Genomic DNA, 57,671 nt, shown 5'->3' with positions numbered 1-57,671 from the left:
CTACCGTCAGGTGTTCTGCCAGGGTAAAGCTCAATTCAAAGGCCTTACACACCAGCCCCTGATGCAGGTACTCCACCGGCTTTTCCGGTTTGACCGGGTTGCCGCGCACCGTCAGGCGCGGGCCTTCAACCTCAATATCCAGCTCACTCTGGCGAAATCCCGCCAGCGCGAGAGAGATGCGGTAGTGGTTATCGTCACTCTTTTCAATGTTATAGGGTGGAAATCCCTGCGGCTCCAGCGAGGTCTGCATGGCATTAGCCAGCTTGTCAAAACCAATCCACTGACGCATTAACGGTGAAAGATCATAATTACGCATGTTCCTATACTCCTTCTACGAAGCGAGATGTTAATAATGCTCAGGTGGAACTATTTCCACCTGCATTGCCCCCAAAGGCAGGCAAAAGTAGCGTTAGTTAACCAGCCAACTTCCGTTATTTTATGGCAATCTTACGTGCCTGCTGCGACTCGGGAATAATCCGCTCCAAATCGATAAATAATAGTCCATTCTCCAGCCGTGCGCCTTTTATATGAATATGTTCAGCCAGCTGAAATTTACGTTCAAAATTACGTTCAGCGATCCCCTGATACAAATAGGTTCGCTGCTTGTCGCTCGCCTGATGAGAGCCTTTAACCATCAGTGAGTTAGCGTGAGACGTTATCTCAAGCTCCGCCTCATCAAAGCCAGCGACGGCAATAGAAATACGGTAGTGATTATCATCTACCAGTTCAACATTATACGGAGGATACCCTCCATTGGTATTATTCTGCCCCGACTCAATAAGATTGAATAAACGATCAAATCCGATGGCGGAGCGGTACAACGGTGCCAAATCAAAATTACGCATAGCGACAGCCTCCTAAACAATGCAGCGAGGATGAAATAATCTTCCCAATGGACAGATTGATTAAATGAATACCCTATCGGCGTATCCATCATTGCTCTGATAATAAGATGGCGACGATCCTGACGTTTTCAAGCGGTATCGTCTAAATTTTATGATACAGCACACATTGACAAAATTTGGCTGAAAAACAAACACGGCGTCAATATTCCAGTATATGCTAAGCAACGTTGCCGGAAAGAGACGGCGGCAGATTGGAATCAGCCCAGGATGACACTATGACTACACCCTTCGTGCGCCATACCACGCTCCTGTTTGCCGGGGGTATGCTGTTACTCAGTAGCGGATGCTCCAGCGTCATGACGCGCGTCGGCCCTCATCAGGGCTACTACGCGGGCACCAAAAACGATCTGCAGATGATCGGCAGCGAGGAAAGCGGCTGGGCCATGCGCCCGCTGTTAGCCCTGGATCTACCGCTGTCGGCGGTCGCCGATACGCTGCTACTGCCCTATGACTACTACCGCGCCGACGACGATCCGGCCACGGCGTCGCCGCGCGCCCGCGTGCAGCGTGCCGAACAGGCCAGCGCAGCCAGCGGTATGGCGCCGCCGGCTGCGCTAGAGAACTGACCGCAGCTACTCGTCATCCGTGGTCAGGCGGGCGACGAAAATTTGCGCCCAGCCGTTGACCTCTCGCATATAGGCTACCCAGCGGCCATCCGGCGACGGTATGACGGCATCAGCGCAGGGGGGCTGCGCCGTACGCTCGGTGATCCGGGTGACCGCTCCGCTGGCCACATCGCAGCGCACCACGCTGTTATCCATCACCATCAGCACCGAGCGCCCGTCCGGATGCCAGTTAAAGGCGGACTGTACGTCATATCCTCCGTGAGTCACCTGACGTAGCTCACCGCCGTTAGGCGATACGCGCCACAGCTGTACCACACCATTGTCGTCCCGCATCAGAAACGCGAGACTCCCACCGTCCGGCGCGCTGCGAACCCAGTGCCGCGGGAGCGTCGCTAGGCCGGGATAGCGCCGGGAATGGGTAAACGTCAATCGCCGCTGCGATACGCCGGCCGGCGGCGCCGGCAGGGTGCTCCCGGTCCCCTGCAGCGGGGAGACGCCAGCCTGGCGATAGGCACTATCCTCTTCAGGCAGGTCGACGATAAACAGCTCCGGCACACGCTGGCCATCCTCAGACAGCGTATCGCCGATAAATGCCAGCGCCCAGCGCTGACGCAGGCCGTCGGGCTTCAGGTATCCCCGATGACCGACCCAACCCTCCTCATAGGCCCGGGTGATATCATCGCTGCCGGGACGCGGCGCTGGCGTCGTGTGGGTTACCAGTACGCAGAAATGGCTGCCGTCATACTCACGCGGATGCGACTTGGCGGAGCGTACCGACGCTCCCGACAGCGCGACCCCCACGTTGCGCTGATCGCGCTCAGGACAGTCCTCGTGCATCACATGATCGTTATAGGTAAAGCTCAGGCGCGACGCATCGGGGCTAAAAACGTGTACGTGGGAACCGCCGCGCAGGGCGCCGGGAGTATAGGGGGGCGTGATATCCAGCGCGTCCAGCGTCTCTGCGACGTCGGGATGCTCAGCGCTGACGATCACCCCGCGCCGATGGTGAAAATCGTACTGCCAGAGCGCGTCTGGATGCTCCGGCCCGTGAATAAAGACATAGCGCTCCGGCGACGTTGGCGCCACCGTTACCACGCCAACGCAGGCGCCGTCGACGGCGCGGTAGAGGCACTGCGTCTGACCATCGGGCACGCTGACCCGCTCAATGGTCTCGCCGCTAAATGTCGAACCACGCGGACGCACGTCATAGGCTATCCAGCGGCTGTCGGGTGTCCAGACATGGGTATTGGTCAACTGATGCCCGCGGGCATCATCGGTAAGCTGTAACTCTGACGGATGGCGCATAATTAGCCCCCTGGCGGCCTGTTTTTACCAGCATAAACCAGGCCCGCCGGAGAGACTATCCATAAACGGCATTTTACACAGCGGCTTACGCCGCATTGAGAACCCAGCGCTGGATAGCCTGCGCCACGCCATCTTCGCGGTTACTGGCCGTCACATACTGCGCTGCGGCCAGAATGGCCGGCTCGGCGTTGCCCATCGCCACCCCCAGACCGGCGTAGTCAATCATCGCCAGATCGTTACCGTGGTCGCCAATACACATCACATGCTGACGGTCGATACCCAGATGCTCGGCCAAACGCGCGATCCCTTTCCCTTTGTCCACGTCGCGATGCAGGATCTCGAGGAAGAACGGGCTGCTGCGCAGCAGGGTATAGCGTTGATACGCCTGCGCGGGAATGCGCGCGATCGCCGCTTCCAGCACCTCAGGGTGATCGATCATCATCACCTTGGGGAAACGCAGGGAGGGATCCATCTGCTCTACCGGGCAAAAATACAGCGGAATGCCGGTAATAAAGGATTCATGCACCGTGTACTTACTGATATCCCTATTGGCAGTAAACAGACGCTCAGCGTCCAGCGCATGAAAATGGCAGTCTACCTCACGCGCCAGCGCCTCCAGATAACGGTAGTCGCCATAGTCCAACGCGGTCTCAAATAGGGTCTCTCCGCTATCGGCATGGACAATCAGCCCCCCGTTATTGCACAGGCAATACTCCCCGGCAACATCCAGCGCCAGCTCGCGCAGGTAAGGGCGCACCCCGATCAGCGGGCGGCCGGTAGCCAGCACCACCTTAACTCCCCGTCGACGCGCATCAGCGATAGCGGCTTTCACCGCCGGTGTAATTTCCCGCGCCTCGTTCAGCAGCGTTCCATCCAAATCGATAGCGATCAGTTTAATTGGCATGATTGGCTCCCTTATTCAATACACGCTGGTCAGTGCAGATTAATCCACAGCAAAAAGGGACGTTTCCGTCCCTTTTAAACCACTTATATCCGGCGCAATTAAAAGTCCAGATTGGACGCTTTAAGCGCGTTCTCTTCAATAAAGGCCCGGCGCGGCTCTACCGCATCCCCCATCAGGGTGGTGAACAGCTGATCGGCCGCCACCGCATCCTTGATGGTCACGCGCAGCATACGGCGCCCTTCCGGATCCATGGTGGTTTCCCACAGCTGCTCCGGGTTCATTTCACCCAGCCCTTTGTAGCGCTGAATGGCCAGGCCACGACGCGACTCCTTCACCAGCCAGTCCAACGCCTGCTCAAAGCTGGCCACCGGCTGACGACGTTCGCCACGCTCCACGAAAGCGCTCTCTTCCAGCAGGTCACGCAGCTTTTCGCCCAGCGCGCAGATGCGGCGATATTCGGCGCCGTGAACAAAGTCAAAGTCAAACGCGTAGTCGGTATCCACGCCGTGGGTACGCACGCGCACCAGCGGCTCAAACATCTGACGCTCGCGATTCTCCAGAACGCGGGCGCTATAGACGCTACCGTGCTGCTCTTTCTCGTTCAGCGTTGCCACCAGCGAGTTAATCCACTGCTCAACCTGCGCCTGGTTCCCCAGATCGGCTTCGCTAAGGGTCGGCTGATAGATAAGCTGATTCAGCACCGCCTTGGGATAGCGACGCTCCATGCGACCGATCAGCTTCTGCACCTGGTAATGCTCCGCCACCAGTTTTTCCAGCGGCTCACCGGCCAGCGCGGGCGCGGCAGCGTTGATATGCAGGGCGGCGCCGTCCAGCGCGATGGACATCTGATACTGATCCATCGCCTCATCGTCTTTAATGTACTGCTCCTGCTTGCCTTTTTTCACCTTGTACAGCGGCGGCTGAGCAATATATACATGGCCGCGCTCGATAATTTCCGGCATCTGACGATAGAAGAAGGTCAACAGCAGCGTACGGATGTGCGAGCCGTCGACGTCGGCATCGGTCATGATGATAATGCTGTGGTAGCGCAGCTTATCCGGGTTGTACTCATCCCGGCCAATGCCGCAGCCCAGCGCGGTGATCAGGGTCGCGACCTCCTGCGAGGAGAGCATCTTGTCGAAGCGCGCCTTCTCGACGTTGAGGATTTTCCCCTTCAGCGGCAGGATGGCCTGATTCTTACGGTTACGTCCCTGCTTGGCAGAGCCGCCCGCGGAGTCCCCTTCCACTAAGTAAAGCTCTGAGTGGGCGGGGTCGCGCTCCTGGCAGTCCGCCAGCTTGCCCGGCAGGCCGGCCAGATCCAGCGCGCCCTTGCGGCGGGTCATCTCACGGGCCTTACGCGCGGCTTCACGTGCGCGGGCCGCGTCGATGATTTTGCCGACGACGATTTTGGCATCGCTGGGGTTTTCCAGCAGGTATTCAGCCAGACGCTCGTTCATCAGCGACTCAACGGCGGATTTCACCTCCGAAGAGACCAGCTTATCCTTGGTCTGAGAGGAGAACTTGGGATCCGGCACCTTCACGGACACCACGGCAATCAGCCCCTCACGCGCGTCGTCACCGGTAGCGGAGATTTTGCTCTTCTTGGTATAGCCTTCGTTTTCCATGTAGCTGTTCAGCGTACGGGTCATCGCCGCACGGAAACCGGCCAGATGGGTCCCGCCGTCGCGCTGCGGGATGTTATTGGTAAAGCAGTAGATATTCTCCTGGAAGCCATCGTTCCACTGCAGCGCCACTTCTACGCCGATATCATCCTTCATGGTCGAAAAGTAAAACACGTTCGGATGGATTGGCGTTTTGTTCTTGTTCAGATACTCGACAAACGCCTTGATCCCACCCTCATAGTGGAAATGATCTTCGCGATCGTTGCGTTTATCGCGCAGGCGGATGGAGACGCCGGAGTTCAGGAAAGAGAGTTCGCGCAGGCGCTTAGCCAGAATGTCATACTGGAATTCGACCACATTGCTGAAGGTCTCCATGCTCGGCCAGAAACGCACGCGAGTACCGGTCTGCTCGGTGTCGCCAACCACTTTCAGCGGCGCCGCCGGCACACCGTGTCGGTAGATTTGCTCATGGACATGGCCGTCGCGACGGATCACCAGCTCCAGCTTTTCAGACAGGGCGTTCACCACGGAAACCCCCACGCCGTGCAGGCCGCCGGAGACCTTATAAGAGTTATCGTCAAACTTACCGCCGGCGTGCAGCACGGTCATGATGACCTCGGCGGCAGAGACGCCCTCCTCCGGGTGAATGCCGGTTGGGATGCCGCGGCCGTCATCCTGTACGGAGACGGAGTTGTCACTGTGAATGGTGACGATGATATCTTTGCAATAACCAGCGAGCGCTTCGTCAATCGCGTTATCCACCACCTCAAACACCATGTGGTGCAGACCCGTACCATCATCGGTATCCCCGATGTACATGCCCGGGCGCTTACGAACGGCATCCAGCCCTTTTAATACCTTGATACTTGAGGAGTCATACGTATTTGACATCAGCCTTTCTCGCTCATTGGATAACTATCGTAATAAATCGAATCTAAACGGCTATTTTACCCTGTTCCACGCGGAACATCTTGCCCTTTTCATCAACCATGTCGCCGACCTGATCGGCGTTGACTGCGCTGACAAACACCTGTGCGCCGGTGGCTTTCAGCCGTTCGGCAAGCAAACGGCGCCGCCCGGCATCCAGCTCAGAGGCGAAGTCATCGATCAGATACAGACACTGACGGCCGCTGTGGCGCGTCAGGTATTCTCCCTGTGCGAGGCGCAGCGCGCACATCAACAGTTTTAGCTGCCCGCGCGACAGCAAATCCTCAACCGGCGTACCGTCGGCGCGGATGCGGAAGTCCGCCTTGTGCGGCCCCTGCGCGGTATAGGTCAGCGCCCGATCGCGCTCAAAGTGACGCTCCAGCAGCGCGGCATAGTCGCTTTCGCGATCCCAGCCGCGCATAAACGAAAAGGATAGCGCATACTCCGGTAAAAACTGGCTGCAGGTCGCCGCAATGTCCTGTGCGATAGCCTCACTGTAGGCCGCCCGCAGCGCGCTGACCTGTTCGGCCAGCGGCACCAGCTCCTGATCCCAGGGCCGGATTTGGGCATAGCGCGTCACCTGACGCAGTGCGGCGTTGCGCTGCTTCAACACCCGCCGCAGATTGTTCCACGCGGTAAAAAAGCCCCGATCACCGTGAAAACAGCCCCAGTCTAGGAAGGCCCGACGGTATTTAGGTCCGCCGTTGAGCAGGGTGAACCCCTCGGGGGTGATCAGCTGCATCGGCAGCATCTGCGCCAGCTCAGCCACTTTATGGCCGTCGCTGCCGTCGATGCGAACCTTGCTGTCCCCCTGGCGATCCTTGCTCAGCCCGACCGCCAGCTCCCGCCCGCCGCCGTCATCAATACGACCATGCAGCACAAACGCGGCGCAGTCATGACGGATCACCCGCCCGGCCTGCAGGCTGCGAAACGCCCGCCCGTGCCCCAGCGTATAGATAGCCTCCAGCACGCTGGTCTTTCCACTGCCGTTGGCGCCGACCAGAAAATTAAATCCTGGGGCCAACGCGAGATCGGCGTCTTCGATGTTACGAAAATCACGGATCACGAGACGGGTCAATGCCATGCACACCGCCCTACCATGGCCACGGTAGATTCGGCGCGGCGCGCTGACTCACTACGTGAGCAAAGTGTCGCCATCGTTACAGACGCATCGGCATCACGACATACACCGCCGCCTGGCTGGCGGCATCTTCTATCTGTACGCTGGAAACCGCATCCGTCAGCATCATCACCACACGCTCACACTTCAGGGCGTTTAGCACATCCAGAACGTAGCTCACGTTAAAGCCGATCTCGAGATCGCTGCCCGGATAGTCCACGTCCAGCAGCTCCTCGGCCTCTTCCTGCTCCGGATTGTTGGCCGTGATCTTCAGCTGGTTATGGCTGACGTGCAGACGTACGCCGCGGAATTTCTCATTGGAGAGGATCGCCGCGCGGGCAAAGGCCTGCTTCAGCTCGTCACAGCCGGCCTCTAGGGCTTTATCCGGATTCTTCGGTAAGACGCGACGATAATCAGGGAAACGGCCATCGACCAGCTTGGAGGTAAAGATGAATCCCCCGACGTGAGCGCGCAGGTTATTGCTGCCAATCTGCAGACGCAGCGGCGTCTCGCCGCCGTCCAGCAGGCGCATCAGCTCAATAACGCCTTTACGCGGTACGATCACCGAATGGCTCGGCAGGCTCTGACCGATCGGCATTGAGCAGACCGCCAGGCGATGGCCGTCCGTCGCCACGGTACGTAGCTCTTCGCCCTCGGTTTCAAACAGCATGCCGTTCAGATAATAGCGGACATCCTGATGGGCCATGGAAAACTGCGTCGCCTCGATCAGGCGCTTCAGCGTCGCCTGCGGCAGGGTAAACTCCACCTCGCTCTGCCAGTCATCCAGGTTAGGAAAATCCGCGGCCGGTAGGGTAGACAGAGAAAAACGGCTGCGCCCGGAGCGGACCAGCATGCGATCGCCGTCCAGCGCCACCGAAATTTCGGCGCCGTCCGGCAGACCGCGGCAAATATCCAGAAACTTACGCGCCGGGACCGTCGTCGCTCCCGCTTCATGGGGCTGTACCAGGGGCACCCTGGCCACCATCTCCATCTCGAGATCGGTGCCGGTCAGCGACAGATGGCCATCTTCCACCTGCAGCAACAGGTTACCCAGAATCGGCAACGTAGGGCGCCCGCCCAGCGGGCTGCTCACCTGTTGCAACGGCTTGATAAGATGCTCACGCTCAACAATAAATTTCATATCGCTACGATGACTATTAGGTAATTAGGATGACAACGTTCTGATTAGATTAGAAAAATCTTCTTTGATGTCGTGACTTTCTTCGCGCAGCTGCTCAATCTTGCGGCAGGCGTGCAGCACCGTGGTATGGTCCCGCCCACCAAAGGCATCGCCGATCTCCGGCAGGCTGTGGTTAGTCAGCTCCTTGGCCAACGCCATCGCCATCTGGCGCGGGCGGGCAACGGAGCGGGAACGGCGCTTGGACAGCAGGTCGGCCACTTTAATCTTGTAGTACTCCGCCACCGTCTTCTGAATGTTGTCGATGGTGACCAGCTTCTCCTGCAGCGCCAGTAAGTCACGCAGCGCTTCGCGGACAAAATCAATGGTGATCGCCCGCCCGGTGAAGTTGGCATTGGCGATCACCCGGTTCAGCGCCCCCTCCAGCTCGCGGACGTTCGAGCGCAGGCGCTTGGCAATGAAGAAAGCCACCTCGCCCGGCAGGCGAATGTCATTTTCATCGGCTTTCTTCATCAGAATAGCGACGCGCGTCTCCAGCTCCGGCGGCTCGATGGCCACCGTCAGTCCCCAGCCGAAGCGCGACTTCAGGCGATCTTCTACTCCGTTAATCTCTTTAGGATAACGGTCGGAGGTCAGGATGATTTGCTGATTGCCTTCCAGCAGCGCATTGAAGGTGTGGAAAAACTCCTCCTGTGAGCGCTCCTTATTGGCAAAAAACTGAATATCGTCGATCAGCAGCGCATCGACAGAGCGGTAGTAGCGCTTGAACTCTTCGATAGCGTTATTCTGCAGCGCTTTGACCATATCCTGAACAAAGCGCTCTGAATGCATGTACACCACCTTGGCGTTCGGCTTACGCGCCATGATGCCATTGCCGACCGCATGCAGCAGGTGCGTTTTACCCAGGCCGGTACCGCCGTATAGAAACAGGGGGTTATAAGCGCCACCCGGATTATCCGCCACCTGACGCGCCGCCGCGCGCGCCAGCTGGTTAGACTTACCCTCAACAAAGTTATCGAAGGTGTGCTTAGGATTCACGTTGGAGCGATAGGAGAGCTCCGGCTGGGCGGTAACCCGCTCCCAGCTCGGGCGCGCCGGACTGCTGGTTCGCACGGCGGCCGGCGCCACGCTCACGCCGCTGCTGGCGGCGCTGCTGACCGCAGCCGGGGCGACCGGCTTACTGCCCACCTCAAAACGCAGCACCGGCGCATCGGAACCGCAAAAATCATTAAGTAACCCATTAATATTATTTAAATATTTATCACGAACCCAATCAAGAACAAAGCGGTTGGGCGCATACAGCGCCAGCGTGTTGTCACTGAGCTCCGCCTGAAGAGGACGGATCCACATGCTGAATTCTGTGGCAGGTAACTCATCCTGCAATCGGGCAAGACACTGCTGCCAAAGCGAAAGTGACACGGCGGACTCCACTCGAACAAAGATAAATAAGAAATGATTAGGGTACTTAGGGTTTTTCATTTACCGGAAATGCAGCCGGTAGCCCGCGGCGCGCAATGCGGCCGGATCCCAACGGGGCGGCGGGATCATAAACAGGTTACCCACAACTTGACCACTTCCTGGTCACCGCTTGCGCGGCATACTCGCACAACCGCCCCTCACAAGAAAGGGATCGCGATCGGGATGGCGGATCATAGCCTAAACCGCACAGAAGATCCTCTCCTTCTGCACAGAATCGATCCTTTTTATCCACAGACCAACCGGCCCCCTGTATGGATTATCCCTTTTCCTATGCAATATAGCGTTAACGGCAGCACAAAGCGGAGACTTTCAGAAAAACCGTTGATCAATGCCGCACCGATCCCAAGATCGTCAGAAGGATCACACTAAGATCCTTGCGCTTTGGTAGGGAGTCCGTATAATTTGCCACCCACGCGTTACGCCTGCGTTCTGTTGCCGGAAACGCAGTACCCCAACCCTCCGGAAGGTTAGGTGTGACGGTGACAGCGGGTTTACCCGTGTGAGCCCAGGTGAGCTGCTTGGCATAAGTCAATTGACTCAGGACTGTACAATTATTACAATCCTGCCTCTTTAATATATGCGATTGAGGCGTCGGTCGTTCTCACGTCGAGTAGCCAAACGCGTTTACTGATCAGTAATTATTTAAAGTTTAGGTAGAAATCGCTATGAAACGCACTTTCCAACCGTCCGTATTGAAACGCAACCGTACCCACGGTTTCCGTGCTCGTATGGCAAACAAAAATGGCCGTCAGGTTCTTGCCCGTCGCCGCGCTAAAGGCCGCGCTCGTCTGACCGTAGCCGGTTAATTTAGCTGACCAGATTAGTGGTTAAGCTAAGTTTCCCTAGGGAGTTACGTTTGTTAACTCCCAATCACTTCAATTTCGTCTTCCAGCAACCGCAACGAGCCGGTACGCCCCAACTTACCATTCTCGGCCGTATGAACTCGCTGGGGTATCCCCGCATCGGTCTTACAGTCGCCAAAAAGCATGTCAAACGCGCTCACGAGCGTAATCGTATCAAGCGTCTGACACGCGAAAGTTTCCGTCTGCGTCAGCATTCGCTGCCAGCCATGGACTTTGTGGTAATCGTCAAAAAGGGTGTTCAGGAACTCGATAATCGGGCGCTGACAGAGATGTTGGAAAAATTATGGCGTCGCCATTGTCGCCAGGCTCGCGTCTCCTGATTGCGCTGATACGTGGTTATCAGCGCTTTATCAGTCCGCTGCTTGGGCCGCACTGTCGCTTCCATCCTACCTGCTCACAGTACGGAATTGAGGCCTTGCGCAGGTTTGGAGTGGTAAAAGGCAGTTGGTTGACACTGAAACGCGTATTAAAATGCCACCCTTTGAACCCGGGTGGCGATGATCCCGTGCCGCCAAAGACCAATAACAGAGAACATTAAGATGGATTCGCAACGTAATCTATTCCTCGTCGCTCTGCTGTTCGTGTCCTTCTTAATCTGGCAGGCCTGGCAGACGGACAACAATCCGCAGCCGGTCGCTCAGACAGCAGGACAGAGCGTAAGTGACACCGCTAGCCAGGCAGTACCGGAAAGCGGCCAGGGTAAGCTTATTACGGTTAAGACCGACGTACTGGCTTTGACCATCAACACCCGCGGTGGCGACATCGAGCAGGCCGATCTGCTGGCCTACCCGGCTACGCTGGGCTCAAATACCCCGTTCCAGCTGCTGGAAACCACGCCGCAGTTTGTCTACCAGGCTCAGAGCGGCCTGACCGGCAAGAGCGGTCCGGATAACCCGGCTAACGGCGCCCGCCCGCTGTACAGCGCTAACCAAACCAGCTACGAAATGCTGCCGGGCCAAGATGAGCTGCGAATCCCGCTGACCTATACCGCTGCGAACGGCGTTATCTACACCAAAACCTTCGTTCTTAAGCGCAATGACTACGCTATCGCCGTTGACTATAAGGTGAAAAACGACAGCCACGACGCCCTGGATCTGACCCTGTTCGGTCAGCTCAAGCAGTCCGTCGATCTGCCGAAGCACCGCGATACCGGCAGCAACAACTTTGCGCTGCACACCTTCCGCGGCGCGGCTTACTCCTCCAGCGATGACAAGTATCAGAAGTACAGCTTCAGCGATATCGAAGACAAGAACCTGAACGTGCAGACGAAAGGCGGCTGGGTCGCCATGCTGCAGCAGTACTTCGCCACCGCCTGGATCCCGCACGATAGCGGCGTAAACACCTTCTACACCGCCAATCTGGGCAACGGCCAGGCGGCTATCGGTTATAAAGCGCCGTCCGTCAGCGTCGCGCCTAACACAGAGAAGGTGCTCAGCACCACGCTGTGGGTCGGCCCAGAGCTGCAAAGCGATATGGCTGCCGTCGCACCGCACCTCGATTTGACCGTGGACTATGGCTGGCTGTGGTTTATCTCTCAGCCGCTGTTTAAGCTGCTGCAGCTGATCCACAGCTTCGTCGGGAACTGGGGCTTCGCCATCATTATCATCACCTTTATCGTTCGTGGCATCATGTACCCGCTGACCAAGGCGCAGTACACCTCGATGGCCAAGATGCGTATGCTGCAGCCCAAGCTGCAGGCCATGCGCGAACGTATCGGCGATGACAAACAGCGCATGAGTCAGGAGATGATGGCGCTGTACAAGAGCGAGAAGGTTAACCCGCTGGGCGGCTGCTTCCCTCTGCTGATCCAGATGCCTATCTTCCTGGCCCTATACTACATGCTGATGGGCTCCGTCGAGCTGCGTCAGGCGCCGTTCGCCCTGTGGATCCATGACCTGGCCGCGCCGGACCCGTACTACATCCTGCCTATCCTGATGGGCGTAACCATGTTCTTCATCCAGAAGATGTCGCCGACAACCGTCACCGATCCGATGCAGCAGAAGATCATGACGTTTATGCCGGTTATCTTTACCGTCTTCTTCCTGTGGTTCCCGTCAGGTCTGGTGCTGTACTATATCGTCAGCAACCTGGTCACCATCATCCAGCAGCAGCTGATTTACCGCGGCCTGGAAAAACGCGGTCTGCACAGCAGGGATAAAAAATAACCCACGCTGATGCAGCGAGGTACCAGGGGGGCGGTCTGATGACCGCCCCTTTTTTCTTGCCGCCCGCCGCGCGGGCCAGCACTCAACGCCAAAAGAGAGAGAACATGATCAGCTCATCCGACACCATCGTCGCCCAGGCTACCGCGCCGGGACGCGGCGGCGTAGGGATCCTGCGCGTATCCGGCCCGCAGGCGCAGGCCGTAGCCCTGGCGCTATTGGGCAAGCTGCCCAAGCCACGCTATGCCTACTACCTGCCGTTCCGAGACCATGATGGAACCCTGCTGGATCAGGGCATTGCCCTCTATTTTCCCGGCCCCAACTCCTTTACCGGTGAGGATGTGCTAGAGCTACAGGGCCACGGCGGGCCGGTGATCCTCGATTTATTGTTAAAGCGTATTCTGCAGCTGCCGGGGCTACGCATCGCGCGTCCGGGGGAGTTCTCCGAACGCGCGTTTCTCAACGACAAAATGGATCTGGCGCAGGCCGAGGCGATTGCTGACCTTATCGACGCCAGCTCAGAGCAAGCGGCGCGCTCGGCGGTCAACTCGCTGCAGGGCGTCTTCTCGGCGCGCATCCATCAGCTGGTCGAGTCCCTGATCCACCTGCGCATCTACGTCGAGGCTGCCATCGACTTTCCCGATGAAGAGATAGACTTTCTCTCCGACGGAAAGGTGGAGGCTCAGCTGAATGCGGTGATGGATTCGCTGGCCGGCGTGCGCACGGAAGCACGCCAGGGCAGCCTGCTGCGTGAGGGGATGAAAGTGGTGATCGCCGGGCGTCCCAACGCCGGGAAATCCAGCCTGCTCAACGCGCTGGCCGGACGAGAGGCGGCTATCGTCACCGATATCGCCGGGACCACTCGCGACGTCCTGCGTGAGCATATTCATATCGATGGCATGCCGCTCCACATCATTGATACCGCCGGGCTGCGCGAGGCCAGCGACGAAGTCGAACGCATTGGGATCGCACGCGCATGGCAGGAAATTGAACAGGCCGACCGCGTCCTGTTTATGGTCGACGGCACCACCACCGACGCCACCGATCCCGCCGCCATCTGGCCCGATTTTATCGCGCGTCTGCCGGCAAGCCTGCCGATTACCGTAGTGCGGAATAAGGCGGACGTAACCGGTGAACCGCTGGGGATCAGCGACGGCGACGGCCATACGCTGGTCCGCCTGTCGGCCCGCACCGGCGCGGGCGTCGACGTGCTGCGCGATCACCTCAAGCGCAGCATGGGCTTTGACACCAGTCTAGAGGGGGGATTTCTGGCGCGCCGCCGTCACCTGCAGGCGCTGGATCAGGCCGCTCTGCATCTGCAGCAGGGAAAAGATCAGCTGCTCGGTGCCATGGCCGGCGAGCTGCTGGCCGAAGAGCTGCGTCTGGCGCAGCAGTCGCTCAGCGAGATCACCGGCGAGTTTACCTCTGACGATCTGCTGGGGCGCATCTTCACCAGCTTCTGTATCGGCAAGTGAGGCTACGCCAAAGCGAACGCCGGCCCGTCCGGCGTTATCCTCGCCGTTTTTGGTGACGCTCGCGGTTATCCGCCTTACGCCGCTCGCTCTTACGCAGTAAGACATAGAGCGCCCCGCTGCCGCCGTGGCGCCTATCGGCGCTGTGTATCGCCATGACGTCAGGGATCTGCGGCAGCCAGGCGCTGACATAGCTCTTCAGCAGCGCCTGGGGCTGGCTGCGCTCCCCTTTGCCGTGCAATACCAATGCCGTGCGAACGTCTCGCGCCATGCAGTCCGCCACGAACTGCAGCAGCGCAGTACGCGCCTCAACCAGCGTATAACGGTGCAGATCCAGCACCGCCTGCAGCGCATATTTACCCAGCCGCAGCTTCCGATAAACCCCGTCCTGGATCCCCTCTCGCTTAAATCCCAGCAGATCGCACGGGCGCAGCATCTCGACCGACGCCATCGAGAGAGAGTCCACTGACGCGTCCAAGGCCTGCTGCGCCGCCGCCCGCCGGGCCAACTGCGCCTCGCTGGGGGGAGCAGCAGGCGCCGTCGACACCCGGCGATCCGAGACCAGCGGTTTCACGCCGGCCATCTCTTGGCAAAACAGCTGATGGCTATCCATTCTTCTCTCCTCGCACAACCTCAGTCGCCCGATAGCGGATCCGAGCTATCGCGTACCGCACTCAGACAGTGGCGATATACCTGGCGCGCCGCCTGGGTAATGGCAAACAGCAGTAGACCGCACAGCAGTAGCTCTACGCTAACCTGCCAAGTCACCCCACGCTGCGCCAGCGTTGCCGCCATATAGCTGTAGAGAAATGTCCCCGGCAGCAGCGTTAACGCTGAAATCAAGGTGTATCGCCAAAAGCCGATGTCCGTCAACCCATAGGCATAGTTTTGAATATTGTAAGGAAACAGCGGCACCAGGCGGGTAAAAATCAAAAAGTCGACGCCATAGCGCGTCATCCCCAGCGAGATCCGCTGAAACAGCGGGCGCGATCCAAAGCGGGCCTGTAGCCAGTCACGCCCCAAATACCGCGCCAGCAGAAAGGCGCAGGCAGATGCCAGCGTCGCCGCCAGCAGCGAAAATAGCGTTCCCCACCATACCCCAAACAGCATCGCCGCCGCGATCACCAAAATACTGCCCGGAAACAGCATCAGCGAGGCGGCAATAAACAGGATCATATAGCCCAGCGCGCCATAGACAAATCCCATCTCCCCCAGCAGACGCTGCAGCGCCGCCAGATCGCCGCTCAGCGTGCGCAGCGGCGTGCAGCCGATCGCGACAGCCACCAGCGCCAGCAGCCCCCATCGCAGCCAAGGCTTACGCCTTCTTTTCCATTGTATATCTCCTCTTATCTCGCCTTCATCGCTAGCGCGGTGACCAAATCAGTGCGCTATGCCACACATTACATACATGATGATTATCAAATATCGTTAGAGGATAAATACTTCTAGGGGTTATACAACCGCCATGTGACAGGCATGCTGGACGAACACCGGTAAATACACCGATCTTTACCGCCTGACGCATCATGATGATCGGCAGTATAGGGAGTGACTATGGAAAGCCACTTTGTCTGGTGGAACACAGAGCATCGCCCACTGGACGTCCATCGACTCACCGAAGACGTCATCGCAACCTCACTCCACTACTCCCCCAAGCGGCGTGAGCGTTTTCTGCACGCCCGGGTTGCGCTGGCGGAGCTGATGGCCATTCTGTATGGCCACAGTAAACTGCCGCGGACGGCGATCGACTGCCGTGGGCGCCCTTTTTTTATCGATCCCAGCCTGCCCGACTTCAGCCTGGCCTATGGCGGCAACATCGTCGGGGTGATGCTGGGATGTACCGGTAAGGTAGGCCTGGATATTGAGGTTATCCGCGCTCGCCAGGGCGGGTTTGTCCCCCTGCAGCAACAGTACCTGAGCAATACGGAAAAAGTCTGGATCGCACGCCAAGAGGATAGACTGGAGGCGATCACCCAGCTGTGGGCCATCCGTCAATCGGTGCTGAAAATATCCGGCCTCGGCAATAGCGGACTCGATACCCTGCGGATCCAGCCCGGCGCGGGAAAGCTGCGCTCAAGCGCTACGCCGCAGGTAGAAACCCTGAGCGCGATACACAACGATATCGCCTGGGCCTGCAGCCGCTCGCCCTCGCTGCAGCGGCTGCACTACTGGTATATGCAGCCCAACGGGCGCTTGGCCAACGTCGATAGAGAGAAACGCCAGGCGCTGGAGCTATTACCAACGTTTCTACGCTTTACCAGCCATGTTCCGCTACAGACGGTATCCAGCTGACATACCGCGCACGGGGCGCGGGCAAACCACCGACATGTTTGATAAAAAGGATTTATTATTCATATGGGTGTCTATGGCCTTGCGCTACTAACGCTGCTGCTGATCCCGGGCGTCAACGCCAGCCGTCTCCCCGACGGCGAGCAGCCGCTGCCGCTGCCGGAGAGCCTGCGTCAGAGAGCTCTGCCGCACAGCGGCGATCTGCGCGGACAGCAGATCGATAACCACCTGATCGCCATCGGTATGTACCTGAGCGTCATGGACGACGATCCACGCAGCTGCTGGGCGCCCTATCAGATAGCCAGCGCGCTGGCGGCGCAGGGCAACCCCGAGATGGCCGAACGCTACCTGCAGATAAGCGTGCGGCGGGGCTACTGGTACTACTATCACCTGCTGGAAAATCCGGCGTTTATTCCGCTACATTCACGGCTGGCCTTCAGACAAATGCTGGCGGAAACCCAGCGACGCTACCTCGCCTTTGCCCGTGAACAGGAGGCACGCCCGTTTTTTGCCATTCCGAGCGGTGCATCCCCCAAAGAGGGCTGGCCAGTCATTATCTATCTGCACGCCTTTGCGCAGTCGGCCAAGCTCGACGCTGAAAAGCGGGCTTTCTACCGCCAGCTTGGCGTAGCCTACGTTGAGATCAATGGAACTCAGCAGCTGTCGGAGTCCGCTTTTCGCTGGTCCACCGTTAATGCTCAGAGTACCCAACGCGCCGTGCAGCGTGCCCTGAATGATTTACAGACGCAGACCACCGTCAACCCGCGCCGCATTTACCTGGTAGGCAGCGGCCAGGGCGCCCTGCACGCCGCGCGCCTGCTGCAGGACTCACCGTCACAGTACGCCGGCGCGCTGCTGATCGCGCCCCAGGGGAAGATAGCCGCCGCGGATACCCCGCTGAATAACCGACGCATCTACCTGGTCGACTTTGCACACAACGCCGCGGCGCAGCGGCAGGTTGCCGGGCTCGATCGTCTGTTCAGCCCGACCAATCAGGTCCAGCGCACCCGCTTTGACAGCGACGTTGACAGCCAGCCACGGTGGCAACAACGCTATCGCCAGCCGCTGCGCTGGCTTATGGACGATCGCCGTACGCCATAAACAAACAGGGAGGGCTAATGCCCTCCCTGTCGCTGCTGCGCTTCATCGCGTGGATCAGTGCGCATCAACCAACGCTATCTTCAGCACAAACAGCAGCGCCACCACCACCACGCAGGGGCTAATCTCACGCCAGCGTCCCGTGCCCGCCTTCATCACGCAGTAGGCGATAAAGCCGAGCGCGATCCCCTCGGTGATCGAGAAGCTGAACGGCATCATCACCGCGGTAATAAACGCCGGCACCGCCTCGGTCAGATCGTCCCACTTAACCCGCGCCAGGCTGGAGGTCATCAGCACGCCGACATAGATCAGCGCCCCGGCGGCGGCATACCCCGGCACCATCGCCGCCAGCGGAGAGAGGAAGATCACCAGCATGAACAGCAGCCCCACCACCACGGCGGTCAGCCCGGTGCGCCCGCCGACGGAGACCCCAGAGGAGCTTTCAATGTAGGCGGTCACAGAGGAAGTGCCGATGAAAGAACCGGCAACGGAGCTAATACTGTCGACATACAGCGCCTGCTGCATGCGCGGAAACTTACCGTTGACGTCCGTCAGGCCCGCTTTATCCGTAACGCCAATCAGCGTGCCCGAGGAGTCGAACAGGTTCACCAGCATAAAGGAGAAGATAACGCCGGACAGACCGATATTCAGCGCTCCGCTCAAATCGACCTGGCCGACCACGCTGGTCACGCTGGGCGGCATAGAGAAAATGCCGCTGTACTGCACGTCACCCAGCAGCAGACCGATAGCCGTTGTCACCACAATCGATACCAGCACCGCGGCGTGAATGTTACGCGACGCCAGAACAGCGATGATGAAAAAGCCCAGCGCCCCCAGCAGAACATGGTGCGACGTCAGCTCCCCCACCGTCACCAGCGTATCCTGGTTCGGCACGATGATACCGGCGTTTTTGAGCCCCATCATCGCAATAAACAGACCGATACCGCTGGTGATCCCCACCCGCAGGCTCAGCGGAATATTGGCGATCATCCAATAGCGGATACGGAATATCGTCAGCAGCAGCAGACCGACGGCGCCCCAGAAAATGGCGCCCATCCCGATCTGCCAGGAGAGTCCCATCGCCCCGACGACCACGAAAGCAAAGAAGGCGTTCAGCCCCATCGCCGGCGCCAACGCGACCGGAAGGTTGGCTAACAACCCCATAAGAATACTGCCGAAGGCGGCAATCAGACAGGTCGTCACAAACACGGCCTGGGTATCCATGCCTGCGGCGCTGAGGATCTGCGGGTTAACGAAGACGATGTACACCATGGTGAGGAACGTGGTGAAACCGGCAATCACTTCGGTCCTGACGGTGGTACCATGCGCCTGCAGTTTAAAGACGCGCTCGAATACGCCCCGGGATTGGGCGGTATTGGACGTGGATTGGCTCATACATGAAATCCGTATAGTGTCTTGGATGGCTATCCTATACTAAAAATGCCAAATGTTGATGTCTGTCACATCCTTTTTTTGCTGTTTTTTTGCCACCGATCAGCCAATGTGATGTAACGCAAACGCTTATATACATAAAATCGCTACAATAGACAGATAAAATCGCTTTAATATCAAAATGATAAAGCCAATAGCCGTAAGGTGACCCACATGGAAAATATTCATCACAAACATACGCAATCGCTTTCCCGCGCTGCGATGCTGCGTCTTCTGGCCGTTTCACGCGGCGATCAGCCTGCCGATCTCATCATCGACAATGTTTTCCTGCTGGATCTCATCAACGGCGGAACCCTGCCGGGCCCCATCCTCATCAGCGGCGACAGCATTGCCGGCGTCGGGCCGGCCTACGCCTGTGCCGCGGCCCTGGAGCGCATTGACGCCGGCGGCGCCGTCGCCGTTCCCGGCTTTATCGACGCCCATCTGCACATCGAGTCCAGCATGATGACGCCGATCACCTTCGAAAGCGTCACCCTGCCTCTCGGCGTCACCACGATCGTGTGTGACCCTCATGAGATCGTGAACGTTATGGGAGAGGAGGGGCTGGCATGGTTCCTGCGCTGCGCCGAGGGCGCGCAGCAAAACCAGTTCATACAGATCAGCTCCTGTGTGCCGGCGCTGGCCGGAACCGATATCAACGGCGCAGAGTTTCCCCTGACAGCTATGTTGCCCTACCGCGAGCATCCCCACGTGCTGGGGCTGGCAGAGATGATGAACTTTCCCGGCGTCATTGCCGGCGATGAGCAAATTCTCGATAAGCTGGATGCGTTCCGCCACCTGACGCTGGACGGCCATAGCCCCATGCTGAGCGGCAAAGCGCTGAATGCCTATCTGGCCGCCGGAGTGGAAAACTGCCATGAAACGCTGGCGCTGGAAGAGGGACGGGAAAAGCTGGCGCTGGGCATGGCGCTGATGATCCGCGAAGGCTCCGCGGCGCGCAACCTGGATACGCTGGCGCCTCTAATCAGCGAGTTCAACAGCCCGCAGTGCATGCTGTGCACCGATGACCGTAATCCATGGGAGATCGCGCACGAAGGGCACATCGATGCGCTGATCCGTCGCCTGATCCAACGGCATCACATCGCGCCACACGTCGCGTACCGCGTCGCCAGCTGGTCGGCGGCGCGCCACTTTGGCCTCAAGCGCCTGGGGCTGATCGCGCCGGGGAAAAAGGCGGATATCGTCCTGCTGGATGACGTTGATCAGGTAGCCATTCGCCAGGTATTTGCCGGCGGTAAAGCCATCGATGCGCAGCAGCTGCTGCACAGCGCGCCGACGCGCCAGCAGGTCAGCTGCCCACCGCAGCACAATACCCTACGGCGAGCCCCACTCCGCGCCGAGGATCTGACGCTGCCGCTGACGCAGGGCGCCGACTATCGCGCAATTCAGCTGATCCCCAACGAGCTCATCACCCCGGCCAGAACGGTACGCTGGCTGGGCGATCGCTTTGATACGCCGGACGTATGCCGCATTGCGGTGATGGAGCGCTATGGTCAGCAAAGAGCGCCGGCGCTAGGCCTGCTGCACAACAGCGGCCTGAGCAAGGGGGCGCTGGCGGCCACCGTCAGCCACGACAGCCACAATATTGTGGCCATCGGCCACCGTCCGGAAGAGATGGCGTTAGCGGTCAATCAGCTGATCGGCGACGGCGGTGGGCTGTGTGTCGTCGCCGACGGGCAGGTCGTAGCCCATCTCCCCCTGCCCATCGCCGGTCTGATGAGCTCGCGATCGGCGGCGGAGATTGCCGATGTCATCGATGCGCTGAAACAGGCCTGCCGCGACTGCGGTATGACCCTGAATGAACCGTTTATTCAGATGGCGTTTCTCTCGCTACCGGTGATCCCGTCGCTCAAGCTGACCAGCCTCGGGCTTTATGATGTAGACCACTTCCGCTTTACCGAGGTTCGCATCGCGGAGGAGAGCGTTTAAACTAGGACGAAAATAACGTTGATACGGCGCGGGCCTCTCCGCGCCGACCGGCCAAAAAGGACGCCCATGAGCAGTATCCGCTGTATTCTCTTCGACTGTGATGGAACGCTGGTAGACAGCGAAATTATCTGCAGTAAAGCCTATGTCAGTATGTTCTCCCGCTATGGGATCACGCTATCGCTGGAAGACATCTATCGCGAATTCAAAGGAGTGCGGCTGTACGAAATCATCGACGTGATACAGCGGCGTCATCCGTTTACGGCCGATCGCGCCGAGATGGAGTCCCACTACCGCGCCGAGGTGGCACGCCTGTTCGACAGCGAGCTCCAGCCGATCCCCCACGCCCGCGAGCTGTTAAGCCAAGTCTGCGTCCCCATGTGCACCGCCTCCAATGGGCCGGTCAGTAAGATGCAAAGCTCCCTTGGCGCCACCGGAATGCTGCCCTTCTTCGGCGATCGCCTGTACAGCGGCTACGATATTCAGCGCTGGAAACCCCAGCCGGATTTATTGCTCCACGCGGCCCACGATATGGGGGTCGATATCGGTGAGTGCATCCTGGTGGACGACTCGCCGGCCGGGGCACAGTCCGGTATTGCGGCCGGTATCCCGGTATTTTACTTTTGCGCCGACCCCCACAATCCGGCGATCGACCATCCGCTGGTCACCGCCTTTGACGATCTGCGCCAGCTCCCGCAGCTGTGGCGCCAGCGCGGCTGGCAGCTGACCCGCGACGCATAAAACAAGGCCGCCCTGATAGGCGGCCCGATACGGTTTAACGTGCGGCGGCGTAGGACGTTATGCCTCGTCCACCCGGCGATGATCTGTCAGCAGCTGTTCCAGATCGTCCCCGCCGATATGGCGGAAATCCTGCCCTTTGACGTAGTAGAAAATAAACTCACAGATATTCTGGCAGCGATCGCCGATGCGCTCGATAGAGCGGGCGCAGAACAGCGCCGTCAATACGCTGGGAATGGTACGCGAGTCCTCCATCATGTAGGTCATCAGCTGACGCACAATGCCTTCATACTCCTGATCGACCTTCTTATCTTCACGATAAATCCGGATGGCTTCATTCAGATCCATGCGCGCAAAGGCATCCAGCACATCGTGCAGCATCTGCACGGTATGCTGTCCCAAGGACTCCAGGCTAACCAGCAGCGGCTGATGCTGCTGGGAGAACTTCTCCAGCGCGGTGCGGCAGATTTTATCCGCGACGTCACCAATGCGCTCCAGCTCGGAGATCGTTTTGATAATCGCCATCACCAGGCGCAGATCGCTGGCGGTAGGCTGACGCTTGGCAATAATTTTAACGCAGGCCTCATCGATGGCGATCTCCATCATGTTGACCTTGGCATCCCCCTCGACCACCCGGCGCGCCAGATCGGCATCCTGGTTATGCATGGCGGTGATCGCATCCGTCAGCTGCTGCTCTACCAGCCCGCCCATGCTCATTACCTGGGTGCGGATATATTCAAGCTCGGCATTAAACTGACCGGAGGTGTGCTTGTTTAAATTCAGATTATCCATGTTCCCTTCCTAAAAACCATCAGCCATAGCGACCGGTAATATAGTCTTCCGTCTGCCGCTGCGCAGGGGCGGTAAACAGCTTATCTGTATCACTAAATTCAATTAGTTCACCAAGATACATAAATGCAGTGTAATCAGAACAGCGCGCCGCCTGCTGCATGTTGTGGGTCACGATCACCACGGTGTAGTCCTGCTTCAGCTCGGTGATCAGCTCCTCGATACGGCTGGTCGAAATAGGGTCCAGCGCAGAGCAGGGCTCATCCAGCAGTAAGACCTCCGGACGGATAGCAATGCCGCGGGCGATACACAGACGCTGCTGCTGGCCGCCAGACAGGCTATAGCCGCTTTGGTGCAGCTTATCTTTCGTCTCACTCCACAGCGCCGCCTTGGTCAGCGCCCACTGCACCCGCTCATCCATATCGGCCCGCGACAGCTTTTCAAACAGGCGTACGCCGAAGGCGATATTGTCGTAGATGGACATGGGAAACGGCGTCGGCTTCTGAAACACCATCCCCACCTTGGCGCGCAGCAGCGCGACATCCTGGCTGTCGGTCAGGATATTCTGACCATCCAGTAAAATCTCCCCCTCTGCGCGCTGCTCCGGGTAAAGCTGGAACATCTTGTTAAAGGTACGCAGCAGCGTCGACTTACCGCACCCGGAGGGACCGATGAAGGCCGTCACTTTGTTTTTCTCAATATCCAGCGAGATATTCTTCAGCGCGTGGAATTTTCCGTAATAGAAGTTCAGATCGCGCACCTGAATTTTACTGTTGGTCGGGTCTGTCACTACATTACTCATCGTTTTTCTCTCTGTTAGCAGCGCCGCTGCGGCAGCGCCCCAAAATTAGTGTTTTTTCTTGGCAAAAATCACGCGGGCGACGATATTCAGCAGCAGAACGCACAGCGTGATCAGCAGGACGCCGGCCCAGGCCAACTGTTGCCACTCCGCAAACGGGCTCATGGCAAACTTGAAGATGGTGACCGGCAGGTTGGCCAGCGGCTGCATCATGTCGGTGCTCCAGAACTGGTTGGAGAGCGACGTAAACAGCAGGGGCGCCGTCTCGCCGGCGATACGGGCGATGGCCAGCAGTACCCCGGTAATAATCCCCGACACGGACGCTTTCAGGGTAATCGCTGAAATCATCTTCCACTTGGGCGTCCCCAGCGCATAGGCCGCCTCACGCAGGCTGTCCGGCACCAGCTTCAACATATTCTCCGTGGTGCGGATAACGATCGGCACCTGCAGCAGCGCCAGCGCGATCACCCCGGCCCAGCCGGAAAAGTGCTGCATCTTGGTCACCACAATGGTGTATACGAACAGCCCGACCACGATAGAGGGCGCAGATAACAGAATATCGTTAATAAAACGGGTCACGTTGGCAAACCAGCCGTTGCGGCCGTATTCCGCCAGATAAATGCCCGCCATGATCCCCAGCGGCGTACCGATCACCGTCGCCCACAGGATCAGCAGCCCCGAGCCAACGATGGCGTTTGCCAAACCGCCGCCTTCGGTATTCGGCGGCGGCGTCATTTCGGTAAACAGCGCCAGCGACATGCCGTCCAGGCCACGAGTAAAGGTGGATAGCAGGATCCACACCAGCCAAAACAGGCCAAAGGCCATCGTGCCCATCGACAGGCACAGCGCAATACGATTTTTCTGGCGGCGCCAGGCCTGCATGCGGCGACGGGATTCCGCCAGCTTCTGCGGATTTTGTACGTCCATCGTTGCCATATTAACGTCCCTCGTTCTTCGCCAGACGCAGAATCATCAGCTTGGACAGCGCCAGCACGATGAAGGTGATCACAAACAGAATCAGTCCAAGCTCCATCAGCGCCGCGGTATGCAGTCCAGACTCCGCCTCAGCAAACTCATTGGCCAGCGCCGAGGTAATACTGTTGCCCGGCATATACAGTGAAAAGCTGTCGAGCTGGTAGGTATTACCGATAACAAAGGTGACCGCCATGGTCTCCCCCAGCGCGCGTCCCAGCCCCAGCATGACGCCCCCGATCACCCCATTTTTAGTGAACGGCAGGACGATACGCCAGATAACCTCCCAGGTGGTACAGCCGATGCCATAGGCGGACTCTTTCATCATGACCGGCGTCTGCTCAAACACATCGCGCATCACCGCCGCAATATAGGGGATGATCATGATCGCCAGGATCACCCCCGCCGCCAAGATGCCGATACCGAACGCCGGACCGGAAAACAGGGTACCTACGATGGGAATACCGGAGAGCACGTTGCCCACCGGGATCTGAAAATACTCAGCAAACAGCGGGGCAAAGATAAAGAGTCCCCACATGCCGTAAACGATGCTGGGGATCGCCGCCAACAGCTCAATCGCCACCCCTAGCGGGCGACGTAGCCATCCCGGCGCCAGCTCCGTCAGAAACAGGGCAATACCGAAGCTGACCGGAACGGCGATGATCAGCGCGATAAGGGAGGTAACCAGCGTGCCGTAGATAGGCACCAGCGCGCCAAACTGCTCCGCAGGCGCATCCCACTCTTTGCTCCACAGGAATGCAAAGCCAAACTTCTCCATGCTGGGCAGCGCGGCGACGATCAGCGAAACGATGATCCCCCCCAGCAGCAATAGCGTAATCAGGGCCGCCAGTTTGACCAGCATCCCAAAAATGACGTCACCAAGCTTACTCGGCGCTTTTATCATCGGCTGTTTATTAGACAAAGGCGAATCAGCCATGCGTATCTCTTCTTAAACGGTCACGGTACGGCACGCACCGCGCGGTGCGTGCCAAAAAGCGATCAGTACAGCGCGTTGCCGCCGCTGTCCTTAACGCTGCTTTTCCAGGCGGTACGAATATGCTCCACCACCGACGCCGGCAGGGTCGCATAGTCCAGATCGTTAGCCTGCTTAGCCCCTTTACTGTAGGCCCAATCGAAGAACTTCAGCACCTCTGCCGTTTGCTTAGGCTTGCTGGATTCTTTATGAACCAGAATGAAGGTGGTCGAGGTGATCGGCCATACGTTATCGCCGGGCTGATTCGTCAGATCCTGAGCGAAAGATGCGCTCCAGTCGGCGCCTTTTGCCGCATTGCTGAAGCTGACCTCCGTCGGACTGACCGCCTGCCCCTCGGAGGAGATCAGCTTGGTGTAGGCCAGCTTATTCTGCTTGGCATAGGCATACTCGACGTAGCCGATGGCGCCCGGCAGACGCTGTACAAAGGCGGCAACGCCATCGTTACCTTTTCCACCCAGGCCCGTCGGCCAGTTAACGGTGGAGCCGGCGCCGACGTCACTCTTCCACTGTGCGTTGACTTTGTTCAGATAGCTGGTAAAGACAAACGAGGTGCCAGAACCATCGGCGCGGCGCACCACGGCAATCGCCTGATCCGGCAGTTTAACCCCCGGGTTCAGCTTAGCGATTGCCGCGTCGTTCCACTTCTTAATTTTACCCAGGTAGATATCACCCAGCGTTTCACCGTCCAACGTCAGCTCGCCCGACGTAATGCCCGGCAGGTTAACGGCCATCACCACGCCGCCGATAACCGTCGGAAACTGAAATAGGCCGTCCGCCGCCAGCTTTTCTTCGCTCAGGGGCGCATCGGAGGCGCCGAAGTCAACGGTGTTAGCAATGATCTGCTTCACACCGCCGGAGGAGCCAATGCCTTGATAGTTTACTTTATTACCGGTCTCTTTCTGATAGGAGTCTGCCCACTTGGCGTAAACCGGCGCAGGGAAGGTGGCACCGGCACCTGTCAGGCTCTCCGCCGCAAAGGCAGGCATGGCGCTCAGGGAGACGGTCGCGGCGACAATCCCGGCGACAGCGGTACGCATCAGTTTCATATTCCCTCCTGGGAAGTGTTATTCATCTAACGTATGAACGATCGGATCAAGTATGGTGCAGGTAGCAAAATAAGGCAGTTTGATGACAGTAAAATGTATGGGTTATGACAGTTTTATTACAGTCAGCGGGGGGCCAGGGCGCACGCCGCGCGACAGACTGCGGGGTCCGCCGTCGGCGCGGCGGTCGTCTACGCTACGGCCAGTAGAAAACGTGATACCCTCAGACAAATCGCGGCTGACTATATATTAAATTTTGCGAGATACAACAAACACATATTACTATCGTTGATGATATTAACCACTATCCATGTGATAATGGACCAAACCGCTCATCTCATGGCTATGCTCACAGGATAACCGCTAAATGATTCACCAAGACAATGACAAACAACATATTAAACTGTCTTATGTGACACACTTTTATTGCAATCAGAAAAGTATTGAATCTGTCTTTTCACTGCTACGAAAGTATGAAAGTTTACCGTTGTCTATCCGTAGCGCCGTGGAGTTTATTATTGTCGATGATGGCTCACCGATAACCTACGACGTAGGTAGCATTGACTTAAATATTACTTGGTTAAAGATAACCGAGGATATTAAATGGAATCAGGCCGGCGCGCGTAATCTGGGTGTTACCTATGCAAAATCCGATAAAATCTTGCTGACCGATTTGGATCATGAACTGCCTAGCGAAACCTTTGCGTACCTGATCAACGCGAAAAATCCTGGACGTAACTTCTATAAGATATACAGGAGAAGCCCTGAGCGGGGACTGTACAAAGGCCATTCCAATCTATTTTTTATGTCACGCGCGCGTTTCTTTCGCCACTTTGGCTATGACGAAGAGTTTGCCGGTAACTACGGTGCAGAAGATTACCGTTTTGTTAAATATCATAAATATCATGGTTCTCGACAAAAATATCTGCCAAAGAAAATTATTTGCTATGAAAGAGTGCTCGATCGTGAAAAAAGCTATCATAGCCTGACACGCGATTTATCAGCCAATACGCCAGTTGACTTACAAAAGCGAAAAGAGTGCGAAACTTATGGCGATGAATATGGCCACAGCCGCATTTTTCTTAATTTTGAATGGAAAGTTATCTACCGCCACAGCGTATTTCCGACGACGCTGCCAACGGAAAAACGCTGGTGGAAACCGCTATGGTGGTTACGCTATTTATCGTCTACCCTTTCCCGCTAATAGCGCTATCTGTAAAAAGGGGATGCCTAAGCATCCCCTGATAACTCACGATCGCGCTTTATTCTACGGTAACCGATTTAGCCAGGTTACGCGGCTGATCGACGTCGGTCCCCTTGATCAGGGCGACATGATAGGAGAGCAGCTGCAGCGGCACCGTATAGAAAATCGGTGCAATCACCTCTTCCACATGCGGCAGAGCGATAATGCGCATCCCTTCACTTTCGCTAAACCCGGCGCTCTGGGCGGCAAAAACGTACAGCAGACCGCCGCGAGCACGCACCTCTTCAATATTGGACTTTAGCTTCTCCAGCAGCTCGTTATTCGGCGCCACCACCACCACCGGCATATCGGAGTCGATCAGCGCCAGCGGACCATGCTTCAGCTCACCGGCGGCATAGGCCTCGGCATGAATATAGGAGATCTCCTTCAGCTTCAGCGCCCCTTCCATCGCGATCGGATACTGATCGCCTCGCCCTAAGAACAGCGCGTGGTGCTTATCCAGGAAATCTTCGGCCAGCGCTTCAATGCTACGATCCAGCGAAAGCATCTGATCAATACGGTTCGGCAACGCCTGCAGGGCATGGACAATCTCCTGCTCCGCCTCCGCAGACATACCGTGTAGACGACCAATACGCGCCACCAGCATCAGCAATACCGTCAGCTGTGTAGTAAAGGCCTTGGTTGACGCTACGCCGATTTCCGTGCCGGCGCGGGTCATCAGCGACAAATCGGATTCGCGCACCAGCGAGGAGCTGGCTACGTTACAAATCGCCAACGATCCCAAGTAGCCAATCTCTTTGGACAGGCGCAGCGCCGCCAGCGTATCGGCCGTTTCACCTGATTGAGATAGCGTTATTATCAAGCTGTTTTTACGCACGGCCGATTTACGGTAGCGGAATTCAGAAGCGATCTCGACATCACAGGGAACGCCAGCCAACGCTTCAAACCAGTAACGGGCCACCATACCGGAGTGGTATGACGTTCCACAGGCGATAATTTGGATATGCTCAACCTGCGACAGCAGGCGCTCACCGGCCTCTCCCAGCTCCTGCAGATCGATTTGACCGTGGCTAAAGCGCCCTTCAAGGGTGTTTTTGATCGCCTGCGGCTGTTCGTAAATCTCTTTCTGCATGTAGTGGCGATAAGCACCCTTATCCCCGGCGTCATACTGCACATTGGATTCAACTTCGGCACGCGCCACCGGCGCGCCGGCGGCGTCAAAGATGGTCACGCTATGGCGAGTCACCTCGGCGATATCCCCCTCTTCCAGGAAGATAAAGCGACGGGTAACCGGCAGCAGCGCCAGCTGATCGGAGGCCAGAAAGTTCTCCCCCATCCCTCGGCCAATCACCAGCGGGCTACCCGAACGGGCGCAGACCAGCGCCTCCGGGTGCTGACTGTCCATCACCACCGTACCGTACGCGCCGCGCAGCTGTGGGATGACCCGCTTAACGACCTCCAGCAGAGAGCCTCCCTGGCGCTGTTCCCAGTTAACCAGGTGCGCAATCACCTCCGTGTCCGTCTCGGAGGTAAAGCGGTAGCCGCGCGCGATCAGCTGCACACGCAGCGTCTCGTGGTTTTCGATAATACCGTTGTGCACCACGCTGATATGGCCGGAGACATGGGGATGCGCATTCTGCTCGTTCGGCTCGCCATGGGTTGCCCAACGGGTGTGGGCAATACCGGTGCCGCCGACCATCGGCGATTGAGCAACTGCGTCGCTTAATGCTTTGACCTTGCCTACACGACGTAGACGCTGCATATGCCCCTGAGCGTCAACGACCGCCAGACCCGCAGAGTCATAGCCACGGTATTCCAGACGACGTAACCCTTCCAGCAGGATCTCTGCCACATCTCGCTGCGCTACCGCGCCAACAATTCCACACATAAGGTTTTATTCCTATAGCCAAACCGCCGCAGCGGTTTGTCGATGCCCGTATCGATCTGATTGATAAACGGCGCTGTGCGCCGCTGCCCCGAGCCTTGTAGAGAGTGGGGCGGATCCCTTTCGCGGGATCGTTATTATGTTTTTCCCTGTGTCCCGCGTCGGGGCACAGGGAAAAACCGCTGCGGCCGTTAGGCCGCAGCGTTCGCGATTATTTTTTCTTCACCGGCCGTTTCCAGCCGCTGAGCTGCACCTGTTTCACCCGGCTGAGCACCAGCTCTCCGTCTCCCACATTTTTGGTGACCGTCGTACCGGCGGCGATCGTCGCGCCGCGACCAACGGTTACCGGCGCCACCAGCTGACTGTCTGAACCGACGAAGACATCATCACCGATCACCGTCTGGTGTTTATTGGCGCCATCATAGTTGCAGGTAATGGTCCCTGCGCCGATATTTACCCCTGCGCCGATCTCCGCATCACCCAGGTAACTCAGATGACCCGCCTTAGAACCGCGCCCCAAGTGTGCCTTCTTCATTTCGACAAAGTTACCCACGTGCGCCTCCGCATCAAGGCAGGCGCCGGGGCGCAGACGAGCAAAGGGCCCCACGGTACAGGCCTGCGCTAACCGGGCACCCTCAATCACCGTATAGGGACTAATCACGCTATCATCGGCGATCTGGCAATCCTTCAGCACACAGCCGCTGCCGATATGCACTCGGTCTCCCAGCGTCACCTCGCCTTCGATAATCACGTTGGTATCGATCACCACATCGCGCCCGTGCACCAGCTCACCGCGCAGATCGAAGCGTGCCGGATCGGTTAGCATTACGCCGGCCAGCAGCAAACGCTGCGCCTGCTGCTGCTGATAGGCCCGCTCCAAGGCGGAAAGCTGCAGACGGTTGTTAACCCCCTCCACCTCGCTCAGGCGTTCAGGATGTACCGCCGCAATCTGCCGCCCTTCCTGATAAGCCATGGCGATAATATCGGTAATATAAAACTCGCCCTGAGCATTGTTGTTATCCAGGCGGGCAAGCCAGCGCTTCAGATCCGCGCCGTTGGCTACCAGAATACCGGTATTGATCTCATTGATACGACGCTGCGCTTCGCTGGCGTCCTTATGTTCGACGATCCCCACCACGCTATCGTTATGACGCACAATGCGACCATAGCCGCTCGGGTCGTCCAGCTTTACCGTCAGTAGACCGATTCCCCCCAGGGGCTTCGCCGCGATCAGGCGCTGCAGCGTCGCGGCCGAAATCAGCGGCACATCGCCGTACAGCATCAGGATATCTTCATCGTCGGAAAAATCAGGTGCCGCCTGCTGCATGGCATGACCGGTGCCCAACTGCTGAGCCTGCAGCACCCAGTTCAGCGGCTGGCCAGACAGATGCGACTTCAGCAGATCGCCGCCGTGGCCGTATACCAGATGTACCTGACGGGCGCCCAGCGTCAGCGCGCTGTCAATAACGTGCTGCACCATCGGCTTACCTGCCAACGGATGCAGCACCTTAGGAAGATCGGAATACATGCGGGTTCCTTTACCGGCGGCAAGGATGACCACGCTTAATGGAGATGTCGACATAAGCAATCTGATCCATTCAAATTGATGGGGTAAAGTAAACCCGTTCAGCGGCGGGATTACTACATATTTCTCTACTCAAAACGCGCGCAGGCCAGATGTACTGCGGGGATAGGGTGATGATAGATAACTTGGCAGGAGGGGGGCAAACACTCTCTTCGTCAATACGCTTTTTCGCGCGATTAGCCCAACAATTGCGCAGCGAATATCCAGGGAGAAGGCTTTTTTTAACGATAAAAAAAACCTCTCCACCGGGGAGAGGTTTTTTAGCGTCGTCTGCTTACATCATTTTTTTGGTCAATTCGATTACGCGAAGTTTGGCAATCGCCTTGGCCAGCTCTGCAGATGCCTGAGCATAGTCAACGTCGCCGTGCGAGCTGCGGATGTGTTCTTCTGCTTTACGCTTCGACTCCATCGCACGCGCCTCGTCGAGGTCCTGACCACGGATAGCGGTATCGGCCAGCACGGTAACCGCGCTGGACTGCACCTCAAGGATGCCGCCGGAAAGGTAGATAAACTCCTCCTCTCCGTGCTGTTTAACGATACGCACCATGCCAGGCTTAATGGCAGTAAGCAGCGGAGCGTGCCCCGGGTAGATACCCAGCTCACCTTCACTACCCGTCACCTGGATTTTCTGCACCAGCCCGGAGAACATCTGACGCTCCGCGCTGACCACATCCAGATGGAAAGTCATAGCCATATCACCCTCCTATCAGGCGTTACAGTTTCTTGGCTTTTTCCACGGCTTCGTCGATAGAGCCCACCATGTAGAACGCCTGCTCCGGCAGATGGTCATAGTCACCGTTCATGATGCCCTTAAAGCCCATGATGGTGTCTTTCAGCGAAACGTACTTGCCAGGAGAACCGGTGAACACTTCCGCAACGAAGAACGGCTGTGACAGGAAACGCTGGATCTTACGCGCACGGGCAACGACCAGCTTGTCCTCTTCAGACAGCTCATCCATCCCCAGAATGGCGATGATATCCTTCAATTCCTGATAACGCTGCAGAATGGACTGCACGCCGCGCGCGGTGTCATAGTGTTCCTGGCCCACCACCAGCGGATCCAGCTGACGGCTGGTGGAGTCCAGCGGGTCAACGGCCGGGTAGATACCCAGAGAGGCGATCTGACGGCTCAGAACCACGGTCGCATCCAAGTGCGCAAAGGTGGTTGCCGGCGACGGGTCAGTCAGGTCATCCGCAGGGACGTATACCGCCTGAACAGAGGTGATAGAGCCAGTTTTCGTGGAGGTAATACGCTCCTGCAGCACGCCCATCTCTTCTGCCAGCGTCGGCTGATAACCTACCGCTGACGGCATACGGCCCAGCAGTGCGGACACCTCGGTACCGGCCAGGGTATAACGGTAGATGTTATCGATAAACAGCAGAACGTCGCGGCCTTCATCGCGGAACTTCTCCGCCATGGTCAGACCGGTCAGCGCCACGCGCAGACGGTTTCCCGGCGGCTCGTTCATCTGACCATAGACCAGAGACACTTTGTCCAGTACGTTGGAGTCCGTCATCTCGTGGTAGAAGTCGTTACCCTCACGGGTACGCTCACCCACGCCGGCAAAGACCGAGTAGCCGGAGTGTTCGATAGCGATGTTACGGATAAGCTCCATCATGTTGACGGTCTTACCTACGCCAGCGCCCCCGAACAGACCCACTTTACCGCCTTTAGCAAACGGACAGATCAGGTCGATAACCTTGATACCGGTCTCCAGCAGCTCCTGGGAGTTGGACAGATCTTCGTAGCTCGGCGCCGCGCGGTGAATCGCCCAGCGCTCTTCTTCGCCGATCTCGCCCTTCATGTCGACCGGATCGCCCAGTACGTTCATGATACGGCCCAGCGTTGCTTTACCCACCGGCACTTCGATCGGGTGGTTTTGGTCTTCTACGTCCAGCCCGCGACGCAGGCCGTCAGAAGAACCCATTGCGATACAGCGAACGACGCCGCCGCCCAGCTGCTGCTGAACTTCCAGTACCAGTTTAGTGGCACCGCCTTTTACCTCCAGTGCGTTATACACCTTCGGCACGGCATCCTGCGGGAACTCCACGTCCACCACGGCGCCGATAACCTGGATAATCTTTCCAGTAGCCATCTTGAATCCTCTACGTAATTCGTAAACCTAGCTCTTAAACCGCAGCAGCGCCCGAGACGATCTCGGTGAGCTCCTGGGTGATGCTGGCCTGACGAGCCTTGTTGTAGACCAACTGCAGCTCTTTGATCAGGTTGCCGCCGTTGTCGGTTGCCGCCTTCATAGCAACCATTCGCGCGGCCTGCTCACTGGCCAGGTTTTCCACGACGCCCTGATAAACCTGCGATTCCACATAGCGACGCAGCAGGGTATCCAGCAGCGCCTTCGGATCCGGTTCATACAGGTAATCCCATGATTTCCGTTTCAGCTCCGCGTCATCTGCCTTGGGCAGCGGCAACAGCTGAAGGACCTGTGGTTCTTGGGACATGGTGTTGATGAACTTGTTGCTCACCACATACAGGCGATCCAGACGGCCTTCATCATAGGCCTGCAGCATCACCTTCACCGGACCGATCAGCTCGGACAGGGAGGGGTTATCCCCCATACCGGTGACCTGAGCGACAACGTTGCCGCCCACGGACCCAAAGAAAGAGACTGCCTTGGAGCCGATCAGCGCGAGATCGATATCCACGCCCTTCTGGTTCCACTCTTTCATCTCTGTCAGCAGCTTCTTGAACAGGTTAATGTTCAGGCCACCGCACAGACCACGGTCGGTAGAAACCACCAGATACCCCACGCGTTTAATATCGCGCTCTTCCAGGTACGGGTGTTTGTATTCCAGATTCCCCAGCGCAAGGTGACCAATCACTTTGCGCATGGTTTCTGCATAGGGACGGCTGGCCGCCATGCGATCCTGCGTTTTACGCATTTTGGAGGCGGCGACCATCTCCATCGCTTTTGTGATCTTTTGCGTGTTTTGCACGCTGGCGATCTTGCTACGTATCTCTTTCGCGCCGGCCATCTCTGCTTCTCCTCAAAACCTTTTACGGCCCACCGTATTACTGCCGGCAGGCCGTAAGGCTATTACCAGGACTGGGTTGCTTTGAAGGTATCGAGGATGCCTTTCAGCTTGCCTTCGATCTCGTCGTTATAAGCACCGGTCTGGTTGATTTGTTGCATCAGGTCGGCGTGCTCGCGATCAACGTAAGCCATCAGCGCCGCTTCGAAGCCGCCAACCTTCGCCAGCTCGACGTCTTCCAGGTAACCACGCTCAGCGGCAAACAGCACCAGCGACTGCGCAGCGACGGACATCGGCGCATACTGTTTCTGCTTGAGCAGCTCAGTAACCTTCTGGCCGTGGCTCAGCTGTTTACGCGTCGCATCGTCCAGATCAGAGGCAAACTGAGAAAACGCCGCCAGTTCGCGGTACTGCGCCAGCGCGGTACGAATACCGCCGGACAGTTTCTTCATGATCTTGGTCTGCGCCGCACCACCCACACGGGATACGGAGATCCCCGGGTTTACCGCAGGACGAATACCGGCGTTAAACAGGTTAGATTCCAAGAAGATCTGGCCATCGGTAATCGAGATTACGTTGGTCGGAACGAACGCGGAAACGTCGCCAGCCTGGGTTTCAATGATCGGCAGCGCCGTCAGTGAACCCGTCTTACCCTTGACCTCACCCTTGGTGAAAGCCTCGACGTATTCAGCGTTAACGCGCGCTGCACGCTCCAGCAGACGGGAGTGGAGGTAAAATACGTCGCCCGGGAATGCTTCACGACCTGGCGGGCGACGGAGCAGCAGGGAGATTTGGCGATAGGCGACCGCTTGCTTAGACAAGTCATCATAGATGATCAGCGCGTCTTCGCCGCGATCGCGGAAATATTCACCCATCGCACAGCCGGCGTACGGTGCCAGGTACTGCAGAGCGGCGGATTCAGAGGCCGAGGCCACGACGACAATGGTGTTAGCCAGCGCACCGTGCTCTTCCAGCTTACGCACCACGTTAGCGATGGTAGAAGCCTTCTGACCGACGGCAACGTAGATACACTTGATGCCGGAATCACGCTGGTTGATGATGGCATCGACGGCCAGCGCGGTTTTACCGGTCTGACGGTCGCCGATGACCAGCTCACGCTGACCACGACCGATTGGGATCATGGCATCCACGGACTTATAGCCGGTCTGTACCGGCTGATCGACCGACTGACGCTCGATAACGCCCGGGGCGATGGCTTCAACGGCGGAGAACCCGTCGTGCTCGACCGGCCCTTTACCGTCGATCGGCTCACCCAGGGTGTTCACCACGCGGCCCAGCAGACCACGGCCTACCGGAACTTCCAGAATACGGCCGGTGCACTTGACCTTCATGCCTTCGGCAAGGTCAGCGTAGGGCCCCATCACTACCGCACCCACAGAGTCGCGCTCCAGGTTCAGTGCGATAGCGTAGCGGTTGCCCGGCAGCGCGATCATTTCGCCCTGCATGACGTCCGCCAGACCGTGAACGCGGATAATCCCGTCGCTCACGGAGACGATTGTACCTTCGTTGTGAGCTTCGCTCACCACGTCGAACTGAGCAATGCGCTGCTTGATCAGTTCGCTGATTTCGGTGGAATTCAGTTGCATGCTCCAGTCCCCTTAAGACTGCAAGACGTCTGTCAGGCGATCCAAACGGCCGCGAATGCTGCCATCGATCACCAGGTCACCCGCGCGGATAACCACGCCGGCCAGTACAGACTTATCAATTTTGCAATTCAGCTTCACTTTACGTGACAGACGTTGTTCCATTGCGGCGCTGATTTTATCCAGCTGCGCCTGAGTCAGGGGCGCTGCAGAGGTGACTTCCACATCTGCCGTCGCTTCCATCGCATCACGCAGTGCAATAAACTGCTGCAGCACGTCAGGAATAACCTGTAAACGTCCGTTTTCCGCCATCACTTTAATGAAGTTCTGACCGGATTCATCGAGCTGGTCACCGCAAATATCAATGAAAAATGCCGCAAGGGTCTCCGGAGCCAAGGCACCGGACAACATTTCGGCCACGCTTTCATTGCGGGTCACCTCAGCGCTGAACGCCAGCATATTCTGCCAACGATCCAGGCTGTTATGCTCAACAGCAAAGTCAAAAGCTGCTTTGGCGTAGGGGCGAGCTACCGTGATAAATTCAGACATCGGCCCCTCCCTCCTTACAGTTCAGCGACCAGTTTATCGACGATGTCGCTGTTCGCAGCTTCATCCACGGAACGTTCAATAATTTTCTCGGCACCGGCGATTGCCAACATGGCGACCTGTTTACGCAGCTCTTCACGGGCACGCTTGCGTTCGGCATCGATTTCAGCCTGCGCCTGCGCGACGATCTTGGCACGTTCCTGTTCTGCTTCAGCCTTCGCCTCATCGATGATCTGAGACTTACGCTTGTTCGCCTGCTCGATGATCACCTGTGCGTCAGCCTTGGCTTTCTTCAGCTGGTCGGTCGCATTGGCCTGCGCCAAGTCCAGATCTTTCTTCGCACGCTCTGCGGAAGAGAGACCGTCAGCAATCTCTTTCTGACGCTTCTCAATGGCGGCCATAAGCGGCGGCCATACATACTTCATGCAGAACCAGACGAACAGGACAAACGCGATGGCCTGGCCGAGGATTGTTGCGTTAAGATTCACAGCACAATGCCTCTTAAATTAGTTAATCGGTTTGGTTGGCGTTAACGGGGAGAACCCCATTTACGCGACGGCAAACATGACGTACAGACCCAGACCAACCGCAATCATCGGGATAGCATCCACCAGACCCATTACGATAAAGAACTGTGTACGCAGCAGCGGGATCAGGTCCGGCTGACGCGCGGCGCCTTCCAGAAATTTACCACCCAGGATGCCGATACCGATCGCAGCACCGATTGCCGCCAGGCCCATCATCACAGCGGCAGCCATGTACAGCAGATCCATACTCAGGTTTTCCATGACAGTCTCCAGTTTGTTTCAGTTAAACGCAGTAGTGTTGTTAAAAAATAATCAGTGCTCTTCAGACGCCATCGACAGATAGACGATCGTCAGAACCATGAAGATAAAGGCTTGAAGCGTAATAATCAGGATGTGGAAAATAGCCCATGGAACGTTGAGCAACCACTGTGACCACCACGGCAACAGACCGGCAATCAGGATGAAAATCAGCTCGCCGGCATACATGTTACCGAACAGTCGCAAACCGAGGGAGACCGGCTTGGACAACAGGCTGACGCCTTCCAGAATCAGGTTGACGGGAATAAAGATAGGATGATTGAACGGCTGCAGGGTCAACTCCTTAACGAAGCCCCCTACCCCTTTCATCTTAATGCTGTAGAACAGGATCAGGATAAACACCCCAAGCGCCATCGACAGGGTGATATTGACATCCGCCGACGGCACCACGCGCAGCGCAGGCAGCCCCATCCAATGCTCAGCGATGTACGGCAGGAAATCGATGGGAACCAGATCCATCAGGTTCATCAGGAAGACCCAGACGAAGATGGTTAGGGCCAGCGGCGCGATCAGCTTGCTCTTACCGTGATACATGTCGCGCACGCTGCCATCGACGAAGCCGATAATCAGCTCAACGGCGGTCTGAAACTTACCCGGCACACCGCTAGTTGCATTCTTGGCGACTTTACGGAACAGAGCCAAAAAGATCAGGCCCAGAACCACAGAGAAAAACATGGAGTCGATGTTCAGCGTCCAGAAAGATGCTGGGCCATCGTGCGGATTCACCAGCTCAAAAGTACGCAGATCCAACTGAAGGTTGTTCAGATGATGACCGATGTACTCTTGTGGCGTAGAGATTTCTCCTGCAGACATGATGCCTCTTACCCTTTAAGTAGTTAATACGGTAACTGTTTTAATTACGACTAATAAATGCCGGCGCTGCTACCTGCACCACCAGCACCGCAATGTAAGTCAGGCCAAGCGGAAGAAAAACCGCCTTAAACCACCCCAGCGACACGATAAGCAGGGCTATCGTGCAGACCATTTTAAGCGCCTCGCCCAGAGCGAATGCCCAAGCAATACGCCCCTCAGCCCGCGCTTCGGCCCGCGAACGCGAGGCAAACAGCATAAACACGGCGTTGGGTAACCAGGCGGAAAGCCCGCCCAATAGTGCGGACTCTCCCCAGCCTACCGATTTTATCGACAGGCAGATACTGAATAGAACAAAGGTCACTAGCTGTAGAATCAGCAAGTTACGTGCGATCTTCCCGCCATAAAGCGCTCCAGACATGACGTTTGCTCTCTCCGTACCCCCCAGGAGGTATGCTGATTTGAGTGACGTAATAAAACTGCCTTTACGAGGCTGAGTCAAGCCAGAAAAACGTGAAAATTATACGGTGCATCCCTACAAATTCAATGTATAAGTAGCCAAAAAGTGAATAGTAATTTAAATATTTTCACGATTTATCACCGAACACACAGAATCGACGAAATATCCTTTTTGTCCAATACATAACACAATTCCAATCTTACATTTTTACTCTGGTGAATGATCACAGAATAAAGCAGTAAAAAAGCCTATATACCATAGGGTTAAGGCTGTTTTTTAGCCAATATTGCCAATATAGACATTTAAAATCATAAAGTTAGTCGATTAACCCATCAATCTACAGCTCAAAACCAAATGGAAACAGCCTGTTGACATATCGATCCCCTCTTCTCCGCACGCCCATAACCGGAAAACAATTCGGCAAAAGCGCACGGACAGAGGGCGATCGCGACCGGGTTAACCGTCCTTAGGCAAGAGGATCATCACGCAAATATTGTAAACAGATGGTAAACAAATAAAATATATGTCTACAAATGATTCAAGCTATTAAAGATTGATCCGCTCACTTGCTATGCAATGGTTTTTTTAGCTTTTTTTGACAAAAAACAAAATTAATCGGATTTTAGTACCACCAGATGGCGTTCCCCTTCCAGCGTGGGCACCTGCAGGCGGATCAGTTGCTCCACGCTAACGCCGGCCGGCAGATTTTGCAGCTCATCCTGCGGAACCACCCCTTTCAGGGCATAAAAACGTCCGCGGTGCGCGGCGGGAAGGTGGTGACACCAAGACACCATATCCTGCAAAGAGGCAAAGGCACGGCTGATCACGCCGTCAAAAGGCGGCTCAGCGACAAACGCCTCAACCCGGCTCTGCACCGGCTCAATATTGTCCAGGTGCAGCTCATGCTGGACCTGGCGCAAGAAACGAACCCGCTTGCCCAAGCTATCCAGCAGCGTGAAGTGGGCATCAGGGCGCACGATGGCCAGAGGGATCCCCGGCAGACCCGGCCCGGTTCCTACATCGATAAACCGCTGCCCCTGCAGATAAGGGGTCACGACGATGCTGTCCATGATATGGCGTACCAGCATATCGCGCGGATCGCGTACAGAGGTCAGGTTATAGGCCTTATTCCACTTATCCAGCAGGGATACGTAGCCCAGAAGACGTTGTTTTTGCTGATCGGTTAACGAAATGCCGGCCTGCGCCAGCAGCGTGTCCAGTTGCTTGTTCACGGTATATACCTCAATCAAAGCCGGCCGTCTTAAAGACGGCCGGTCGTGAAGAATGGCCGCTGCTTGGCGGCCTATGGGCGCGCCGCTACAGGCTGCGACGCAGCATTCCCTGCTTCTTCAGCCACACCAGCAGAATCGAGATCGCCGCGGGCGTAATGCCGGAAATCCGCGATGCCTGACCGATAGAGCTGGGTTTATGGTCGTTAAGCTTCGCGATCACCTCATTGGACAGGCCGTTGACCTGACGATAGTCCAAGTCGGCCGGCAGCCGCGTATTTTCGTTACGCTGCTGCTTTTCAATTTCGTCCTGCTGGCGGGCGATATAACCTTGGTATTTAACCTGGATCTCCACCTGCTCAGCCGCCTGACGATCCGCCAGCGGCGGGGAGAACGGAGACAGCGAGGTCAGCGTGGCGTAATCCATCTCCGGCCTACGCAGGAGATCCTCACCGCTGGCCTCGCGCGACAGCGGGGTTTTTAGCAGTGCGTTCACCTCTGCCGCCTGTTCACCCTGCGGGTGTACCCAGGTTTCACGTAGGCGCTGGCGTTCACGCTCCATATTTTCCAGCTTCTGGTTAAACTGCGCCCAGCGCACATCGTCTACCAGACCCAGCTCACGGCCTATCGGGGTCAAACGCAGGTCGGCGTTATCTTCACGCAGCATCAGGCGGTACTCCGCCCGTGAGGTGAACATGCGGTAGGGCTCCTTGGTGCCCAGAGTACACAGATCATCCACCAGCACGCCAAGGTATGCCTCGTCGCGACGCGGCGCCCAGCCGTCTACATCGGCGGCACAGCGCCCAGCGTTCAGGCCTGCCAGCAGACCCTGCGCCGCCGCCTCTTCATAGCCGGTGGTGCCGTTGATCTGACCGGCGAAGAACAGCCCCTGAATGTATTTGCTCTCCAGGGTAGGTTTCAAATCTCGCGGATCGAAGAAATCATATTCAATCGCGTAGCCCGGACGCACAATGCGGGTATTTTGCATCCCCTCCATCGACCGTACGATGGCCATCTGAACGTCAAACGGCAGGCTGGTGGAGATCCCGTTAGGGTAGATCTCATTGCTGCTCAGTCCCTCCGGCTCCAAAAAGATCTGGTGCGCATTACGATCGGCAAAGCGCATCACCTTATCTTCGATCGACGGACAGTAGCGTGGGCCGATCCCCTCGATGATCCCGGCATACATCGGGCTGCGATCCAGATTACTGCGGATCACCTCATGGGTATGTTCGTTGGTGTGCGTGATATAGCACGGTACCTGGCGCGGATGCTGGCTGGCATCACCGAGGAAAGAAAATACCGGCGCCGGGTTGTCGCCGTGCTGCTGCGCGAGCACGCTGAAGTCGATGGTTCGCGCGTCAAGACGCGGCGGTGTGCCGGTTTTCAGGCGGTTTACCCGCAGCGGTAATTCGCGCAGGCGACGGGCCAGTCCGATAGAGGGCGGATCGCCAGCGCGACCACCGCTGTAGTTTTCCAGACCGATATGGATCTTGCCGTTCAGGAATGTGCCGACCGTGAGAACCACGGCTTTTGCACGGAACTTTAGCCCCATTTGGGTAACTGCGCCGACGACGCGATCGTTTTCAACGATCAGATCCTCTACGGCCTGTTGAAAGATCATCAGGTTGGGCTGATTTTCCAGCGCCATGCGTACCGCTTGACGATACAGTACGCGATCGGCCTGTGCTCGGGTTGCGCGTACCGCGGGTCCCTTGCTGCCGTTGAGGATCCTAAACTGGATCCCGCCTTTGTCGATCGCCTGAGCCATCAGACCCCCCAGGGCATCGACCTCTTTTACTAAGTGCCCCTTACCGATACCGCCAATAGCTGGGTTGCAGGACATATGTCCGAGCGTATCGATATTATGTGTTAATAACAGGGTCTGGCGGCCCATACGGGCAGAGGCCATGGCCGCTTCGGTACCGGCATGGCCGCCACCGATGATGATGACGTCAAAGGGATCGGGGTAAAACATGGTACTACACCTCGCGCTAACCGAAAGGCTCTCAACGATCGTTATTTGCCTAGGGGTGGGGATTCTACTCAAGTTTAGGCGCAGGTCCAACCTACGTGGATCGTGGATCCTCCGCCCAGTATTTAAAAGATCTTTTTTATTTAAAGATCTCTTTATTAGATCTTCTATTAGGATCGCGATCCTTTGTGGATAACACGAATTTCTCAATAAGGATCAAGTTACTACGCAGGATCATTTACTGTGGAAGATCGGTGATCCCAGACCGTAAAAGCTGGGATCTTTATTGGTTGTTATGCACAGGCGCAAAAATGGCCATGGCTTGTTATTTGGATAACTACCGGTTTTTTACTGCTTATAACAAGACTTATACACAGACCAAGTGGGCAAAAAACGTACTCATTGGATAAGTTTTTCCCACGCGATCAGCCATTCCTCGGCAAGATCCTCTGGAATATCGCAGCGCTGGATATCGATCTTGAGCATTTCACCGAGGCGCTGAGCGCCAAATGCGATCAGAATGCGATCGACGATCGCGATCCCGCCACAAAAGGTGTCATATTCGCTGCTGCCGATACCGACGGCGCCAAAATGGATCCCGGTGAGATCCGGCTGCTGGGTCTCTATCTGTTCAAACAGCGGTTGCAGGTTGTCCGGTAGCTCTCCGGCGCCGTGCGTTGACGTCACCACCAGCCAAATACCCTGCAGGGGCAGCTCATCCAGATCTGGACCGTGCAGCACCTGCACGCCATGACCCCGTTCAGTTAACTTTTCGGCCAGATGTTCGGCGACATACTCGGCGTTGCCTAAGGTACTGCCGCTGATAACGGTGATATTTGCCATGATGATCCCAGCGAATGATTTGGACGGGCTATTGTACGCTGCGAATTTGCTGGGATCTAGCTGTGGATAATCTGGGTGTGAATGCGGATAACTCGATCCGGATCAGGGCCTGATGTCGCGCATGATCGGGTTTTGCAGGGAGATCAGCGTTTCAGTAGACTGAATTTCATCAATGGTCTGGATCTTGTTGATAAGTACGTGCTGCAGCGCCTCGATAGATTTGGTCATCACTTTAATGAAAATACTGTAGTGACCGGTGGTGTAATAGGCCTCGACCACTTCATCCAGACTTTCCAGACGCGCCAGGGCAGCCGGATAGTCTTTGGCGCTTTTTAGAATGATGCCGATGAAGCAGCAGACGTCGTAGCCCAACATCTTCGGGCTGACCTGTATGCAGGCGCCGGTAATTACGCCGGCCTGTTTCATCTTTTCGACCCGTACGTGGATGGTTCCCGGGCTGACGTTAAAGTTTTTTGCCAGCTCAGCATAAGGCGTACGGGCATTTTGCATCAGCGCATTGAGGATGCCGCGATCGAGATTATCGATCGGATAAATTTCTGCCATTTTTCACCTTCTATTTTAGATAAAATTCAATTATATCCGCCATAAAATGATCGATTAAAACCAATAAGGCAATATTTGTTGTTGATTATTGAATTCATCGTCGCATCTGTTGCTTAATCAATACCAACAGGACAGACGGGTAGTGAGTACAACAATGAAAAAATCCTATATTGAAAAACAGCAGCAGATCAGCTTTGTTAAGGCGCATTTCTCTCGTCAGCTAGAGCAGCGTCTCGGTCTCATTGAAGTGCAGGCGCCGATCCTGAGTCGATTGGGCGATGGCACGCAGGATAACCTTTCCGGTCATGAGAAGGCGGTGCAGGTAAAGGTGAAGAACCTGCCGCAGGAGACCTTTGAAGTGGTGCATTCTCTGGCTAAATGGAAACGTAAGACGCTGGGAATGTATGACTTTGCGCCGGGAGAAGGGCTGTATACCCACATGAAGGCGCTGCGTCCCGATGAGGATCGTCTATCCGCGATCCACTCGGTGTACGTGGATCAGTGGGACTGGGAGCGCGTGATGGGCGATGGGGAGCGTACTCCGACCTATCTGCAGGAGACGGTGCGCCACATTTACGCCGCGATGAAAACAACAGAGGCGGAAGTGTGCGCGCAGTATGGTTTAACGCCGTTTTTACCCGCGGAAATCCATTTTGTACACAGTGAGACCCTGCTGCGCCGCTATCCGGATCTGGATGCCAAAGGCCGTGAGCGCGCGATTACCCGTGAGCTGGGCGCCGTGTTCCTGATCGGGATCGGCGGTCGGTTGTCAAACGGTCAGGCCCATGATGTTCGCGCGCCGGACTATGACGACTGGACGTCGCTGGGCGCCGAGGGCTTCGGTGGGCTCAACGGCGATATTCTGGTGTGGAACCCGGTGCTGGGCGATGCCTTTGAGCTCTCCTCCATGGGGATCCGCGTGGATGCCAAGGCGCTGAAGCGTCAGCTGGCGCTGACGGACGATGAGGATCGTCTGGCGCTGGAGTGGCATCAGTCACTGCTGCGCGGGGAGATGCCACAGACCATCGGCGGCGGCATTGGCCAATCCCGTCTGGTGATGCTGCTGCTGCAGCAGCAGCATATCGGTCAGGTGCAGTGCGGCGTGTGGCCGCAGGAGATTCGCCAGCGAGTGCAGGCTATTCTCTAAAACGCTATCGCTTAGTGGCGCCAGCGACGCAGCAGGCGCCCCTTAATCCCGCTGTCGAAGCGCCAAATATAATCAAAGACTTTCATTATGCTGGGCTTGCCATGTGGCGACATGGCCACTGCGTGAAAACAGTGGCCATTCTGTTTTTGCAGCTGGCTTATCACCCCCTGCGTCTCTTCCGGCAACCGCTGGGCAATAAAATCGGAAATGACGACCGCATCCGCCTGCTGCCAGGCCGGCTGCTGCAGCAGCGTACAGGTTTGAGCTAGGCAGCGCGCCAGATCGGTTCCTCCGCGAAAGCGCTGGCTGAGGAAACGAATCGCCTGATCAATGCCGCTGTCGGCGGTCAGTTCATACTGCACGATTGCGGTAGAAAACAGCATGATGTAGCAGCGGCGATTATCGGCAAGGGCGATGCGCATCAGCGCCAGACAGAACGCCTTGGCGCACTGCTCATGAAACCCTCCCATCGAACCTGAGGTATCGACGCAGACGATAAACGGCCCCTTGGGCTGCTGTTGCTGGTGTCGGTACGTTACCCTGTGCTGAATTTGCTGTTCACGCCAGGCATCCCCCTGCAGACGGTAGGTCATCAGGCGCTTTTCAAGCAGACGGCGGTAAAACTCCAGCTCTAGCTCACTGAGCCCCAGCAGCGACAGCTCGCTGGGCATCATGCGTAGGATCTCATCGCTTTGATGGATCCCGCTGACCTCTTCAGGCATCACGGCCGGCTCGCGTACCAGTACGCGGCGGATCTCCTGCTGACTGTCGGCGTGATCCTGAGGATCGGCGGCGCGGCTGCGTCCCAGCCGTTCAGCCAACTGCTGTAGCTCTGGCTGGCCGGCAAGGAAGTCACCGTACTGAACCAGCAGCTGATAGTCACCGTGATGCGGCGGTGCCCGACTCATGTCCCAGAGGCGGCCCGCGGCATTTTCATTCTCCACCAGCACTGGCTCCAGCGCGCCGCTGAGCTGCATGCGCTGCTGTAGCTCTTGCTGCAGCATTTCTCGCTCCTGCTCCATCACCTGGTGGTGGAGCGTCAGCGTACGGGCGACCAGGCTCAGGCGCCATTGCTGTAAAAACAGCGTATGGAAGCTGTCGCTGTGGGTGATCTGCCCATCAGGACAGAGCTGGCGTGCTTTATGGCTAAACGGAGATCCCTGGCTATCCAGCGCGGCCAGGGTTGCGGGTAAGCGGCGGAAGAACTCGCCGCTGCCCAGCAGGAGCTGGTGCTGATACAGCGTAAATTCTTGCGCCAGATCGTCGGGCACGCTGGTGTCGTGGAGCCGTTTACGCAGGCGGCGCTGCCAGGCGGGCCATTCGCGATCGATGAGCTTGCGCAGGCGCGGATATTTTTCAAAAAAGACCGCCAGCTGGGGGGCGGCCATCAGCCCGACCAGAAAGTCCTGCAGCAGCTCGCTTTCATTCATGACCAGAAAAGCTTCGACGGCCTCAAGTGACGGCATGTCAGAGAGTCTCTCCCTGTAGCCGAGCGGCTAGCGCATTAATCTGTTCATCCACCTCCAGTAGGCTGGCCTCTATCTGAGCCAGCCACTCGCGGCAGACAAACAGGCAGGGCTGCTGCCCGGCAAACTGTTGGCGCTGCTGGCGCAGCGTTTGTCTGATCTCCTCAAGGCCGGCCAGAATGGCGGGATCCGCCTGCTGGCGCGTACCGTCAGGCAGACTCAGCAGGCTGGATTGATGGCTGATATCGCGGATCTCCAGCTGATGCTGTGGATTAATGTCGACGTCAACGGCCAGGGCAAAGCCGATACCGTTGAGGCGAGCACGCAGTTCGCCGCCTTTTTGCAGCCAGCGGGTCAGCGCCGCGGTTTCAACGGAGAGGTGGGTGACCTGCATATCGTGCAGGCGCAGCGGCTGCAGCAGCAGCAGCGTGAGCTGCGGCGCAGTGAGATCTGCCGGCAGGGTATAGTGAGCCCGGTGGTTAAACAGCGCAGATTTATGCCGCAGCGTCAGCGCGCGGTTCTGCTGATATGTCCGCTGGCTTTGCAGCCATTGGCCCTCTAGCCGCTGGATCTGCAGCAGCAGCGTCTGCTGCCGATAGGCCTGCTGCGTCATGATCTGCTGGATGTGCTGGTTCAGCAGCTGACGTGAGGAAAGATCGTGCCACAGGCACTCTTTCAACAGGATCAGATCGAGCGGTGCGACGGCGTCGCGGCCGCTGAAAAAGGCACAGGCCTGCAGCAGGCGTACGGCTTTTTTCCAGCGCCGATCGGAGATATAGGGGGCGTTTTCCAGCGTGTCGATATGCTGACGCAGCTGAAATATCAGATCAAAGACGTTATCCGGCAGCGTTACGCCGCTCAGCTGCTGCTGCCAGCGTTGAAACTCGTCGCCGTCGATGCTGAGACTGTCGGGAACCGGGTTGGCGTTTTCATCCTGATGGCTATTGATCAGCGCGCGAAAATTACTTTTTTCCTGCACCTTATCGAGCCAGAGGCGGATAAGCATGCGGTCGTACAGCGCCTCCAGCCCTCCGTCAGCGTCTGGCAGCTCGTTAGAGGCGGTAACCAGCAGGCGCAGCGGGATATCCTCTTCCCGATCACCGTTACGGAAACGGCGTTCGTTGATAGCGGTCAACAGCGTATTCAGAATGGCCGGGCCCGCTTTCCATATCTCATCTAAAAAGACGATTTCGGCCTCCGGCAGGTAGCCCTGGGTCAGGCGCTGGTAGCGTCCTTCATCTTTCAGGGCCTGAATAGAGAGGGGGCCGAACACCTCTTCCGGGGTGGAGAAGCGGGTCATCAGGTACTCAAAGGCGCGCGCATTGCGAAAGGCGAACTTAAGCCGCCGGGCGATCAGGCTCTTGGCAATGCCCGGCGGCCCGAGCAGGAAGACGCTTTCGCCGCACAGCGCAGCCAGCAGACACAGGCGTACCGCCTGCTGCCGCTCATACAGTCCAGACTCCAGCGCCTGGCTCAGTCGTGAAATACGTTCGGCCAATTGGCGAGGTTGCGTCATAATATTCTCTATTCATGACATGGATGATTTTGTTGTATCCATTTATAACCTGTATGACCAGCTTTTATTTTCATTCACGGCCATCGGGGAGATATTCACCGGCAACGCGGCGGCGTCACATGCTGTTTGTTACATAATCAACGATATTCTTGCGGGTTTTACAGTGGGAATACATGGGTATTTATGCATACTGTGCAACCTTTATCTGCGCTCGGGATGTTGGCGCATTGATGGCTGACGGAAATTTCAAACGAAAAATGATATGAGTACAGAACAGAAACGTTCACTGACTACGGTGACGCTGGCCGCTATCGGCGTCGTGTATGGCGATATCGGCACCAGTCCGCTGTATACCCTGCGCGAGTGTTTTGCCGGGCACTATGGATTTGAGGTGAAGCCTGAGATCGTCTTTGGCTTCCTCTCGCTGATCTTTTGGATGCAGATCCTGATTGTCTCGCTGAAGTATCTGACCTTTGTGATGCGGGCCGACAACGAAGGCGAAGGGGGGATCCTGACCCTGATGTCGTTGGCTGGCCGCAATACGCCGGCGCGGATAACGGCTACCCTGGTGATTCTGGGGCTGATTGGCGGTAGCTTCTTCTACGGCGAGGTGGTTATCACCCCGGCGATCTCCGTGATGTCAGCTATTGAGGGGCTTGAAATTGCCGCCCCGTCGCTGGATCCCTACATCGTTCCGCTTTCTGTTCTGGTGCTGACGGTCCTGTTTTGTATCCAAAAACACGGTACCGGCAGCATTGGCCGCCTGTTTGCGCCGGTGATGGTGCTGTGGTTTTTAGCGCTGGCGATCTTAGGGGCGCGCAGTATTCTCGCCAATCCACAGGTGCTGCACGCCTTGGATCCGCGCTGGGCTATCAACTTCTTTATCCATTATAAGGCGCTGGCCTTTTTTGCCCTCGGCGCCGTGGTGCTGTCGATCACCGGGGTCGAGGCGCTGTACGCCGACATGGGCCACTTTGGTAAACGTCCGATCCGCCTCGCCTGGTTTCTGTTTGTGATCCCCTCGCTGATGCTGAACTATTTTGGTCAGGGAGCGCTGCTGCTTAACGATCCATCGGCGATAAAGAATCCCTTCTTTTTGTTGGCGCCTGACTGGGCGCTGATCCCGCTGTTGGTATTGGCTACCCTCGCCACGGTCATCGCGTCGCAGGCGGTGATTTCCGGCGTCTTTTCTTTGACGCGCCAGGCGGTACGGCTCGGTTATCTGCCGCCGATGCGTATTATTCATACGTCGGATATGGAGGCCGGTCAGATCTATATTCCGGCCATTAACTGGGCGCTGTATATCAGCGTGGTGTTGGTGATCGTCGGCTTTGAGCGCTCCAGCAATCTGGCGGCGGCCTATGGTATCGCCGTTACCGGTACGATGGTGCTGACCAGTATTCTCTCCTGCACCGTCGCCTTTAAAAACTGGCATTGGAACCGTTTCTTGGTCGGGATCCTGTTGGTATGCCTACTGTGTATCGATATACCGCTGTTTAGTGCCAACGCCATGAAGATACTCTCCGGCGGCTGGCTGCCGCTGACGCTGGGGCTGATGATGTTTATCGTCATGACAACCTGGAAAAGCGAACGCTTTCGTCTGCTGCGTCGCCTGCATGAGCACGGAAACTCTCTGGAGGCCATGATCGCCTCGCTGGAGAAGTCGCCTCCGGTCAGGGTGCAGGGAACCGCGGTATATATGTCGCGGGCGGTGAACGTCATTCCCCTGGCGCTGCTGCATAACCTGAAACATAACAAGGTGCTCCATGAGAGGGTGATCTTGCTGACCCTGCGTACCGAAGATGTGCCCTATGTTCATAACGTGCGTCGCGTCACTCTCGAACAGCTGTCGCCGACGTTTTGGCGGGTGGTGGCCAGCTATGGCTTTAAGGAAACGCCGAACGTTGAGGAGATTTTCCACCGCTGCGGTCTCGAGGGACTCTCCTGCCGGATTATGGAGACGTCGTTCTTCATGTCCCATGAGTCGCTGCTGCTGGGACACCGGCCTTGGTATCTCAAGGCGCGAGGCCGGCTGTTTATGGCGCTGAGCCGCAATGCGCTGCAGGCGGCCGATCAGTTTGAGATCCCACCTAATCGGGTTATCGAGCTGGGAACCCAGGTTGAAATCTGACCCGTTAAACGGGATAACGTGTAAAAGGGCGCCTAACGGCGCCCTTTCTCGTTGAAATTACTGTTTAGCTGAATCGTTTTTACTGCGAAACGTTTCGATTACGATCACATTTTTTTATTTTTTGCTTTGTTCAGCCAAGCCATACCTCTACACTTAGCGGATAGCGAAACGTTTCGCTGGTGGAGCGAGCAATGAAAAAAGGCACGGTATTAAATTCTGAACTTTCAGCCCTGATCTCCCGTCTCGGCCATACGGACAGCGTGACGGTTGGTGATGCCGGGCTGCCGGTTCCTGACGGTATCCAGCGCATCGATCTGGCGCTGACCCATGGCATCCCGCGTTTTATGCAGGTTATTGAGACGATCACGGCGGAAATGCAGGTTGAGCGTGCCGTTTTGGCGCAGGAGATGGTTGAGGCTAATCCTGATATTCACCGGCAGCTGGTGGCGTGGCTGCAGCAGGTGGCGCAGACGCAGGGCAACGCGATTCATATCGACTATGTTTCCCACGATCAGTTTAAGGCGCTGAGCGGTGAGAGTAAGGCCATCGTCCGCAGCGGAGAGTGTTCACCCTATGCCAATGTACTGCTGTATGCCGGCGTGACCTTTTGAGGCCATTATGCAACCGTTACTGGCTTTAACCGCAATCGATAAATCGTTTCCCGGCGTGAAGGCGCTGTCCGGCGCCTCGTTGAATGTCTATCCCGGACGGGTGATGGCGCTGGTCGGGGAGAACGGCGCTGGCAAATCTACCATGATGAAAGTGCTGACCGGGATCTATCAGAAAGATGCCGGTTCGCTGCATTACCTGGGTAAAGAGACGGCGTTTAACGGTCCCAAGTCTTCGCAGGAGGCCGGCATTGGTATTATTCATCAGGAGCTGAACCTGATCCCGCAGCTGACTATCGCTGAAAATATCTTTTTGGGCCGTGAGTTTACCCATCGTCTGGGGCGCATTGACTGGAAAAAAATGTATGCCGAGGCGGACAGGCTGCTGGCGCGTTTGAATTTGGATTACGGCAGCCGCCGCCTGGTCGGCGATCTGTCCATCGGCGAACAGCAGATGGTAGAGATAGCCAAGGTGCTGAGCTTCGAGTCGCGGGTCATCATCATGGATGAGCCGACCGATGCGCTGACGGATACCGAGACGGAGTCCCTGTTCAGCGTCATCCGTGAGCTGAAGGCGCAGGGACGCGGCATTGTTTATATCTCGCACCGTCTGAAGGAAATCTTTGAAATCTGCGATGACGTGACCGTCTTCCGCGACGGGCAGTTTATCGCAGAGCGGCCCGTCAGTGGGCTCTGCGAAGATTCGCTGATTGAAATGATGGTTGGGCGCAAGCTGGAGGAGCAGTATCCGCGCCTCGATAAGGCGCCCGGCGATCTGCGCCTGCAGGTCAGTCACCTATCAGGCCCTGGCGTCAGGGATGTCTCTTTTACGCTGCGCAGCGGTGAAATTCTGGGGGTGTCTGGCCTGATGGGCGCGGGGCGCAGTGAGCTGATGAAGATCCTGTACGGCGCGCTGCCGCGTACCCAGGGGAGTATCACTCTGGAGGGAAACCCTATTCAGACGCGCTCTCCGCAGGAGGGGATGGCCAACGGCATCGTCTATATCTCTGAAGACCGAAAGCGCGATGGCCTGGTGCTGGGGATGTCGGTGAAGGAGAACATGTCACTGACGGCGCTGCGCTACTTCAGTCGCCTTAACGGCTCGCTCAAGCATGGCGAAGAGCGGGAGGCCGTCGGCGATTTTATCTCGCTGTTCAACATCAAGACCCCATCGATGGATCAGGCTATCGGTCTGCTTTCTGGTGGAAACCAGCAGAAAGTGGCGATCGCCCGCGGCCTGATGACCCGCCCCAAGGTTCTCATTCTTGATGAGCCGACGCGCGGCGTCGACGTTGGCGCCAAAAAAGAGATCTATCAGCTGATTAACCAGTTTAAGGCGGAGGGGTTGAGCATCATTCTGGTCTCCTCCGAAATGCCTGAGGTGCTGGGAATGAGCGATCGTATCCTGGTTATGCATGACGGACAGCTGAGCGGCGAGTTCCCGATTGCACAGGCAACACAAGAAGTGCTGATGGCCGCGGCCGTTGGCAAGCAATACGGCGTTAAGCAGGAGTAATCCCCGATGAATACCCAAGTAACTGCAAACCAGGGCGGATTCAGCAAGGCCCGACTCAAGGTCTGGCTGGTCGAGCAGAAATCGCTGATCGCCCTGCTGGTGCTGATCGCGGTGGTCTCCTCCATGAGCCCCAATTTCTTCACCGTCAATAATCTGTTCAACATTCTGCAGCAGACCTCCGTGAACGCCATCATGGCCGTCGGGATGACGCTGGTGATCCTGACCTCCGGCATCGATCTGTCCGTAGGGTCGCTGCTGGCGCTGACCGGCGCGGTCGCGGCGTCTATTGTCGGGATGGATGTGAATGCGCTGGTGGCGGTTGGCGCGGCGCTGGCGCTGGGAGCCGCGATTGGCGGCTGCACCGGCGTTATCGTGGCCAAGGGTAAGGTTCAGGCCTTCATTGCAACCCTGGTGATGATGCTGCTGCTGCGCGGGGTTACGATGGTGTATACCGACGGCAGTCCGGTCAATACCGGGTTTTCTGCGCAGGCGGATCTGTTTGGCTGGTTTGGTATCGGCCGTCCACTGGGGATGCCGACGCCCATCTGGCTGATGATTGTGGTCTTTGCGCTGGCGTGGTACATGCTGCATCACACCCGCCTCGGGCGCTATATCTACGCGCTGGGGGGGAACGAGGCGGCAACGCGCCTGTCCGGGATCAGCGTCGATCGCGTCAAGATTGCGGTGTATGCCCTGTGCGGCTTGCTGTCAGCGCTGGCCGGCGTGATAGAGGTCGCCCGGCTCTCCTCGGCGCAGCCGACGGCCGGCACCGGCTATGAGCTGGATGCGATCGCGGCGGTGGTGCTGGGTGGGACCAGCCTGGCCGGCGGTAAAGGGCGGATTATGGGAACGCTGATCGGTGCCCTGATCCTTGGCTTCCTGAATAACGGCCTAAACTTACTCGGTGTTTCCTCCTACTACCAAATGATCGTCAAGGCAGCGGTGATTCTGTTGGCGGTTTTGGTAGACAACAAAAGCAATAAATAACCTTACCTACAGGAATCGATGAGATGAACATGAAAAAACTGGCAACCCTGATCTCCGCCGCGGCCCTGAGCGCCACTCTGAGCGCCAACGCCATGGCGCAGGACACCATTGCCCTGGTGGTCTCTACTCTGAATAACCCGTTCTTTGTGTCGATGAAGGATGGCGCGCAGAAAGAGGCCAACAAGCTGGGATACAAGCTGGTGGTATTGGATTCACAGAACAACCCGGCCAAAGAGCTGGCCAACGTACAGGATCTGACCGTGCGCGGCGCTAAGCTGATGCTGATTAACCCGACGGACTCTGATGCGGTGGGTAACGCGGTAAAAATGGCCAATCAGGCCAATATCCCGGTGATCACCCTTGACCGTGCGGCCAGCCAAGGTAGCGTGGTTAGCCATATCGCCTCTGATAACGTCGCTGGCGGCAAGCTGGCCGGGGACTTTATTGCCCAGAAGCTGGGGGCCGGCGCTAAGATCATCCAGCTGGAGGGGATCGCTGGAACCTCGGCCGCCCGTGAGCGTGGCGAAGGCTTTAAACAGGCGGTCGTCGCCCATAAGTTTGACGTACTGGCCAGCCAGCCAGCCGACTTTGACCGTACTAAGGGTTTGAACGTCATGCAGAACCTGCTCACGGCGCACCCGCAGGTTCAGGCCGTGTTCGCGCAGAATGATGAAATGGCGCTCGGCGCGCTGCGCGCGCTGCAGACGGCGGGCCGCGGCGATGTGCTGGTCGTGGGCTTTGATGGAACCCAAGATGGTGAAAAAGCCGTACAGAGCGGTAAGCTGGGGGCCACTGTCGCGCAGCAGCCTGAGCAGATCGGCGTGATCGGCGTCGAGACCGCGGATAAGGTCATCAAAGGGGAAAAAGTGCCGGCAAACATTCCGGTTGAGCTGAAGCTGGTCACCAAGTAACGCGCCGGGAGACCCTCCGGGCAACGCCGCCGCTGGAATACCGGCGGCGGTAGATAAGTAGGAATACAGAATATGCAAACAGGCAAACTGGTCGTATTAGGCAGTATCAATGCCGATCACATTCTTAAGGTCGAACATTTTCCCCGCCCCGGTGAAACCTTAACCGGACAGGGGTATCAGGTGGCATTCGGCGGTAAAGGGGCCAATCAGGCCGTTGCCGCCGGGCGCAGCGGCGCGGATATTGCCTTTATTGCCTGTGTTGGCGCCGATGATATCGGCGAACGGATCCGAACCCAGCTGGCCTGTGATGGGATCGACGTTCACGCCGTGGAGCGCGTCGACGGCGAAAGCACCGGCGTGGCGCTGATTTTTGTCAATCAGGATGGGGAGAATGTCATTGGTATTAACGCCGGTGCTAATCATGCGCTGACGCCGCAGTATCTATCCCGCCATCGGGCGCTGGTGGCGCAGGCCGATGCGCTGCTGATGCAGCTGGAGTCGCCGCTGGAGACCGTTGAAGCCGCCGCGGCGCTGGCCCGAGAGCACCAGACCAAGGTGATTTTGAACCCGGCACCGGCGAGGACGCTGCCGGATTCTCTGCTGCGGCTGGTGGATGTCATCACCCCCAATGAGACCGAGGCTGAACGCCTGACCGGTATTCGGGTTCACGACGATGAGAGCGCTCGCCAAGCCGCCGCCGTATTGCATGGCAAAGGTATTGCGACCGTGATGATCACGCTCGGTCGCCGCGGCGTGTGGGTCAGCCAAGAGGGACATGGTGGGGTGATCCCGGGATTTCGGGTTAACGCCATCGATACCATTGCCGCCGGGGATACCTTCAACGGGGCGCTGCTAACCGCTCTGCTGGAGGGGAATACGCTGTCTGCCGCCGTGCGCTTTGCCCATGCCGCCGCGGCGATCGCCGTGACGCGCGAGGGTGCGCAGCCCTCTGTCCCTTGGCGCCGTGAGATCGATGCCTTCCTGCAGACGCATCAGGAGTAATCGTACGTGGCAACCATGAAGGATGTCGCCCGCCTCGCGGGCGTCTCCACCTCGACCGTATCCCATGTCATCAATAACAATCGCTTCGTCAGCGACAGCGTGCGTCAGCGTGTTCTGGAGGCCGTTCAGCAGCTGAATTATGCCCCCTCTGCGCTGGCCCGCAGCTTAAAGATGAACCAGACGCACACGCTCGGGATGCTGGTGACCACCAGTAATAACCCCTTTTTTGCTGAGGTGGTGCGCGGGGTGGAGCGCAGCTGCTATGAGCGGGGCTATAGCCTGATCCTGTGTAACACCGAGGGTGATCCGGCGCGCATGAGCCAGAGTATGGAGACGCTGCTGCAAAAGCGGGTAGACGGTCTGCTGATGATGTGCACCGAGAATTTTCGGCCGGCGCAGGAGATGATTGCCCGTTATCCCGCGCTGCCGACGGTGATGATGGACTGGGCGCTGTTCGATGGTCAGAACGATATCATCCAGGACAACTCCTTCCTGGGGGGGCAAATCGCGACTCGTCATCTGATCGAACGCGGCTATACCCGCATAGCCTGTCTGGCTGGCCCTAAGGATAAGTCCCCCTCTCGCCAGCGTCTTGAGGGCTTTCTGTATGAAATGAAACAGGCGGCGCTGCCGGTACCGCCGGAGTACATCCTATTTGGCGATTTCGAGTTTGCCGGCGGAGTGCAGGCGATGAAACAGCTGCTGGCGCTACCGACGCCGCCCCATGCGCTGTTTACCGGCAATGACGCGATGGCCGTCGGCGTATATCAGGTGCTGTTTGAAGCCGGACTGCGGGTGGGCGACGATGTCGCGGTCGTCGGATATGACGATATTGAGCTGGCGCGCTATATGTCGCCGCCGTTGACGACGATCCATCAGCCCAAGGATGAGCTGGGCGAGCTGGCCGTCGATACGCTGGTACACCGCCTGAAGCATCCTACGCGGGAGCCACAGACGCTGGTCTTAACGCCCCAGCTTATCGAGCGAGGTTCGGTCGCGGTCCATCACGGCTGAGGCGCATCGCGCCGACGCGAGACGCGGCGGCCCTTCAGCAAGTGGTCGCCATCCTTGGGATGGAGTAACAGGAATACGCTAGCTGACAGTAGGGTGATGGCGCCCATCGTAATAAAGGTATAGTGGAAGTGATCCACCAGTGACCCGGCAATCTGAGTATCATAAAAGCGCAGCACCGCGGCGCTGACGGCAACGCCAAAGCTAATGGAGAGCTGCTGGGTTACCGCCAGTACGCTGTTGCCCGCGCTGGCATTTTGGTCACTCAGATCGCCCAGGGTAATCGTGTTCATTGCGGTAAACTGGGTGGACATAAACATCCCCAGCAGGAACAGCGGCAGGATCAGCAGCCACAGGGGCATTTCAGGCTTCTGTAGGGAGAACTGCGCGATCGTTAGACCGATAATCAGCGTCACCCCAACCAGCGTATTACGATATCCCTGACGGCGCAGTACGCCGGTAACCAGCGATTTACCCAGCATCGATCCCAGCGCCGTCGGTGCCATCATACAGCCCGCGATAATGGCGCTGTAGCCGAATCCTACCTGCAGCATGAGCGGCATCAGAAAGGGAATGCAGCCGGTACCCAGGCGTGACGCGATGTTGCCTACGATGCCGACGGAGAAGGTATGGGTACGAAATAGCGGCAGGGCGATAAGCGGGTGAGGATGGCGCCGAGCGTGCAGGATATACAGTAGCAACGAGCCGAGGCCCGCCAATATGCCCCCCAGGCATAGGGCTGCGGTAGCGCCTGTTCACCGAATAGCTCCATGCCACATGAGAGCAGCACTAGCCCCAGGCCAAATAGCATAAAGCCAAGCATATCAAAGCCGCGGGTAGGGGCGGTAAAGTCAGGCATATAGCGCAGGGCATAGAGGATGCCGATGATGCCAATCGGGATGTTGATCAGGAAAATCCAGTGCCAGGTGGCATAGGTGACGAGCCAGCCGCCGAGCAAAGGGCCGAGTACGGGTCCCACCAAGCCGGGTAGGCTGATGAAATTGAGTACCGGCAGCAGCTCATCGCGCGGATAGGCACGCAGGAGCGCGAGACGGGCAACCGGCATCATCATCGCTCCGCCGATGCCCTGTAGCACGCGAGAGGCGACCAGCATCTCCAGTGAGCCGGACAGTGCGCACAGCAGGGAGCCAAACGAGAATAGCGAGACGGCGGCAATAAAAACGCGCCGCGTCCCCAGTCTATCGGCTATCCAGCCGCTGATGGGGATCAGCATCGCGACCGTCAGGGCATAGCTGATGATGGCAGACTGCATCACCAGCGGGGAGCGGGCCAGACTGCGGGCGATGGCGGGCAGTGCGGTATTCAGGATAGTGGCATCCAGCGCCTGCATAAAAAAAGCCATTGCCGCAATCCAGGGCAGGCCAGCCATACTCCGGGCGGTCTGGGTCATAAGTTTTCCGTCGAGTGTTAGGCTCCGTCTATACCCAGCAGACCCTGACAGGCCACATAGGCCCCCTGGGCGTCGCCGGCGAGGATGGCATCGACGATCGCCTGGTGCTGCTCCAGCTTGACGACTTCATTACCGGTTACCGAACGGAAGTAGCTTTGGTAGACCGAGTTGAACAAGTTGGAGAACGAGGTCAGGAACGGGTTAGCGCTGGCCTTGTAGATTTGCTGGTGGAATTGTACATCGACCCGAATCCAGCGTTCGCGATCAAAATGGCTATTGAGCTCGCGCATTTCATGCATCAGGTTATTGATAGCGGCTTTATCGGTGCCGCTGGCGTGCAGCGCCGTCAGCAGGCAGGCCTGTGGCTCCAGCGCATTGCGCAGCACCAGGAAGTGATCTTTGACGTGTTCAAAATTCTCTCGGGTCAGCCACCAGGTCAGCAGCTCCTGATCGAGAAAATTCCAGCTGCTGCTTGGCATGACGCGCGTACCAATGCGCGGACGCGGTAGCAGCATACCTTTGGCCGCCAGCATTTTTACCGCCTCACGTACAGCGGTGCGGCTGACGCCATAGATCTCACCCAGTTCGAGTTCCCCCGGCAGAATGCTGCCGGACTGATATTCACCGGACAGGATCCGCTGGCCTATCTTCTCAGCAAGAAGATAGGAGAGGTTGCGCTGGGCGGCTTGTTGTTGAGCATTTAGTTGCATGGCTAGTCGATCCTAATCGGGTATGCATATCTATATTCCTCTATTTTATCCTACAAAAATCAGATCACGCTGTACTGTTGGATGAAAAGAGTCCGATATTGCGTTTTTTTGTGCGAGATGGTGAAAATGAGCGCAGTTGCGCATTTTTTTT

Annotated in this window: 53 protein-coding genes and 1 pseudogene (1 of these 54 only partly in view); 19 read left to right on the top strand and 35 right to left on the bottom strand. The window is 57.3% G+C overall.

Annotated elements, in window-relative coordinates; translation table 11 throughout:
* On the bottom strand, nt 1-316 hold the 5' portion of the coding sequence (gene ibpB, locus BRD58_RS00495) for a small heat shock chaperone IbpB (RefSeq protein ID WP_012846892.1). It extends 149 nt beyond the left edge of the window; the window shows 316 of its 465 coding nt (coding positions 1-316); the start codon lies at nt 314-316; its stop codon lies off the left edge, out of view.
* Nucleotides 317-431: 115 nt separating this feature from the next.
* Nucleotides 432-845 (bottom strand): small heat shock chaperone IbpA, encoded by a 414-nt coding sequence (ibpA, locus tag BRD58_RS00490; RefSeq protein ID WP_015460648.1) that lies wholly within the window; start codon nt 843-845, stop codon nt 432-434.
* Nucleotides 846-1,120: 275 nt separating this feature from the next.
* Between ibpA and BRD58_RS00485 the strand changes: the two genes are divergently transcribed.
* Nucleotides 1,121-1,471, top strand: a complete 351-nt coding sequence (locus tag BRD58_RS00485; protein ID WP_015460647.1) for a YceK/YidQ family lipoprotein — start codon at nt 1,121-1,123, stop codon at nt 1,469-1,471.
* A 6-nt stretch (nt 1,472-1,477) separates the two neighbouring features.
* Here BRD58_RS00485 and BRD58_RS00480 read toward each other — a convergent pair whose 3' ends face one another.
* The 6 genes from BRD58_RS00480 to dnaA all read right to left on the bottom strand — a co-directional run bounded on the left by BRD58_RS00480 (nt 1,478) and on the right by dnaA (nt 9,906).
* Nucleotides 1,478-2,776, bottom strand: a complete 1,299-nt coding sequence (locus BRD58_RS00480; RefSeq protein ID WP_012846889.1) for a DUF3748 domain-containing protein — start codon at nt 2,774-2,776, stop codon at nt 1,478-1,480.
* An 85-nt stretch (nt 2,777-2,861) separates the two neighbouring features.
* Entirely contained in the window at nt 2,862-3,680 is an 819-nt protein-coding gene (gene yidA / locus BRD58_RS00475; protein WP_015460645.1) for a sugar-phosphatase, read from the bottom strand.
* 98 nt (nt 3,681-3,778) lie between these two features.
* Nucleotides 3,779-6,193, bottom strand: coding sequence for a DNA topoisomerase (ATP-hydrolyzing) subunit B (gyrB, locus tag BRD58_RS00470; protein ID WP_012846887.1), 2,415 nt, complete (start codon nt 6,191-6,193; stop codon nt 3,779-3,781).
* Nucleotides 6,194-6,236: 43 nt separating this feature from the next.
* Nucleotides 6,237-7,313, bottom strand: coding sequence for a DNA replication/repair protein RecF (gene recF, locus BRD58_RS00465; protein WP_015460643.1), 1,077 nt, complete (start codon nt 7,311-7,313; stop codon nt 6,237-6,239).
* A gap of 76 nt (nt 7,314-7,389) precedes the next feature.
* Nucleotides 7,390-8,490, bottom strand: a complete 1,101-nt coding sequence (gene dnaN, locus BRD58_RS00460) for a DNA polymerase III subunit beta (RefSeq protein WP_012846885.1) — start codon at nt 8,488-8,490, stop codon at nt 7,390-7,392.
* 24 nt (nt 8,491-8,514) lie between these two features.
* On the bottom strand, nt 8,515-9,906 hold the full coding sequence (gene dnaA, locus BRD58_RS00455) for a chromosomal replication initiator protein DnaA (protein WP_109579898.1): 1,392 nt from the start codon (nt 9,904-9,906) through the stop codon (nt 8,515-8,517).
* A gap of 725 nt (nt 9,907-10,631) precedes the next feature.
* Here dnaA and rpmH point away from each other — a divergent pair.
* The 5 genes from rpmH to mnmE all read left to right on the top strand — a co-directional run bounded on the left by rpmH (nt 10,632) and on the right by mnmE (nt 14,466).
* Nucleotides 10,632-10,772, top strand: coding sequence for a 50S ribosomal protein L34 (rpmH, locus tag BRD58_RS00450; RefSeq protein WP_015462599.1), 141 nt, complete (start codon nt 10,632-10,634; stop codon nt 10,770-10,772).
* A 17-nt stretch (nt 10,773-10,789) separates the two neighbouring features.
* Complete coding sequence (gene rnpA / locus BRD58_RS00445) at nt 10,790-11,149, top strand: ribonuclease P protein component (RefSeq protein ID WP_015462598.1); 360 nt, start codon at nt 10,790-10,792, stop codon at nt 11,147-11,149.
* On the top strand, nt 11,113-11,367 hold the full coding sequence (gene yidD, locus BRD58_RS00440; RefSeq protein ID WP_015462597.1) for a membrane protein insertion efficiency factor YidD: 255 nt from the start codon (nt 11,113-11,115) through the stop codon (nt 11,365-11,367). Before rnpA ends, yidD begins: the two co-directional genes overlap by 37 nt.
* A 1-nt stretch (nt 11,368) precedes the next feature.
* Nucleotides 11,369-12,994, top strand: coding sequence for a membrane protein insertase YidC (gene yidC, locus BRD58_RS00435; RefSeq protein ID WP_012850344.1), 1,626 nt, complete (start codon nt 11,369-11,371; stop codon nt 12,992-12,994).
* 107 nt (nt 12,995-13,101) lie between these two features.
* Nucleotides 13,102-14,466 (top strand): tRNA uridine-5-carboxymethylaminomethyl(34) synthesis GTPase MnmE, encoded by a 1,365-nt coding sequence (mnmE, locus tag BRD58_RS00430; protein WP_073383826.1) that lies wholly within the window; start codon nt 13,102-13,104, stop codon nt 14,464-14,466.
* Nucleotides 14,467-14,500: 34 nt separating this feature from the next.
* On the opposite strand, the gene smrA is transcribed toward mnmE, so the two are convergent.
* Complete coding sequence (gene smrA / locus BRD58_RS00425; RefSeq protein ID WP_015462595.1) at nt 14,501-15,076, bottom strand: DNA endonuclease SmrA; 576 nt, start codon at nt 15,074-15,076, stop codon at nt 14,501-14,503.
* Between the two features lie 20 nt (nt 15,077-15,096).
* On the bottom strand, nt 15,097-15,747 hold the full coding sequence (locus BRD58_RS00420; protein ID WP_012850341.1) for a TVP38/TMEM64 family protein: 651 nt from the start codon (nt 15,745-15,747) through the stop codon (nt 15,097-15,099).
* A gap of 270 nt (nt 15,748-16,017) precedes the next feature.
* Between BRD58_RS00420 and BRD58_RS00415 the strand changes: the two genes are divergently transcribed.
* Together BRD58_RS00415 and BRD58_RS00410 are read left to right on the top strand one after the other, a co-directional pair.
* The gene (locus tag BRD58_RS00415; RefSeq protein ID WP_012850340.1) at nt 16,018-16,755 is read left to right on the top strand and encodes a 4'-phosphopantetheinyl transferase family protein; all 738 of its coding nucleotides are present in this window, start codon (nt 16,018-16,020) and stop codon (nt 16,753-16,755) included.
* A gap of 63 nt (nt 16,756-16,818) precedes the next feature.
* The gene (locus BRD58_RS00410) at nt 16,819-17,853 is read left to right on the top strand and encodes a hypothetical protein (protein ID WP_073381364.1); all 1,035 of its coding nucleotides are present in this window, start codon (nt 16,819-16,821) and stop codon (nt 17,851-17,853) included.
* A gap of 54 nt (nt 17,854-17,907) precedes the next feature.
* Here BRD58_RS00410 and BRD58_RS00405 read toward each other — a convergent pair whose 3' ends face one another.
* Complete coding sequence (locus BRD58_RS00405) at nt 17,908-19,245, bottom strand: NCS2 family permease (protein WP_012850338.1); 1,338 nt, start codon at nt 19,243-19,245, stop codon at nt 17,908-17,910.
* A gap of 210 nt (nt 19,246-19,455) precedes the next feature.
* Here BRD58_RS00405 and adeD point away from each other — a divergent pair, with 210 nt between their 5' ends.
* Both adeD and yieH read left to right on the top strand, forming a co-directional pair.
* The gene (gene adeD, locus BRD58_RS00400; RefSeq protein WP_073381361.1) at nt 19,456-21,231 is read left to right on the top strand and encodes an adenine deaminase; all 1,776 of its coding nucleotides are present in this window, start codon (nt 19,456-19,458) and stop codon (nt 21,229-21,231) included.
* Between the two features lie 66 nt (nt 21,232-21,297).
* Nucleotides 21,298-21,969, top strand: coding sequence for a 6-phosphogluconate phosphatase (gene yieH / locus BRD58_RS00395; protein WP_012850336.1), 672 nt, complete (start codon nt 21,298-21,300; stop codon nt 21,967-21,969).
* A gap of 57 nt (nt 21,970-22,026) precedes the next feature.
* Here the strand turns inward: yieH and phoU are convergent, their stop codons facing one another.
* From phoU to pstS, 5 genes are all read right to left on the bottom strand, one after another.
* Nucleotides 22,027-22,758, bottom strand: a complete 732-nt coding sequence (phoU, locus tag BRD58_RS00390) for a phosphate signaling complex protein PhoU (protein ID WP_012850335.1) — start codon at nt 22,756-22,758, stop codon at nt 22,027-22,029.
* Nucleotides 22,759-22,777: 19 nt separating this feature from the next.
* The gene (pstB, locus tag BRD58_RS00385; RefSeq protein WP_015462590.1) at nt 22,778-23,557 is read right to left on the bottom strand and encodes a phosphate ABC transporter ATP-binding protein PstB; all 780 of its coding nucleotides are present in this window, start codon (nt 23,555-23,557) and stop codon (nt 22,778-22,780) included.
* Between the two features lie 45 nt (nt 23,558-23,602).
* Entirely contained in the window at nt 23,603-24,490 is an 888-nt protein-coding gene (gene pstA / locus BRD58_RS00380) for a phosphate ABC transporter permease PstA (protein ID WP_012850333.1), read from the bottom strand.
* Between the two features lies 1 nt (nt 24,491).
* Nucleotides 24,492-25,463, bottom strand: coding sequence for a phosphate ABC transporter permease PstC (gene pstC / locus BRD58_RS00375; protein WP_109579902.1), 972 nt, complete (start codon nt 25,461-25,463; stop codon nt 24,492-24,494).
* A 62-nt stretch (nt 25,464-25,525) separates the two neighbouring features.
* The gene (gene pstS / locus BRD58_RS00370; protein ID WP_012850331.1) at nt 25,526-26,566 is read right to left on the bottom strand and encodes a phosphate ABC transporter substrate-binding protein PstS; all 1,041 of its coding nucleotides are present in this window, start codon (nt 26,564-26,566) and stop codon (nt 25,526-25,528) included.
* A gap of 364 nt (nt 26,567-26,930) precedes the next feature.
* Here pstS and BRD58_RS00365 point away from each other — a divergent pair, with 364 nt between their 5' ends.
* Complete coding sequence (locus BRD58_RS00365; protein ID WP_015462588.1) at nt 26,931-27,767, top strand: glycosyltransferase family A protein; 837 nt, start codon at nt 26,931-26,933, stop codon at nt 27,765-27,767.
* 58 nt (nt 27,768-27,825) lie between these two features.
* Here the strand turns inward: BRD58_RS00365 and glmS are convergent, their stop codons facing one another.
* The 15 genes from glmS to asnC form a co-directional block, all read right to left on the bottom strand.
* Nucleotides 27,826-29,655, bottom strand: a complete 1,830-nt coding sequence (gene glmS / locus BRD58_RS00360) for a glutamine--fructose-6-phosphate transaminase (isomerizing) (protein WP_069579575.1) — start codon at nt 29,653-29,655, stop codon at nt 27,826-27,828.
* Nucleotides 29,656-29,863: 208 nt separating this feature from the next.
* Complete coding sequence (glmU, locus tag BRD58_RS00355) at nt 29,864-31,234, bottom strand: bifunctional UDP-N-acetylglucosamine diphosphorylase/glucosamine-1-phosphate N-acetyltransferase GlmU (RefSeq protein ID WP_015462587.1); 1,371 nt, start codon at nt 31,232-31,234, stop codon at nt 29,864-29,866.
* Nucleotides 31,235-31,511: 277 nt separating this feature from the next.
* Nucleotides 31,512-31,931 (bottom strand): F0F1 ATP synthase subunit epsilon, encoded by a 420-nt coding sequence (locus tag BRD58_RS00350; protein ID WP_012850327.1) that lies wholly within the window; start codon nt 31,929-31,931, stop codon nt 31,512-31,514.
* Nucleotides 31,932-31,950: 19 nt separating this feature from the next.
* Nucleotides 31,951-33,333, bottom strand: coding sequence for a F0F1 ATP synthase subunit beta (atpD, locus tag BRD58_RS00345; protein WP_012850326.1), 1,383 nt, complete (start codon nt 33,331-33,333; stop codon nt 31,951-31,953).
* Between the two features lie 34 nt (nt 33,334-33,367).
* Nucleotides 33,368-34,231 carry a F0F1 ATP synthase subunit gamma gene (gene atpG / locus BRD58_RS00340; protein WP_012850325.1) on the bottom strand — a complete coding sequence of 288 codons (864 nt, stop codon included), beginning with the start codon at nt 34,229-34,231 and terminating at the stop codon, nt 33,368-33,370.
* Between the two features lie 62 nt (nt 34,232-34,293).
* Nucleotides 34,294-35,835, bottom strand: a complete 1,542-nt coding sequence (atpA, locus tag BRD58_RS00335) for a F0F1 ATP synthase subunit alpha (RefSeq protein WP_012850324.1) — start codon at nt 35,833-35,835, stop codon at nt 34,294-34,296.
* 12 nt (nt 35,836-35,847) lie between these two features.
* Nucleotides 35,848-36,381: a F0F1 ATP synthase subunit delta gene (atpH, locus tag BRD58_RS00330; protein ID WP_012850323.1), complete on the bottom strand. Its 534-nt coding sequence runs from the start codon at nt 36,379-36,381 to the stop codon at nt 35,848-35,850.
* 14 nt (nt 36,382-36,395) lie between these two features.
* Nucleotides 36,396-36,866, bottom strand: a complete 471-nt coding sequence (gene atpF, locus BRD58_RS00325; RefSeq protein ID WP_012850322.1) for a F0F1 ATP synthase subunit B — start codon at nt 36,864-36,866, stop codon at nt 36,396-36,398.
* Between the two features lie 60 nt (nt 36,867-36,926).
* On the bottom strand, nt 36,927-37,166 hold the full coding sequence (atpE, locus tag BRD58_RS00320) for a F0F1 ATP synthase subunit C (protein WP_004093904.1): 240 nt from the start codon (nt 37,164-37,166) through the stop codon (nt 36,927-36,929).
* Between the two features lie 51 nt (nt 37,167-37,217).
* Nucleotides 37,218-38,036, bottom strand: a complete 819-nt coding sequence (atpB, locus tag BRD58_RS00315; RefSeq protein ID WP_012850321.1) for a F0F1 ATP synthase subunit A — start codon at nt 38,034-38,036, stop codon at nt 37,218-37,220.
* A gap of 40 nt (nt 38,037-38,076) precedes the next feature.
* On the bottom strand, nt 38,077-38,454 hold the full coding sequence (gene atpI, locus BRD58_RS00310; protein ID WP_015462586.1) for a F0F1 ATP synthase subunit I: 378 nt from the start codon (nt 38,452-38,454) through the stop codon (nt 38,077-38,079).
* Nucleotides 38,455-39,104: 650 nt separating this feature from the next.
* On the bottom strand, nt 39,105-39,725 hold the full coding sequence (rsmG, locus tag BRD58_RS00305) for a 16S rRNA (guanine(527)-N(7))-methyltransferase RsmG (RefSeq protein WP_073383823.1): 621 nt from the start codon (nt 39,723-39,725) through the stop codon (nt 39,105-39,107).
* An 85-nt stretch (nt 39,726-39,810) separates the two neighbouring features.
* Complete coding sequence (gene mnmG / locus BRD58_RS00300) at nt 39,811-41,700, bottom strand: tRNA uridine-5-carboxymethylaminomethyl(34) synthesis enzyme MnmG (protein ID WP_012850318.1); 1,890 nt, start codon at nt 41,698-41,700, stop codon at nt 39,811-39,813.
* A 396-nt stretch (nt 41,701-42,096) separates the two neighbouring features.
* On the bottom strand, nt 42,097-42,540 hold the full coding sequence (mioC, locus tag BRD58_RS00295) for an FMN-binding protein MioC (RefSeq protein WP_069579573.1): 444 nt from the start codon (nt 42,538-42,540) through the stop codon (nt 42,097-42,099).
* A 102-nt stretch (nt 42,541-42,642) separates the two neighbouring features.
* Nucleotides 42,643-43,104: a transcriptional regulator AsnC gene (asnC, locus tag BRD58_RS00290; protein WP_012850316.1), complete on the bottom strand. Its 462-nt coding sequence runs from the start codon at nt 43,102-43,104 to the stop codon at nt 42,643-42,645.
* A 154-nt stretch (nt 43,105-43,258) separates the two neighbouring features.
* Here asnC and asnA point away from each other — a divergent pair, with 154 nt between their 5' ends.
* Nucleotides 43,259-44,251 (top strand): aspartate--ammonia ligase, encoded by a 993-nt coding sequence (asnA, locus tag BRD58_RS00285; protein ID WP_012850315.1) that lies wholly within the window; start codon nt 43,259-43,261, stop codon nt 44,249-44,251.
* Nucleotides 44,252-44,262: 11 nt separating this feature from the next.
* Here the strand turns inward: asnA and viaA are convergent, their stop codons facing one another.
* Both viaA and ravA read right to left on the bottom strand, forming a co-directional pair.
* A complete protein-coding gene (gene viaA / locus BRD58_RS00280; protein WP_073381359.1) occupies nt 44,263-45,717 on the bottom strand; it encodes an ATPase RavA stimulator ViaA in 1,455 nt (484 codons plus the stop codon).
* A gap of 1 nt (nt 45,718) precedes the next feature.
* A complete protein-coding gene (gene ravA, locus BRD58_RS00275; protein WP_073381356.1) occupies nt 45,719-47,233 on the bottom strand; it encodes an ATPase RavA in 1,515 nt (504 codons plus the stop codon).
* Nucleotides 47,234-47,495: 262 nt separating this feature from the next.
* On the opposite strand from ravA, the gene kup reads away from it, so the two are divergent.
* From kup to rbsR, 7 genes are all read left to right on the top strand, one after another.
* The gene (gene kup / locus BRD58_RS00270) at nt 47,496-49,364 is read left to right on the top strand and encodes a low affinity potassium transporter Kup (RefSeq protein WP_012850311.1); all 1,869 of its coding nucleotides are present in this window, start codon (nt 47,496-47,498) and stop codon (nt 49,362-49,364) included.
* 191 nt (nt 49,365-49,555) lie between these two features.
* Nucleotides 49,556-49,975 carry a D-ribose pyranase gene (rbsD, locus tag BRD58_RS00265; protein WP_034168617.1) on the top strand — a complete coding sequence of 140 codons (420 nt, stop codon included), beginning with the start codon at nt 49,556-49,558 and terminating at the stop codon, nt 49,973-49,975.
* A 7-nt stretch (nt 49,976-49,982) separates the two neighbouring features.
* Complete coding sequence (gene rbsA, locus BRD58_RS00260) at nt 49,983-51,488, top strand: ribose ABC transporter ATP-binding protein RbsA (protein ID WP_012850309.1); 1,506 nt, start codon at nt 49,983-49,985, stop codon at nt 51,486-51,488.
* A gap of 6 nt (nt 51,489-51,494) precedes the next feature.
* Entirely contained in the window at nt 51,495-52,475 is a 981-nt protein-coding gene (rbsC, locus tag BRD58_RS00255) for a ribose ABC transporter permease (protein WP_012850308.1), read from the top strand.
* Between the two features lie 23 nt (nt 52,476-52,498).
* Nucleotides 52,499-53,386, top strand: coding sequence for a ribose ABC transporter substrate-binding protein RbsB (gene rbsB, locus BRD58_RS00250; RefSeq protein ID WP_012850307.1), 888 nt, complete (start codon nt 52,499-52,501; stop codon nt 53,384-53,386).
* A 72-nt stretch (nt 53,387-53,458) separates the two neighbouring features.
* On the top strand, nt 53,459-54,388 hold the full coding sequence (gene rbsK / locus BRD58_RS00245; protein ID WP_012850306.1) for a ribokinase: 930 nt from the start codon (nt 53,459-53,461) through the stop codon (nt 54,386-54,388).
* Nucleotides 54,389-54,394: 6 nt separating this feature from the next.
* On the top strand, nt 54,395-55,402 hold the full coding sequence (gene rbsR, locus BRD58_RS00240) for a ribose operon transcriptional repressor RbsR (RefSeq protein ID WP_012850305.1): 1,008 nt from the start codon (nt 54,395-54,397) through the stop codon (nt 55,400-55,402).
* Here the strand turns inward: rbsR and mdtD are convergent.
* Nucleotides 55,393-56,810, bottom strand: a pseudogene (mdtD, locus tag BRD58_RS00235) (multidrug transporter subunit MdtD). The gene rbsR and the pseudogene mdtD sit on opposite strands and share 10 nt — an antisense overlap.
* A 17-nt stretch (nt 56,811-56,827) precedes the next feature.
* Nucleotides 56,828-57,520, bottom strand: coding sequence for a FadR/GntR family transcriptional regulator (locus BRD58_RS00230; RefSeq protein ID WP_015462580.1), 693 nt, complete (start codon nt 57,518-57,520; stop codon nt 56,828-56,830).
* Nucleotides 57,521-57,671 lie beyond the last annotated feature (151 nt).

It is taken from the genome of Edwardsiella piscicida (assembly GCF_001896205.1).
GTDB lineage: Bacteria > Pseudomonadota > Gammaproteobacteria > Enterobacterales > Enterobacteriaceae > Edwardsiella > Edwardsiella piscicida.
The sequence above is the reverse complement of the archived record's forward strand: the minus strand, read 5'-3'. Positions and strand labels throughout refer to the sequence as shown.

Bases quoted from the DNA above. Each gene is read 5' to 3' on its own strand.
- ibpA (WP_015460648.1), bottom strand. From the start codon at position 845: ATGCGTAATTTTGATTTGGCACCGTTGTACCGCTCCGCCATCGGATTT.
- BRD58_RS00485 (WP_015460647.1), top strand. From the start codon at position 1,121: ATGACTACACCCTTCGTGCGCCATACCACGCTCCTGTTTGCCGGGGGT.
- BRD58_RS00480 (WP_012846889.1), bottom strand. From the start codon at position 2,776: ATGCGCCATCCGTCAGAGTTACAGCTTACCGATGATGCCCGCGGGCAT.
- yidA (WP_015460645.1), bottom strand. From the start codon at position 3,680: ATGCCAATTAAACTGATCGCTATCGATTTGGATGGAACGCTGCTGAAC.
- gyrB (WP_012846887.1), bottom strand. From the start codon at position 6,193: ATGTCAAATACGTATGACTCCTCAAGTATCAAGGTATTAAAAGGGCTG.
- recF (WP_015460643.1), bottom strand. From the start codon at position 7,313: ATGGCATTGACCCGTCTCGTGATCCGTGATTTTCGTAACATCGAAGAC.
- dnaN (WP_012846885.1), bottom strand. From the start codon at position 8,490: ATGAAATTTATTGTTGAGCGTGAGCATCTTATCAAGCCGTTGCAACAG.
- rpmH (WP_015462599.1), top strand. From the start codon at position 10,632: ATGAAACGCACTTTCCAACCGTCCGTATTGAAACGCAACCGTACCCAC.
- yidD (WP_015462597.1), top strand. From the start codon at position 11,113: ATGGCGTCGCCATTGTCGCCAGGCTCGCGTCTCCTGATTGCGCTGATA.
- yidC (WP_012850344.1), top strand. From the start codon at position 11,369: ATGGATTCGCAACGTAATCTATTCCTCGTCGCTCTGCTGTTCGTGTCC.
- smrA (WP_015462595.1), bottom strand. From the start codon at position 15,076: ATGGATAGCCATCAGCTGTTTTGCCAAGAGATGGCCGGCGTGAAACCG.
- BRD58_RS00415 (WP_012850340.1), top strand. From the start codon at position 16,018: ATGGAAAGCCACTTTGTCTGGTGGAACACAGAGCATCGCCCACTGGAC.
- BRD58_RS00410 (WP_073381364.1), top strand. From the start codon at position 16,819: ATGGGTGTCTATGGCCTTGCGCTACTAACGCTGCTGCTGATCCCGGGC.
- BRD58_RS00405 (WP_012850338.1), bottom strand. From the start codon at position 19,245: ATGAGCCAATCCACGTCCAATACCGCCCAATCCCGGGGCGTATTCGAG.
- adeD (WP_073381361.1), top strand. From the start codon at position 19,456: ATGGAAAATATTCATCACAAACATACGCAATCGCTTTCCCGCGCTGCG.
- yieH (WP_012850336.1), top strand. From the start codon at position 21,298: ATGAGCAGTATCCGCTGTATTCTCTTCGACTGTGATGGAACGCTGGTA.
- phoU (WP_012850335.1), bottom strand. From the start codon at position 22,758: ATGGATAATCTGAATTTAAACAAGCACACCTCCGGTCAGTTTAATGCC.
- pstB (WP_015462590.1), bottom strand. From the start codon at position 23,557: ATGAGTAATGTAGTGACAGACCCGACCAACAGTAAAATTCAGGTGCGC.
- pstA (WP_012850333.1), bottom strand. From the start codon at position 24,490: ATGGCAACGATGGACGTACAAAATCCGCAGAAGCTGGCGGAATCCCGT.
- pstC (WP_109579902.1), bottom strand. From the start codon at position 25,463: ATGGCTGATTCGCCTTTGTCTAATAAACAGCCGATGATAAAAGCGCCG.
- pstS (WP_012850331.1), bottom strand. From the start codon at position 26,566: ATGAAACTGATGCGTACCGCTGTCGCCGGGATTGTCGCCGCGACCGTC.
- BRD58_RS00365 (WP_015462588.1), top strand. From the start codon at position 26,931: ATGATTCACCAAGACAATGACAAACAACATATTAAACTGTCTTATGTG.
- glmS (WP_069579575.1), bottom strand. From the start codon at position 29,655: ATGTGTGGAATTGTTGGCGCGGTAGCGCAGCGAGATGTGGCAGAGATC.
- glmU (WP_015462587.1), bottom strand. From the start codon at position 31,234: ATGTCGACATCTCCATTAAGCGTGGTCATCCTTGCCGCCGGTAAAGGA.
- BRD58_RS00350 (WP_012850327.1), bottom strand. From the start codon at position 31,931: ATGGCTATGACTTTCCATCTGGATGTGGTCAGCGCGGAGCGTCAGATG.
- atpD (WP_012850326.1), bottom strand. From the start codon at position 33,333: ATGGCTACTGGAAAGATTATCCAGGTTATCGGCGCCGTGGTGGACGTG.
- atpG (WP_012850325.1), bottom strand. From the start codon at position 34,231: ATGGCCGGCGCGAAAGAGATACGTAGCAAGATCGCCAGCGTGCAAAAC.
- atpA (WP_012850324.1), bottom strand. From the start codon at position 35,835: ATGCAACTGAATTCCACCGAAATCAGCGAACTGATCAAGCAGCGCATT.
- atpH (WP_012850323.1), bottom strand. From the start codon at position 36,381: ATGTCTGAATTTATCACGGTAGCTCGCCCCTACGCCAAAGCAGCTTTT.
- atpE (WP_004093904.1), bottom strand. From the start codon at position 37,166: ATGGAAAACCTGAGTATGGATCTGCTGTACATGGCTGCCGCTGTGATG.
- atpB (WP_012850321.1), bottom strand. From the start codon at position 38,036: ATGTCTGCAGGAGAAATCTCTACGCCACAAGAGTACATCGGTCATCAT.
- atpI (WP_015462586.1), bottom strand. From the start codon at position 38,454: ATGTCTGGAGCGCTTTATGGCGGGAAGATCGCACGTAACTTGCTGATT.
- mnmG (WP_012850318.1), bottom strand. From the start codon at position 41,700: ATGTTTTACCCCGATCCCTTTGACGTCATCATCATCGGTGGCGGCCAT.
- mioC (WP_069579573.1), bottom strand. From the start codon at position 42,540: ATGGCAAATATCACCGTTATCAGCGGCAGTACCTTAGGCAACGCCGAG.
- asnC (WP_012850316.1), bottom strand. From the start codon at position 43,104: ATGGCAGAAATTTATCCGATCGATAATCTCGATCGCGGCATCCTCAAT.
- asnA (WP_012850315.1), top strand. From the start codon at position 43,259: ATGAAAAAATCCTATATTGAAAAACAGCAGCAGATCAGCTTTGTTAAG.
- viaA (WP_073381359.1), bottom strand. From the start codon at position 45,717: ATGCCGTCACTTGAGGCCGTCGAAGCTTTTCTGGTCATGAATGAAAGC.
- ravA (WP_073381356.1), bottom strand. From the start codon at position 47,233: ATGACGCAACCTCGCCAATTGGCCGAACGTATTTCACGACTGAGCCAG.
- kup (WP_012850311.1), top strand. From the start codon at position 47,496: ATGAGTACAGAACAGAAACGTTCACTGACTACGGTGACGCTGGCCGCT.
- rbsD (WP_034168617.1), top strand. From the start codon at position 49,556: ATGAAAAAAGGCACGGTATTAAATTCTGAACTTTCAGCCCTGATCTCC.
- rbsA (WP_012850309.1), top strand. From the start codon at position 49,983: ATGCAACCGTTACTGGCTTTAACCGCAATCGATAAATCGTTTCCCGGC.
- rbsC (WP_012850308.1), top strand. From the start codon at position 51,495: ATGAATACCCAAGTAACTGCAAACCAGGGCGGATTCAGCAAGGCCCGA.
- rbsB (WP_012850307.1), top strand. From the start codon at position 52,499: ATGAACATGAAAAAACTGGCAACCCTGATCTCCGCCGCGGCCCTGAGC.
- rbsK (WP_012850306.1), top strand. From the start codon at position 53,459: ATGCAAACAGGCAAACTGGTCGTATTAGGCAGTATCAATGCCGATCAC.
- BRD58_RS00230 (WP_015462580.1), bottom strand. From the start codon at position 57,520: ATGCAACTAAATGCTCAACAACAAGCCGCCCAGCGCAACCTCTCCTAT.